Source organism: Mesorhizobium sp. WSM4845 (assembly GCF_055811455.1).
Genome location: NZ_JBVVQA010000043.1, coordinates 1 through 51,200, shown reverse-complemented (window position 1 = coordinate 51,200; position 51,200 = coordinate 1). Strand labels below are relative to the sequence as shown.

General features: G+C 62.6%; 48 protein-coding genes and 1 pseudogene. 18 read left to right on the top strand and 31 right to left on the bottom strand.

From position 1 onward, the window contains the following. Positions 1–336: aminotransferase class I/II-fold pyridoxal phosphate-dependent enzyme (locus AC0L2C_RS31175; RefSeq protein ID WP_473525220.1), on the bottom strand; the 336-nt coding region annotated here is incomplete at its 3' end. A gap of 281 nt (positions 337–617) precedes the next feature. Here AC0L2C_RS31175 and AC0L2C_RS31170 point away from each other — a divergent pair. Then, positions 618–2,690, top strand: a complete 2,073-nt coding sequence (locus AC0L2C_RS31170; RefSeq protein ID WP_023802334.1) for a putative bifunctional diguanylate cyclase/phosphodiesterase — start codon at positions 618–620, stop codon at positions 2,688–2,690. A 114-nt stretch (positions 2,691–2,804) separates the two neighbouring features. Here the strand turns inward: AC0L2C_RS31170 and AC0L2C_RS31165 are convergent, their stop codons facing one another. Further along, positions 2,805–3,230: a MarR family winged helix-turn-helix transcriptional regulator gene (locus tag AC0L2C_RS31165; RefSeq protein WP_027153887.1), complete on the bottom strand. Its 426-nt coding sequence runs from the start codon at positions 3,228–3,230 to the stop codon at positions 2,805–2,807. Between the two features lie 116 nt (positions 3,231–3,346). On the opposite strand from AC0L2C_RS31165, the gene AC0L2C_RS31160 reads away from it, so the two are divergent. Continuing rightward, the gene (locus AC0L2C_RS31160; protein WP_473525219.1) at positions 3,347–3,754 is read left to right on the top strand and encodes a hypothetical protein; all 408 of its coding nucleotides are present in this window, start codon (positions 3,347–3,349) and stop codon (positions 3,752–3,754) included. A gap of 398 nt (positions 3,755–4,152) precedes the next feature. Further along, on the top strand, positions 4,153–4,614 hold the full coding sequence (gene queF / locus AC0L2C_RS31155; RefSeq protein ID WP_023802331.1) for a preQ(1) synthase: 462 nt from the start codon (positions 4,153–4,155) through the stop codon (positions 4,612–4,614). A gap of 91 nt (positions 4,615–4,705) precedes the next feature. Here queF and AC0L2C_RS31150 read toward each other — a convergent pair whose 3' ends face one another. From AC0L2C_RS31150 to AC0L2C_RS31140, 3 genes are all read right to left on the bottom strand, one after another. Next, complete coding sequence (locus AC0L2C_RS31150; protein ID WP_353728363.1) at positions 4,706–5,209, bottom strand: hypothetical protein; 504 nt, start codon at positions 5,207–5,209, stop codon at positions 4,706–4,708. A gap of 4 nt (positions 5,210–5,213) precedes the next feature. Beyond that, the gene (locus tag AC0L2C_RS31145) at positions 5,214–5,693 is read right to left on the bottom strand and encodes a DUF3828 domain-containing protein (RefSeq protein WP_023802330.1); all 480 of its coding nucleotides are present in this window, start codon (positions 5,691–5,693) and stop codon (positions 5,214–5,216) included. A gap of 109 nt (positions 5,694–5,802) precedes the next feature. Further along, complete coding sequence (locus AC0L2C_RS31140) at positions 5,803–6,681, bottom strand: LysR substrate-binding domain-containing protein (RefSeq protein WP_091600607.1); 879 nt, start codon at positions 6,679–6,681, stop codon at positions 5,803–5,805. A 150-nt stretch (positions 6,682–6,831) separates the two neighbouring features. On the opposite strand from AC0L2C_RS31140, the gene AC0L2C_RS31135 reads away from it, so the two are divergent. Continuing rightward, positions 6,832–8,070 carry an aromatic ring-hydroxylating oxygenase subunit alpha gene (locus AC0L2C_RS31135; protein ID WP_473525218.1) on the top strand — a complete coding sequence of 413 codons (1,239 nt, stop codon included), beginning with the start codon at positions 6,832–6,834 and terminating at the stop codon, positions 8,068–8,070. 4 nt (positions 8,071–8,074) lie between these two features. Further along, entirely contained in the window at positions 8,075–9,142 is a 1,068-nt protein-coding gene (locus AC0L2C_RS31130) for an FAD-binding oxidoreductase (RefSeq protein ID WP_287229797.1), read from the top strand. A gap of 163 nt (positions 9,143–9,305) precedes the next feature. Here the strand turns inward: AC0L2C_RS31130 and AC0L2C_RS31125 are convergent, their stop codons facing one another. Both AC0L2C_RS31125 and AC0L2C_RS31120 read right to left on the bottom strand, forming a co-directional pair. Next, entirely contained in the window at positions 9,306–9,908 is a 603-nt protein-coding gene (locus tag AC0L2C_RS31125; protein ID WP_287229799.1) for a dimethylsulfoniopropionate lyase, read from the bottom strand. Between the two features lie 46 nt (positions 9,909–9,954). Continuing rightward, the gene (locus AC0L2C_RS31120; protein ID WP_473525217.1) at positions 9,955–11,991 is read right to left on the bottom strand and encodes an oxidoreductase; all 2,037 of its coding nucleotides are present in this window, start codon (positions 11,989–11,991) and stop codon (positions 9,955–9,957) included. Positions 11,992–12,139: 148 nt separating this feature from the next. On the opposite strand from AC0L2C_RS31120, the gene AC0L2C_RS31115 reads away from it, so the two are divergent. From AC0L2C_RS31115 to AC0L2C_RS31105, 3 genes are read left to right on the top strand one after another with little or no spacing between them, the layout of a single operon-like run. Then, on the top strand, positions 12,140–12,769 hold the full coding sequence (locus AC0L2C_RS31115) for a TetR/AcrR family transcriptional regulator (protein WP_027153879.1): 630 nt from the start codon (positions 12,140–12,142) through the stop codon (positions 12,767–12,769). Positions 12,770–12,784: 15 nt separating this feature from the next. After that, entirely contained in the window at positions 12,785–13,579 is a 795-nt protein-coding gene (locus AC0L2C_RS31110; protein ID WP_473525216.1) for a pyrroline-5-carboxylate reductase family protein, read from the top strand. 40 nt (positions 13,580–13,619) lie between these two features. Further along, entirely contained in the window at positions 13,620–15,605 is a 1,986-nt protein-coding gene (locus AC0L2C_RS31105; protein WP_473525215.1) for an oxidoreductase, read from the top strand. Here the strand turns inward: AC0L2C_RS31105 and AC0L2C_RS31100 are convergent. From AC0L2C_RS31100 to AC0L2C_RS31090, 3 genes are all read right to left on the bottom strand, one after another. Next, complete coding sequence (locus AC0L2C_RS31100; protein ID WP_128170762.1) at positions 15,600–16,295, bottom strand: corrinoid protein; 696 nt, start codon at positions 16,293–16,295, stop codon at positions 15,600–15,602. The two genes, AC0L2C_RS31105 and AC0L2C_RS31100, sit on opposite strands and share 6 nt — an antisense overlap. A 96-nt stretch (positions 16,296–16,391) precedes the next feature. After that, the gene (locus AC0L2C_RS31095) at positions 16,392–18,041 is read right to left on the bottom strand and encodes an ABC transporter substrate-binding protein (protein WP_473525214.1); all 1,650 of its coding nucleotides are present in this window, start codon (positions 18,039–18,041) and stop codon (positions 16,392–16,394) included. A 43-nt stretch (positions 18,042–18,084) separates the two neighbouring features. Continuing rightward, a complete protein-coding gene (locus AC0L2C_RS31090) occupies positions 18,085–19,635 on the bottom strand; it encodes a trimethylamine methyltransferase family protein (RefSeq protein WP_473525213.1) in 1,551 nt (516 codons plus the stop codon). Positions 19,636–19,727: 92 nt separating this feature from the next. Here AC0L2C_RS31090 and AC0L2C_RS31085 point away from each other — a divergent pair, with 92 nt between their 5' ends. After that, the gene (locus AC0L2C_RS31085) at positions 19,728–20,630 is read left to right on the top strand and encodes a LysR substrate-binding domain-containing protein (RefSeq protein WP_473525212.1); all 903 of its coding nucleotides are present in this window, start codon (positions 19,728–19,730) and stop codon (positions 20,628–20,630) included. 15 nt (positions 20,631–20,645) lie between these two features. Here AC0L2C_RS31085 and AC0L2C_RS31080 read toward each other — a convergent pair whose 3' ends face one another. Continuing rightward, complete coding sequence (locus AC0L2C_RS31080) at positions 20,646–21,638, bottom strand: zinc-dependent alcohol dehydrogenase family protein (protein ID WP_473525211.1); 993 nt, start codon at positions 21,636–21,638, stop codon at positions 20,646–20,648. Between the two features lie 104 nt (positions 21,639–21,742). On the opposite strand from AC0L2C_RS31080, the gene AC0L2C_RS31075 reads away from it, so the two are divergent. Together AC0L2C_RS31075 and mutL are read left to right on the top strand one after the other, a co-directional pair. Further along, entirely contained in the window at positions 21,743–22,645 is a 903-nt protein-coding gene (locus tag AC0L2C_RS31075; RefSeq protein WP_473525210.1) for a LysR substrate-binding domain-containing protein, read from the top strand. A 79-nt stretch (positions 22,646–22,724) separates the two neighbouring features. Beyond that, entirely contained in the window at positions 22,725–24,584 is a 1,860-nt protein-coding gene (gene mutL, locus AC0L2C_RS31070) for a DNA mismatch repair endonuclease MutL (RefSeq protein ID WP_473525209.1), read from the top strand. A 239-nt stretch (positions 24,585–24,823) separates the two neighbouring features. Here the strand turns inward: mutL and AC0L2C_RS31065 are convergent, their stop codons facing one another. Then, positions 24,824–25,717, bottom strand: a complete 894-nt coding sequence (locus tag AC0L2C_RS31065) for a DMT family transporter (RefSeq protein ID WP_023802314.1) — start codon at positions 25,715–25,717, stop codon at positions 24,824–24,826. Between the two features lie 89 nt (positions 25,718–25,806). Between AC0L2C_RS31065 and AC0L2C_RS31060 the strand changes: the two genes are divergently transcribed. Then, positions 25,807–26,733: a LysR substrate-binding domain-containing protein gene (locus tag AC0L2C_RS31060; protein WP_473525208.1), complete on the top strand. Its 927-nt coding sequence runs from the start codon at positions 25,807–25,809 to the stop codon at positions 26,731–26,733. A 143-nt stretch (positions 26,734–26,876) separates the two neighbouring features. Then, positions 26,877–27,110 carry a DUF2093 domain-containing protein gene (locus AC0L2C_RS31055; protein WP_027153867.1) on the top strand — a complete coding sequence of 78 codons (234 nt, stop codon included), beginning with the start codon at positions 26,877–26,879 and terminating at the stop codon, positions 27,108–27,110. 92 nt (positions 27,111–27,202) lie between these two features. On the opposite strand, the gene lpxK is transcribed toward AC0L2C_RS31055, so the two are convergent. The 6 genes from lpxK to AC0L2C_RS31025 form a co-directional block, all read right to left on the bottom strand. After that, positions 27,203–28,231 (bottom strand): tetraacyldisaccharide 4'-kinase, encoded by a 1,029-nt coding sequence (gene lpxK / locus AC0L2C_RS31050; RefSeq protein WP_473525207.1) that lies wholly within the window; start codon positions 28,229–28,231, stop codon positions 27,203–27,205. A gap of 1 nt (position 28,232) precedes the next feature. After that, positions 28,233–29,549 carry a lipid IV(A) 3-deoxy-D-manno-octulosonic acid transferase gene (gene waaA / locus AC0L2C_RS31045; RefSeq protein WP_023802309.1) on the bottom strand — a complete coding sequence of 439 codons (1,317 nt, stop codon included), beginning with the start codon at positions 29,547–29,549 and terminating at the stop codon, positions 28,233–28,235. After that, the gene (locus AC0L2C_RS31040; RefSeq protein WP_128170771.1) at positions 29,546–30,334 is read right to left on the bottom strand and encodes a lysophospholipid acyltransferase family protein; all 789 of its coding nucleotides are present in this window, start codon (positions 30,332–30,334) and stop codon (positions 29,546–29,548) included. The genes waaA and AC0L2C_RS31040 overlap by 4 nt, the downstream gene beginning before the upstream one ends. 5 nt (positions 30,335–30,339) lie before the next feature. After that, positions 30,340–30,585 (bottom strand): DUF4170 domain-containing protein, encoded by a 246-nt coding sequence (locus tag AC0L2C_RS31035; RefSeq protein WP_023802307.1) that lies wholly within the window; start codon positions 30,583–30,585, stop codon positions 30,340–30,342. A gap of 76 nt (positions 30,586–30,661) precedes the next feature. Then, on the bottom strand, positions 30,662–31,471 hold the full coding sequence (locus AC0L2C_RS31030) for a 3'(2'),5'-bisphosphate nucleotidase CysQ (protein WP_128176847.1): 810 nt from the start codon (positions 31,469–31,471) through the stop codon (positions 30,662–30,664). After that, the gene (locus tag AC0L2C_RS31025) at positions 31,458–32,801 is read right to left on the bottom strand and encodes a TldD/PmbA family protein (RefSeq protein ID WP_027153862.1); all 1,344 of its coding nucleotides are present in this window, start codon (positions 32,799–32,801) and stop codon (positions 31,458–31,460) included. Before AC0L2C_RS31025 ends, AC0L2C_RS31030 begins: the two co-directional genes overlap by 14 nt. Positions 32,802–33,157: 356 nt before the next feature. Here AC0L2C_RS31025 and AC0L2C_RS31020 point away from each other — a divergent pair, with 356 nt between their 5' ends. Genes AC0L2C_RS31020 through AC0L2C_RS31010 form a run of 3 tightly spaced genes read left to right on the top strand, consistent with a single transcriptional unit; the run spans position 33,158 to position 35,307 of the window. Continuing rightward, positions 33,158–34,213, top strand: a complete 1,056-nt coding sequence (locus AC0L2C_RS31020; protein WP_473525206.1) for a glycosyltransferase family 2 protein — start codon at positions 33,158–33,160, stop codon at positions 34,211–34,213. After that, complete coding sequence (locus AC0L2C_RS31015) at positions 34,188–34,874, top strand: class I SAM-dependent methyltransferase (RefSeq protein WP_473525205.1); 687 nt, start codon at positions 34,188–34,190, stop codon at positions 34,872–34,874. The genes AC0L2C_RS31020 and AC0L2C_RS31015 overlap by 26 nt, the downstream gene beginning before the upstream one ends. Continuing rightward, complete coding sequence (locus AC0L2C_RS31010; RefSeq protein WP_473525204.1) at positions 34,867–35,307, top strand: GtrA family protein; 441 nt, start codon at positions 34,867–34,869, stop codon at positions 35,305–35,307. Before AC0L2C_RS31015 ends, AC0L2C_RS31010 begins: the two co-directional genes overlap by 8 nt. Positions 35,308–35,329: 22 nt before the next feature. On the opposite strand, the gene AC0L2C_RS31005 is transcribed toward AC0L2C_RS31010, so the two are convergent. After that, a complete protein-coding gene (locus tag AC0L2C_RS31005; protein WP_473525203.1) occupies positions 35,330–36,166 on the bottom strand; it encodes a GNAT family N-acetyltransferase in 837 nt (278 codons plus the stop codon). A 175-nt stretch (positions 36,167–36,341) separates the two neighbouring features. Here AC0L2C_RS31005 and AC0L2C_RS31000 point away from each other — a divergent pair, with 175 nt between their 5' ends. Next, positions 36,342–37,667 (top strand): NAD(P)/FAD-dependent oxidoreductase, encoded by a 1,326-nt coding sequence (locus tag AC0L2C_RS31000; RefSeq protein WP_473525202.1) that lies wholly within the window; start codon positions 36,342–36,344, stop codon positions 37,665–37,667. A gap of 460 nt (positions 37,668–38,127) precedes the next feature. Here the strand turns inward: AC0L2C_RS31000 and AC0L2C_RS30995 are convergent. The 3 genes and pseudogenes from AC0L2C_RS30995 to AC0L2C_RS30985 all read right to left on the bottom strand — a co-directional run. Beyond that, positions 38,128–38,495 (bottom strand): annotated as a pseudogene (locus AC0L2C_RS30995) (endonuclease domain-containing protein); the annotation flags it as partial. Positions 38,496–38,562: 67 nt separating this feature from the next. Further along, positions 38,563–38,877 carry a hypothetical protein gene (locus AC0L2C_RS30990; RefSeq protein WP_473525201.1) on the bottom strand — a complete coding sequence of 105 codons (315 nt, stop codon included), beginning with the start codon at positions 38,875–38,877 and terminating at the stop codon, positions 38,563–38,565. Beyond that, on the bottom strand, positions 38,865–39,842 hold the full coding sequence (locus AC0L2C_RS30985) for an ornithine cyclodeaminase family protein (RefSeq protein ID WP_473525200.1): 978 nt from the start codon (positions 39,840–39,842) through the stop codon (positions 38,865–38,867). Before AC0L2C_RS30985 ends, AC0L2C_RS30990 begins: the two co-directional genes overlap by 13 nt. A gap of 227 nt (positions 39,843–40,069) precedes the next feature. Here AC0L2C_RS30985 and AC0L2C_RS30980 point away from each other — a divergent pair, with 227 nt between their 5' ends. Beyond that, a complete protein-coding gene (locus AC0L2C_RS30980) occupies positions 40,070–41,095 on the top strand; it encodes a threo-3-hydroxy-L-aspartate ammonia-lyase (protein ID WP_473525199.1) in 1,026 nt (341 codons plus the stop codon). Positions 41,096–41,244: 149 nt separating this feature from the next. Here AC0L2C_RS30980 and AC0L2C_RS30975 read toward each other — a convergent pair whose 3' ends face one another. From AC0L2C_RS30975 to AC0L2C_RS30935, 9 genes are all read right to left on the bottom strand, one after another. Further along, positions 41,245–41,868: a hypothetical protein gene (locus AC0L2C_RS30975; RefSeq protein WP_473525198.1), complete on the bottom strand. Its 624-nt coding sequence runs from the start codon at positions 41,866–41,868 to the stop codon at positions 41,245–41,247. Next, positions 41,855–43,018 (bottom strand): hypothetical protein, encoded by a 1,164-nt coding sequence (locus AC0L2C_RS30970; RefSeq protein WP_473525197.1) that lies wholly within the window; start codon positions 43,016–43,018, stop codon positions 41,855–41,857. The genes AC0L2C_RS30975 and AC0L2C_RS30970 overlap by 14 nt, the downstream gene beginning before the upstream one ends. A gap of 110 nt (positions 43,019–43,128) precedes the next feature. After that, positions 43,129–45,138 carry a glycoside hydrolase family 127 protein gene (locus tag AC0L2C_RS30965; protein WP_473525196.1) on the bottom strand — a complete coding sequence of 670 codons (2,010 nt, stop codon included), beginning with the start codon at positions 45,136–45,138 and terminating at the stop codon, positions 43,129–43,131. Between the two features lie 27 nt (positions 45,139–45,165). Further along, the gene (locus AC0L2C_RS30960; protein WP_027153854.1) at positions 45,166–46,023 is read right to left on the bottom strand and encodes a carbohydrate ABC transporter permease; all 858 of its coding nucleotides are present in this window, start codon (positions 46,021–46,023) and stop codon (positions 45,166–45,168) included. Continuing rightward, positions 46,023–46,946 (bottom strand): carbohydrate ABC transporter permease, encoded by a 924-nt coding sequence (locus AC0L2C_RS30955; RefSeq protein WP_473525195.1) that lies wholly within the window; start codon positions 46,944–46,946, stop codon positions 46,023–46,025. Before AC0L2C_RS30955 ends, AC0L2C_RS30960 begins: the two co-directional genes overlap by 1 nt. 377 nt (positions 46,947–47,323) lie before the next feature. Beyond that, on the bottom strand, positions 47,324–48,565 hold the full coding sequence (locus AC0L2C_RS30950; protein ID WP_473525194.1) for an ABC transporter substrate-binding protein: 1,242 nt from the start codon (positions 48,563–48,565) through the stop codon (positions 47,324–47,326). A gap of 55 nt (positions 48,566–48,620) precedes the next feature. Further along, positions 48,621–49,676 carry a LacI family DNA-binding transcriptional regulator gene (locus tag AC0L2C_RS30945; RefSeq protein WP_473525193.1) on the bottom strand — a complete coding sequence of 352 codons (1,056 nt, stop codon included), beginning with the start codon at positions 49,674–49,676 and terminating at the stop codon, positions 48,621–48,623. A gap of 351 nt (positions 49,677–50,027) precedes the next feature. Beyond that, positions 50,028–50,498, bottom strand: coding sequence for an SRPBCC family protein (locus AC0L2C_RS30940; RefSeq protein ID WP_473525192.1), 471 nt, complete (start codon positions 50,496–50,498; stop codon positions 50,028–50,030). Then, the gene (locus tag AC0L2C_RS30935) at positions 50,495–50,839 is read right to left on the bottom strand and encodes an ArsR/SmtB family transcription factor (protein ID WP_287222772.1); all 345 of its coding nucleotides are present in this window, start codon (positions 50,837–50,839) and stop codon (positions 50,495–50,497) included. The genes AC0L2C_RS30940 and AC0L2C_RS30935 overlap by 4 nt, the downstream gene beginning before the upstream one ends. Between the last annotated feature and the right edge of the window lie 361 nt (positions 50,840–51,200).

Here is a 51,200-nt window from a genome sequence, read left to right as displayed (position 1 = left end):
GTCGAAGCAGGAGCCGTAGAGGATCGTGTCCTCCATGCCGAGAAAGCCAGAAATCGTCGCCTCGAGCTGCTTGTGCTCTTCCTGCGTGCCGCAGATGAAACGCACCGACGCCATGCCGTAGCCATAGCGGTCGAGTGCCTGCTTGGCCGCATCGCGCAAGTCGGCGCTATCGGCGAGGCCAAGATAATTGTTGGCGCAGAAATTCAGCACCCTCTCGCCGCCCACCTCGATCTTAGCCGATTGCGTCGAGGTGATCACCCGCTCGGATTTGTAGAGGCCGGCCGATTTCAGCCCTTGAAGCTCGCTGTCGATATGGGAGAGGAATGCCGCGCTCATGATTTGGCCCTGTTGAGATTGAATGGACTGTCGCCCCGCGCGGGCGAAAAATCCACCGCAAAAGCGACGGCTTCGGTGACCCGACGGTCAGTGGCCAGAATGCCGCCCCAGAATGCCGCCAAATGGCAGATGTTCAAATGCAGCTGCGGCGCGAAAGAAGGCGATAACCATTTTGCGAGCTTTTCACCGCTGCTGCTGTGTCGGCTTCCGGAGCTGTTAACCTTTCAAGCCAATGGTTCTCATACCCAACAATCTGTCGGCGAGAGGGACCGCCCCAGAAAATGTCGCAGCAACCGATGCAAACCATTTCGGGCAAGCTCATACTGCTGATCAAGGCAGGCTATTGGCTGGCGCTGCTGATCATTGCAGCCATGGTGATGGCCTCCTTCATCCTTCTCCAGCAGATGATGGCTGGCCATCGGCACGACGACACGCTGCTCGATATTGTCGGCATGCAAAAGGTGCTGTCGCAACGCATTGTCTTCCTTGCCAACGCGGCAGGAGCAGCTACGCGCAACCAACAACCGGCTCTGGTCACCGCATTCAAACAGGCCACGGCCGACTTCGAGAGGAACTACGACCTTCTGCTCGAGCGTGTGGTCGCCGACCCGGCGTCACCGGCCAGGCTCGATCCAAAATCAGTCGAGAACGTCCTTTTTGCCAAACCGTTTCATCTCGATTACTTCTCGGTCGGGCTTATCGCCAACGGCGAACGCCTGGTTTCGGCGTTTGAATCGCAACTCGGCATGGCCGACAATGGCGGCTACAAGGGTGGCGGCGAACGCGTCAACCTCGACGCTTCCGTCGCCAATGCGGCCCTGTCGGGCTATGCGGCACTCGGCCAGCGCATCAGCGCCCAAGCCGACGCGCGATCGGAGAGCCTTCTCGATCTCCATCGAACGCTGTTCTACTCCACCCTCGGCGTCATCGTGCTGGTGGCACTTTTCATCTTCAGGCCGATGTCGAACGCCATCCTGCGCAAGACGCGTGAACTGATCGATACCCGCAATTCCATGGCCTTCATCGCCGTGCATGACGGCCTTACAGGCCTGCACAACCGCACCTTCCTGACCGACCATTTCGATACGCTGATCAAGGGCGCGCAGCGCCGGCGAGAGCGGCTTGCGGCGGTCCACCTCGACCTCGACCGGTTCAAGCAGATCAACGACACGCTTGGCCACGCCGCCGGCGACTATGTGCTGGTGGTGACGGCGCAGCGCATGCGTGATTCTTGCCGGGCGTCGGACCTCTGCGTGCGTCTCGGCAGCGACGAGTTCGTGATGATCCTCAACGGTGCCGGCGGCACCGAGGACATCAACACGGTCGCCGGGCGCGTCCTGTCGCAGATCAACGAACCGATCGTCTATCGGGGCGCGACCATCCTTCCGGGCGCCAGCGCCGGCGTCGCCGTCTATCCGGTCGACGCCGACAATGCGCAAGATCTGCTCGTCCATGCCGACCTCGCGCTCCACGCCGCCAAGAAGCAGGGTGGCGGCAGTCTCTCATTCTTCTCCGAGGCGTTGCGGCATGAACTCGACTACCGCAAGCGGCTCGAGCATGACATCAGGATCGCTATCGCGGAGAAGACGTTCCAGGTCTATTTCCAGCCACAGGTTTCGTTGTCGAACGGCACCATCGGCGGGATCGAGGCGCTGGTTCGCTGGAGACATGCCGAGCGCGGCATGATCGCACCGGGCGAGTTCATTCCCATCGCCGAGAAATGCGGACTCATGCCTGCGATCGGCCGCATCGTCATCGCCAAGGCAATCGGCGAGGCGGCGGAGTGGAACCGTGCCGGCATTGCCTTCGGACGGCTCGCCGTCAACGTCTCCGGCTCCGAATTGCGTGAGGCCGATTTCGACGCCTTCCTCTTCGGTGCGCTGGAAAAGGCTGGGCTGCCGCCACAAAAACTGTCGCTCGAGATCGTCGAATCCGTCATTCTCGACGACGAGAAGACCGGCATCGCGGCAAAGCTGCGGCACATCCGCGCCACCGGCGTCCATCTTGAACTCGATGATTTCGGCACCGGCTACGCGTCGCTCAGCCACGTCAACCCGAACGAGATCGACAGGCTGAAGATCGATCGCCGCTTCGTCCAGAACATCAATGAGAACGGCGACAACACCAAGATCGTGCGTGCCATCACCGAACTCGCCCGCGGCCTCGGCATCTCGATCGTCGCCGAGGGCGCCGAAACCGAGGCTGAACTCGATTCGCTGATGGCGATCGGCTGCGACCAGGTGCAGGGCTACTCGATCGCCTTCCCGATGCCGCAGGACCAGGTACGCGAATGGCTGGTCGCGCGGGCGCCGAAGAGAGCCAGGCTGACGGTGCTGCAGGGAAGGCTGGCGTAAGGCGCCAACCTGACACGCCGCTTCGGAAATGGCGGCCTGATGGGGTTACGGCCGGTCTGTAGCTGGCTGCCGCTACATCTTGGGCTCGCTGAACAATGCGTTCGGCAGTTGGGATCAATCGACATTCGCCCGCAGCGTCGCCAAGACTTCCGCGAACTCCGCCAGCCTGTCGTCCGACAACCCGGTCCGCAGCCGCTTGTCGAAGGCAATGGCTGCCGTGCGCAATTTCAGGAACAGGGCCTCTCCCGCTTCGGTCAGTTCGACCTGATGGACGCGGCGGTTTTCCGGATCGCGGCGCCGGGTCAGCAAACCTTGCGTCTCCATCGCGTTCAGATGGTGGGTCAGCGTCGCGCCTTGGATTCCGATCATGCCGGCGAGCTCACGCTGGTTGGCCAGTTCGCGCGACTTGATCGACAACAGCGTGACCCAGACCGGCAGCGTGCCGCCCGCCTCGACCAACGTGGCGTCAAAGGCCTGAGCGACAAGCTTTGCGGTGCGGGCGAGATTCATCCCGACTGGCGGGCGGTCAAAAAGCGTCATGATCCGACACTAGAGTAAGGGAAAGGCCGATGGAACTGGCCCTTTGACTTTACATTGATATCTAATCATTTGATATCTAACTTTATGGTTGGCGGTAGGAAAGGAGGAACGCGGTCATGCAGTATGTCTACATCATCGTCCTCGGCCTTCACGTATTGGCCGGTGTGTTCTGGGCTGGAACGACCATCGCTGTCGCCCGCGATCCGGAGATTCGGATCGAACGGTTTTTCCGGCCGCAAATGAACGCGGCTGGCATGGTTTTCCTGACCGGCGCCCTGCTCTGGTATTTCTTCCACAGCGGCTCAATCGGTTCGATGGAAATGGTTCTGGCCCTGGGTATCGCGACGGCCTTGATTGCCGCCGGCGTCCAGGGCGCGCTCGTCGGCTCTGCCAGCAGGCAGCTTGCCGGCACTGACTCGGCGACGGAAACGCAGTTGCGCGCGAAAATGACAAGGGGCGAACGCATCGCCGGCGGCCTGCTGGTCATCACCGTGCTCTGCATGGCCACCGCCAGAATGTTTTGAGCGGCCAGCCGCTATCGCGGTTTAAGAGATCGTACGGTGTCTGGCTGCAAGCCGGCGGCGTGCGCAGCGCGCAGATCGGACCGACGTGCCTGGTGGCTCTCCGTGCGGAGGTTCGGCTGCGCGCCACCAAATCAAATCCGAAGTGATCTTCAGATCCATACCGTCCTCGGAAATAGGCCGGCTCGTGGCTGGTCGACATGACCCGGTTCTTCAGCGTCAAATGTTTGAGCTGATAGGGCTGGAGAAGCGGATCGCTGGTGGTCCTCGTCTTCCTGTTTCAAATTGTGCTAATGAGCGGCAAATTTTTGTATTTTTGCGCATGTCGTACCCAAGTCCGCGCACCCTCGGGTCGGACCCGTGGGCAGGCTTTTGGGCGACATGCAGTAAGGAACCCGCCGATGACTGATACGAAAAACCTTACCCAGCTCGGCACCAACGTCGAGGCGCCACAGAACCCTGACGCAGCAGTCCTGGAGACCGTGCCGTTTTCGCGCGGCGACGGGCCGCCAGCCATCGTTCGCTTTACCTGCCCGGAATTCACTTCGCTCTGCCCGGTCACCGGCCAGCCGGACTTCGCCCACATCGTCATCGACTATGCACCCGACACGCTACTGGTGGAATCGAAGTCGCTGAAGCTGTTCATGACCTCGTTTCGCAACCATGGCGCCTTCCATGAAGAGTGCACCATCATGATCGGCCGCCGCATCATCGCTGCGACCAAACCACTGTGGTTGCGGATTGGCGGCTATTGGTATCCGCGCGGCGGCATTCCGATCGACGTATTCTGGCAGACCGGCGCGCCGCCGGAAGGCGCATGGCTGCCCGACACCGGTGTTGCGCCGTATCGCGGACGCGGCTGAATTCTGCTGCGAGATGTCCGGCGGGACAGCAGGATCGCCAACTCTGGTTTTCAATCGTCATCAGGCGATCAACTCATCGGTCCGTTCTCACTCACACTGATATTGGCTGAGCGCCCATTCGCCGGTCACCGACAGAAGGTCCGATATCTTCCAGATCGCCGTCGACCTTTTTGAACTTCCATTCCAGCCGGTGCGGATTGCCGGCAACGATAAAGGCGACGACGACCTTGGCCTCATCGCCTTTGACCGCTTCAACAGCCTTCAGGCTGTTGTCGATCTTGGCCCTGTCGTACGCCGCATTGTCGAGCGCCATGTTGGGATCGAGGCATTCGCCCTGCCCCGATTTCCGCAGCGCATCGCTCTTGTCGAGCACCGACCTCGCGGGATCGACGAAATGGCTGCGCTGAGCCGGATCGAGCTCGAGCCCGACATGCTCGTAAAACGGTTTCACCATCGCCGTCGGCGAACCCGGCCGCAGCGGAGCTGCCCGTGCATTTTCTGCTGAGAGCGGCGCGCTGAACAGGCCCTGGCCAGCGGTGCTGCTCAAACCCGCGGCCAGCAGGCACGCAGTCGCCAGGGCCAGGGCGCGGGCCATGGCGTCACTCCGGAGTTTGGCCAGCCAGGCATTCGAGCGCACTCAGCGTCCAGCCGCTGGTCTTCGAGGTGATGTCGGCAACCTTCCACTGGCCGTCGACCTTCTTCAGCGACCAGACCATTTCGCGTTTGGATTCATCGCCTTCCGGGAAAAGGTTGAACGTAACTGTCACGTTGGCGCTGTCGCCATCCACTGCTTCAGACAGCTTCAACGTCTTGGCGACTGTCTTCTCGTCAAAATCCTGCGCGTCGAGACCGGGGGCAAAGTCGATGCAAGGCACCTCGTCCGGCTTGTTCTTCTGCGCCTGGTCGTTGAGGTCGAACAGCTTTGTCACCGGCTCGGTGAAACGGTCGCGGTATTTCGCGTCGGCCTCGAACTTGACCTCGGGCATGTAGAAGAACTTCACCGCATTGGAGGCCGGCCCGGCCAGGGCGGTCGCAGGCGCTGCGATCGAGAGAGCGGCGGCAAGCACAATCAGTCTCATCCGATAATCTCCAGGTTTTCGTGGTGGGAACCCGTTCAATACCACGAATCCATAGCGAGCGCGGTGATGTGAAGCCGCCCGAAAAGTCAGCGAGCAAGAGAGCAGCTGCTCAAGAGCTTTTGGCGAGCCAGCTCGCAAAAAGCCGCGCTTTCGAACCTGCCCTGGGATGGATTTTCAGATAAAATGCCCTAGGTGAGGGAATGTTGTCGGGTACAAGTGTGACCAGCCGGCCCTGTTCCATCAGGCTTTTGACCAATCCATCCCACCCCAAGACCGCCCCGATATCATCCTGAGCGGCCTGGAGGGCAATCATGTAGTTGTTCACAGAAAACCTGCGGCCTTTTGGGATGGTGTGTCCAAGCGCTTGAAACCACTCCGGCCAGTTCGTCCAGTCGGTTTCCTCGTTGTTCATATGAATCAAAGGCGCCTTGAGCAGATCCTCAACTCGGCCAATGCCGTGCTCGGCGGCGAATTTTGGAGTTCCAAGCGCGACAATGCGATCTTGAAAAAGTTTGTGACACTCCTCGGGACTTTCCTGCGCATCTCCGTAATGAATACTTAGATCACAGCGGATCGCTGTTGCGGGCACGTCGCTGACGATCTGCGAGACGGTGATGGTGGGATGGCTCTTCCAGAAGGCTGAAATCTTCGGTGTAAGCCATAGCGAGCTGACGGCAGTCGTTGTCCGGATGGTCACGTCGGCGGTTTCCGGGCGATCGCGCATGTGAGTGACGGCGTCGGAAATCGTCTCAAGCCCGCGCTGCACGGCAACGAACAGGAACGCTCCTTTCTCAGTCAATTCGACGCCGCGGCTCAAGCGCAGGAACAGGTTGCATCCCAAGTCACCCTCAAGCGCCTTGATCTGGTGGCTGATCGCGGCGGGCGTCACATTCAATTCCTGGGCGGCGTTTTTGAAACTCGCATTTCGGGCGGCTGCCTCGAAGCAGATGAGAGCCGTCACCGAGGAGAGATCGTACGGTCTTGGCATCAACGCTTCTTCGGACCCGCTTTTTGGATGGCTCGCTGAGTGCAACAGATTAGCTGAACTAAATCGTTCTGAAAATTAGTGCTATTGCGCAAAAGGCGTTCAGGCAAGAAAATTTCATCTCAAATGTGCACGCCATCTATGGAATTCCGCATGAACGCCCCCTCGCCCTCGATCCAAGAGTTGCTAGCGCGCCGGGTCTCGGGCTATGCCCTTGAGCAGCCCTTTTACACGTCGCCGACGATTTACCAGCTCGATCTCGAGCACATCTTCTACCAGGAATGGCTCTACGCGGCCCCGGCATGCCAGCTTGCGAAAGCTGGTAGCTACGTGACGATGCGCGTGGGCGCCTATGAGGTGGTCATCGTGCGCGCCCGCGATGGTGAAATCCGCGCCTTCCACAATTCCTGCCGCCATCGCGGCTCGATGATTTGCAAGGCGCGCGAAGGCCAAGTGGCCAAACTCGTCTGCCCCTATCACCAGTGGACCTATGAGCTTGACGGCAAGCTCATCTGGGCAAATGACATGGGGCCCGACTTCGACATGTCCAAACACGGGCTGAAGCCGGTCCATCTGCGCAATCTGGCCGGCCTGATCTACGTCTGTCTGTCCGCTACGCCCCCAGACTTCGAACCGTTTGCCGACCTGGCCCTTCCCTACCTAGAGGTCCATGACCTCAACAATGCGAAGGTCGCGCATACGTCGACCATCGTCGAAAAGGCCAACTGGAAGCTTGTGTGGGAAAACAACCGCGAATGCTACCACTGCAGCAGCAACCACCCGTCGCTCTGCCGCTCCTTCTCGCTCGACCCGGACGTGGCCGGTGTCTCTGCTGACGGGTCGGTCTCGGCGACCCTCCAGGCGCATTTTGACCGTTGCGAAGCCTCAGGCGCGCCGGCGCAGTTCCGGCTTGGCGGCAGCGGCCAATTTCGCCTGGCGCGGATGCCGCTGCAGCAAAAGGCGGTGAGCTACACGCTCGACGGCAAGGCTGCCGTTCGCAAGAATCTTGGCCGGGTGGCTCTGCCCGATGCAGGCTCGCTGTTGATGTTCCATTATCCAACGACCTGGAGCCACTTCCTGCCGGATCACTCCTTGACCTTCCGAGTCACGCCAATCAGCGCCACGGAAACCGAGGTCACCACCACCTGGCTGGTGAACAAAGATGCCGTCGAAGGGCTCGACTACGACCTCAAGCGCCTGACCGAGGTCTGGATTTCTACCAATGATGAAGACCGTGAGATCGTCGAAACCAACCAGCAAGGGATCTTCTCTCCTGCCTATGTTCCCGGACCATATTCGCCGGTTCAGGAAAGCGGTGTGACCCAATTCGTCGATTGGTATGCGAACTGGCTTGAGCGCTCTCAGGCCTCGATGCGATTGGCCGCGGAGTGAACCAATGAACGTGGTGGCAAAACCCAGGCTGGTCTTCTGGACCGACGCGGAAGAACTCGAATGTGCCTCCTTTCTTCCGGAGGCGCCGAACGTCCTCACCTTTTGTTTCCGGTCGCCGTCCGGATCGCTGTTCAATTTTGATCCAGGGCAGTTCCTCACTTTGGAACTGCCCACTCCCGGCGGTCCAATCTACCGGGCCTACACGATATCCTCATCTCCGTCGCGGCCGACCTCGCTGACCATTACCGTAAAGGCGCAGGCCGACTCCGTCGGAACGCAGTGGATGTTTGACAGCCTCCGTCCGGGCATGCGCCTGCGGGCAATAGGTCCGGGGGGCACCTTCTCCATGGCGCATCAGCCAGCCGAAAAGTATCTTTTCATCTCAGCCGGCTCGGGCATCACACCGATGATGTCCATGACTACACATCTGTATGATTCCGGAGTTGATCCGGACATCGTCTTTGTCCACTGCGCGCGCCGCCCTTCTGAGATCATCTTCCGTGAACGGCTGGAGCATATGGCGTCGCGCGTAACTGGCATCGACCTGAAATGGGTGGTTGAACAGACCGATCCATACAGGCCGTGGACCGGTTACAGAGGCATGTTCAACCAGTTGATGCTCGGACTGATGGCGCAGGATTATCTTGATCGCGAGGTGTTCTGCTGCGGGCCCGAGCCCTTCATGCAAGCCGTGCGCGAGGCGCTGGCCGGTCTCGGTTTCGACATGGCGCATTACCATCAGGAAAGCTTCCGCGCGCCGCTTCCTGAGGCCGAGAAGGTCCCGGATGACTTCGTTCCCGCCGAGAACAACGAGGCCGAGATCGAATTTGTCCTATCCGGCGTCTCCGCGAAATGCGTCGAGACCGATACGGTCCTGACTGCGGCACGGGCTGCGGGTCTGGTGATCCGATCGGGTTGCAGTATGGGGATATGCGGGACCTGCAAGGTTCGCAAAACCGAAGGCGATGTTCATATGGTCCACAATGGCGGCATCACCGACGAAGAGATTGCCGACGGCTATTTCCTTGCTTGCTGTTCTAATCCGGTTGGCCGTGTGAAAGTCGAGATATAGCAACCATTCGCGATCTTTGATCAAGGCGCTTCTTCGAAATCGGCAGCGCCTTGACGGTCCGCGGCCAACCGACGTCGATGATGAAGCTATTGATGAGTAACGCGCTTCACCCGCAAGGCGGTCTTGGCTCTTCCCTCGACCGGTAGCCGGGTTTCGGGCAAGTTCAGTGATGCGTCTGATCCACCAACAGCGCCCAGAAAGCGAACAGCGGCCGATCCAGCGATCTCATTGCGTGTTTGATGCCTGGCGGATTGTAGAATGATCCACCGATGCCGGGCGAAAACCAATCCTTGTCACCATGCTTGAATTCGCCATGCGAAAGCACGAGGTAGGTTTCTTCCGGCGGATGATCGTGGTCGGGATACCGGACGTGAGGAGCCATCAAGGTGACGCCGAGCCACAGATCGTTTCTGTCCTCGAGGCCGCCCGGGCCAAGGATCATCGCGTTGGCGTGACCGTCGCGGAAATTGCTGCTGGCAGGCGGGGCGGGATTTGATTTCAGCCGCCATTCGAGCAGCGGCTCGATCGCCTTGAAGCGCTCAATCAAGTCGCGGAGCGTAGGCGGGATCGCCTCTTCCGCCAACGCCGGGCCGAGATAGGAACAGACCGGCAAACGGCTCCCGGCCCTGGTCTTTTCAGGCCCGGGAACCTCCGATTGGGCGAAGAGCTGGATGATCGATCTGCGCGATCGCAGGTCGTGTGAGAACTGGTCAAAGGCCACGAACGCTGTGTCTACAAAATATTGCAGGGCCTCACTTCTGTTCATCTTTCAGCCCTTGTTGTGAGCGGACGCTATGGTCCGTTGCCGGATGTTAGATATCTTTCGCCAGTCGCAGTGCATCGTAGATCGCGGCGTGGGTGTTGCGAGCTGAAACGGCGTCGCCGATACGAAAGAGTTGGAATTGGCCCTGCGCATTCCGCACCACCGACTGCGGCTGCCCGGCGATGAGCTCATCTTGCGAAATCTCTCCGTGATTGGTCGATTTCGGTTTCAGTTCGAAATAGATGTCGTCCAGCGGAATGGTGCCGTGATTGACGACAACCTGATCCACGACGCGCTGTTTGGATATGCCGCCGTAGTCACTGCCGACATTTGCAATGAGCTGATTGCCATTCTTTTCAACTGACTCGAGCCGATAGGTAACGGTGAAGGTCACATCGAGTTTTTGAAGAGACCTCATGTAGGGCACGAGGTTCATAGCCATGACCTCGGGTGAGAATGACCGGTCCGGTGTCATGATTTCAACCTTCGCTCCGGCGCCGGCGAGGAATTCCGCGGCCTGGAGTGCCGCGTGGTCACCCGCGTCGTCGAAGATGAGGACATTGGTTCCCGGCTTTGCGTCTCCGGAGATGATGTCCCAAGACGTCACCACGAACTCGTTGCCCTTGGAAAGGACGTCGGTGTGCGGCACCCCGCCCGTTGCGACGATGACAACGTCCGGATTTTCCGCCTCGATGGTTTCGGCTTCCGCCCAGGCATTGAACCTGATGGTCACTCCATGTTTTTCGCACTGGGCCATGCGCCAATCGATGATGCTCATCATCTCCTTGCGGCGCGGGCTCAGCGCTGTCAGCCGGATCTGCCCGCCAGGGTCGCTGGCCGCCTCGAAGACCACGACCTCGTGTCCCCGCTCACCCGCCACGCGGGCGGCCTCGAGGCCAGCCGGACCTGCACCGACGATAACAACTTTCTTGCGGCTGTCGGCCTTGGCGACAATGTGCGGCATGGTCAGTTCGCGGCCGGTCGCGGCGTTATGAATGCAGTATGCCGCCCCGCCCTGATAGATACGGTCAAGGCAATAGTTCGCGCCCACGCACGGCCTGATTTCGTCTTCGCGCTTTTCTATGATCTTGCGCACGATGTGAGGGTCGGTCATGTGCGCGCGCGTCATGCCGATCATATCCACCTTACCCGACGCAATCGCGTGGCGGGCAGTCGCCACATCCGGTATTTTCGCTGCGTGGAAAGTTGGGAAGTTGGTTGCCGCACGAATCTCGCCGGCAAAATCAAGATGCGGCGCATTCGCCATTCCCTGAATTGGAATGACGTCCGTCAGGCCCGCATCGGTATCGATGTGCCCGCGGATCACGTTGAGGTAGTCGATGAGTCCGCTTTGCTTGAGGCGTTTGGAGATCTCAATGCCCTCCGACATGCCAGTGCCACCGGGGAGACGCTCATCCGCAGTATATCGTACGCCCAGGATAAAGTCGTCGCCCACCCGTGACCGGATCGCCTTGAAGACGTCCATGCAAAAGCGCATGCGATTATCGAGCGAACCACCATACGGACCGTCAAGTTCGTTCGTGAGAGGAGACACGAACTGGTCGATCAAGTGGCCATAGGCCTCGAGTTCGACGCCATCCATCCCGCCTGCCTTCATCCGCTCCGCGGCGTCCGCAAAATCCTTGATGATGCGCTCGATATCCCAGTCTTCAATTTTCTTGGGAAATGCACGGTGTGAGGCTTCACGATGATGGGACGGAGCCACAACGGGAAGCCAATCGCCTTTGTCCCAGCGTGTACGCCGTCCAAGATGGGTCAGCTGGATCATGATCGCGGCGCCCTCTTCGTGCACCGCATCGGTCATTTGCCTGATCCATGGCACGATCTCGTCCTTGTAGGCGAGCAGGTTGTTGAAAACCGGGGGGCTGTCCTTCGAGACCGCCGCGGACCCGGCTGTCATCGTCATCGCCACACCGCCCTTCGCCCTTTCAACCGTATAGGCGAGATAGCGCTCCTTCGGCATCCCGTCCTCCGGATAAGCCGGCTCGTGGGAGGTCACGATGATGCGATTGCGCAGGGTCAAATGCTTGAGTTTGTACGGCTGCAGGAGGGGATCGGTCGACATCTGACGGACTCCGGGCTGAGATGGCAAGTGCGAACGCTATCCGAAAATGTACATGCCTGTCAAGTTTCACTTCTGATCAGTCGATAGAGTCGACATAGGTGTACATTTTGCTGGTTTTCACTTTGATATTTTGTTAGGCTGATCACTCATGGAGCAAATTTCGAACGATAGCGGATGGCGCGGATCGCCGGAGGGGTGGCTTGAAGCCGCCTACGACCTGCTTCTTGAATCGGGCGTCGACACGGTGAGAATATCGCCACTGGCCAAGAAATTGGGCCTGTCGCGCACCAGCTTCTATTGGTTCTTCAAGGATAGAGAAGAACTGTTGGCTGCCCTCGTGACCCGTTGGCGGGACAAGAACACCGGCAACCTCGTCAAGCAGGCTGAGGCATATGCCGAGACGGTCGCCGAAGCGATGCTGAACGTTTTCGACTGCTGGCTCGACAAATCCTTGTTCGATTCCCAGTTCGAGTTCGCAGTCAGAAGCTGGGCGCTTCAATCCCCTGACATTCTGGCGGAGGTGCAGAAAGCCGACCAGACGCGTCTCGATGCGTTGAGCCAGATGTTTGTCCGCTTTGGTTACGACGAAGGCTCAGCCGATGTTCGAGCGCGCACCATCTACCTCGTGCAGATCGGCTACATCTCAATGCAGACCAGCGAAGATCTCGCGGACCGCATGAAGCGCATTCCCGGGTACGTGGAGATTTTTACAGGTAAGGCCCCGCGGAAGCGCGAACTCGACCGGTTCTTCGCCAGACACGGCCATTCGGCGGGCTGAGGAAGCGTTTCGACAATGGGTGAACCCCTGAGCATCGGAATAATCGGCGGAGGTGGCTGGCTTGGACGCGCTATCGCCGAGGCCATTATTGATGCGCAAATAGTCGCCGCAGAGCACCTCACGCTCTCTCATAGAACTGGGCAACCCGACTTTCTGCCAAACGCTACATGGACCAGGGACAACCAGGAACTGGTGGATCGATCTGATGTCATCATCGTCTCGGTCCGGCCCCAGGATTGGCCTGCCATCGACATTACTGCGTCCGGCAAGCTCGCCATGTCGGTTATGGCCGGGATCACTCTCGACCAACTGGCGGGACGTCTTAAAACCGACCGCGTCGTCCGCACGCTTCCGAATGCAGCGGCAGAGGTGCGGAATTCCTATACTCCCTGGATAAGCTCTCAGAGCGTCACTGCGGATGACCGCAATGTCGTTCGCCGGATTCTGGAGGCCTGTGGCGCGGCCGATGAAGTCAAAAGCGAAGCAGATATCGATTATCTGACGGGCCTGACTGGATCCGGCCCGGCGTTTCCGGCGCTCTTGGCGGCAGCGATGATGGATGATGCCGTCAGCCGAGGAATGGATCCAGATATTGCCCGGCGGAGCGTCAGCGCGGTGCTTGTTGGAACCGGAAAACTCCTCGAGGCTCGTCCAGACAATCCCCAAGGTATCGTCCAGACCTTCCTCGACTACCGCGGGACCACCGCGGCAGCGATCGAGGCCATGCGCGCAGCCGGGTTTGAATCTGCCGTGGCAGCCGGCCTTGCCGCGGCGCTCCAGAAATCCGTGACTATGGGACAAGCCACCTGACTGCCGCCCGAGGCCTTCCTCCGACCGCTGGTGTGATATTATGTCAAAACTCTTTCCGCATCTGTTTTCACCTGCAAAGCTAGGCAGTCGCACGCTCCGAAACCGGATCGTGTTCGGGGCTCATACCGCCAACATGGCCGAAAATGGCGTGCCGACCGAACGACACGTTGCCTACTATGCCGAGCGAGCGCTCGGTGGGGCCGGCATGATTGTTGTCGAACCCATGCCCGTCCATCAGGCCGCCGTCCTGACACGCGGCAATTTTCGACCTGACGACGATAGCGTCATTCCTCATTTCCAGCAGGTCACGCGCGCGATCAAGGACCACGGGGCGATCGCCATCCAGCAGCTCTATCACGTCGGAGCGCACGGGGATTCGGACAACTCATTTCACGCGCATTGGTCGCCCTCGGGCCTGCCGAGCTATCATGACAGCGACGGTTCCCACGCCATGTCCGAGGGTGAGATTTGGGAAACCATCGACAGCTTCGTTCAGGCGGCGCGCCGCTGCCAGGAAGCCGGTTTCGACGGCGTCGAAGTCTGGGCTGCCTATCTCGGACTGGTCGATCAGTTCTGGACGCCCTGGACAAACCGACGCGAGGACCAATGGGGAGGGTCGCTCGACAACCGCACGCGGATCTCGCGCGAAATCCTAACCCGCATCCGCGAAACATGCGGCCTCGACTTCATCATTGGACTCTCGGTCAGCGACGAACCTGATTACACAGTCGCGCTCAGTCGCCAGGAACTGGCGGAGATCATTCGGCTGCACGATGAGCAGGGGCTGATCGATTACGTGACCTGCGGCACCGGTAGCTACCTCGACTTCTACAAGATAATGCCGACGTTTCTCTATCCGGAGAAGCTTGGCGCCGATCTTGCGACGACCCTCAAGGCCGTGGTCAAGACGGCCCTCGTGGTCGCCGAAAGCCATATCAGGACGCCTGAAAACGCCGAAACCGTGCTCGGCGAGAAAGCTGCAGACCTGGTCTCGATCGTCCGCGGCCAGATCGCCGACCCGCATCTGGCACGCAAAGCCGCGGCGGACCGGCCCGAGGATGTGCGCGGATGCATATCCTGCAACCAGATGTGCTGGGGCCGTCGTTCGCGCGACTACTGGATCAGCTGCCTTATCAATCCCTCTGCAGGGCGCGAGTTTGAATGGGGTGGTGACCGGTTCACGTCCGCTGTCATCAAGAAACGGGTGCTTGTCGTCGGCGGCGGTCCCGCCGGGCTCGAGACGGCTCGGGTTGCCGCCGAGCGAGGGCACGACGTGGTGCTGGCCGAAGCCTCCAGTAGGCTGGGCGGGAACTTTCTGCTCGCAGGACTGCAGCCGCGCCGCGGGCAAATCCTCGACCTTCTCGGGTGGTATGAACGCCAGCTCAGCAAACTGAATGTCGACGTACGACTGAACACCTACGTCGAGGCCTCGGAAATCGCCTCTTTCCAAGCTGACACCGTTATCCTGGCCACGGGGTCGGTGTCTCCCGAAACCGGCTTTCAGAAGGGTTTGCCGGCAGTGCCGAGCCTGCCCGGCATCGAAAGGGGCAATGTCTTCTCGATCGAATCCGTCATGGCCCGCGTTGTGCGGCCGGGTAAGCACGTGCTTTTGCTCGACGAGGGCGGAGGCTGGCGCGGTTGTGGCACGGCCTGGAAACTTGCCGAGGATGGCCATCAAGTGACCATTCTCACGCCCGATCCGTTGGTCGGCAAGGAGCTGCAGCGGACAGCTGCCGATTTCCCGCTTCGACGGACATTGCGCCAGCTTGGCGTCACATGGGTGTTGGATGTCAACGTGCTGGAATGGCACGGGGACGGCGTGACCATCGTTGACCACAACACCCGTGAAGAGAGCTTTGTGCCGGGCGATTGCCTTGTTCTCGCAACCACCAATGTAGCAGCGAATTGGCTGGCGAAAGAGTTGGAAAGCACGTCCCAGCCTTTCATGGAGGTCGGCGACGCCGTCGCTCCGCGCCAGGCGCCCTACGCCTTCCACGAAGGACGGAAACTTGCCTTGGGGCTATGATACGCGGACGTTGTGCTTGCGCTTCATAAAATCCTTGGCGGTCTCGACTGCCACGGCTGCGTCGCGGCAATAGGCGTCGGCGCCGACGGCCTTGCCGAATTCCTCGTTGAGCGGGGCACCGCCGACCAGCACGACGTAGTCGTCGCGGATGCCCTTTTCCTTCATCGTGTCGATGACGACCTTCATGTAGGGCATGGTCGTCGTCAGCAGCGCCGACATGCCGATGATGTCAGGCTGGTGCTGTTCGATGGCGTCGAGGTATTTTTCCACCGCATTGTTGATGCCGAGATCGATGACGTCGAAGCCGGCGCCTTCCATCATCATGCCGACAAGGTTCTTGCCGATGTCGTGGATGTCGCCCTTGACGGTGCCGATCACCATCTTGCCCTGCTTCGGCGCGCCGGTGGCGACAAGCAGCGGACGCAGGATGAACATGCCCGCCTTCATCGCGTTGGCGGACAACAGCACTTCCGGCACGAACAGAATGCCGTCGCGAAAATCCTCGCCGACGATGCGCATGCCTTCGACCAGCGCCTCGGTCAGCACCTTGTAAGGCGCCCAGCCGCGCTCGAGAAGGATGTTGGTCCCTTCCTCGATCTCTTCCTTCAGCCCGTCATAAAGGTCGTCGTGCATCTGCTGCACGAGTTCGTCGTCGGAAAGCTCGGAAAGGACGATCTCGTCGTCGGACATGTTTGACGCACTCACTGATTTCAATGGTTTGCGGTCCGCCGGCACCTGTTTTCTGCAACGGGTGCCGGCGGGTCATTGCCAGCCTTGGGAGCTAACTCAGGCGTCCAGCCAGACGTTCTGAAGATCCATCTCGAAAGTCTGGTGGACCGCGTAGTTCTTCACCTTCTTGTTCATGTGGCTGTACAGCTTCTGCCAGAACGGCTGAATGATGACGCCCGAATCCTGCAGGATCTGCTCGACGTCCTTCATGACCTCGCGGCGCTTCTCCACGTCGATGAGTGAGAGGGCCTGCTTGAGCTTGGCGTCGAAATCAGGATTCGAATACGCCGTTTCATTCCAGGCCTCGCCGGTGCGATAGCCGAGCGCCAACACCTGAACGCCGAGTGGGCGCATATACCAGATGGTCATGGAATAGGGGTATTTCGTCCAGTCGTTCCAGAAGGTCGAACCCGGCAGCACCGTGCGCTTCACCTTGATCCCGGCATCGCGCAGCTGGCCGGCAATCGCGTCGCCGGTGTTCTTTTGCCAATCGTCCTCGACGGTGATCAGTTCATGCTCGAAATCGGCCTGTCCGGCCTCGGCCATCAGCTTCTTGGCGCCGGCCGCATCGCGTGTCTTCTTGGGCAGCGGAAAATATTCCAGATGGATCGGGCTGACATGGTGGTTTTCACCTGGGGTGCCGCGCCCGGCGTAGCCAAGTTCGAGCACCGCATTGTTGTCGACGGCCATCTGCAGGGCGTTGCGTACCCGCTGGTCATCATAAGGCTTGTGCGTGATGTTGGTGCGGGCAACGAGCGTCGTCGCCGTCGCGACCTCCGATTTCACCAGATCCATCTGGTCGAGGATGTCGATGAAGTCGGCGGGCGTCTCGAAATTGACGTCGATTTCCTCGGATTCGAATGCATTCACCGAGGCGTTGAAGTCGGTGCCGTAGTCGATGAATTCGACGCTGTCGAGCGGCGCTTCACCGCCCCACCATTTGCCATTCTCGCGACGCTTGACGACCGCGTTCTGGCCGACCGAATAAGACACAAGCTCGAAAGGCCCGGTGCCGATCGGCTTGGCGAGCGGATCGGCGCCATCGGTATCGAATTTGCGGTGGACGACGAGCGCTGGATAGTCGGTGAAGTTCGGGATCAGCGAGATATCAGGTTCGTTCAGCGTCAGCTTGACCGTGTTGTCGTCGACCTTGGTGATCGCCCCGTCCCTGGCCTTGCCGGTTTTGACGTCGATCAGCGCACCGACGCGGGCGGCCATCGAATTGCCGGCGGCATCCTTCTCGCACCAGCGCGTCAGATTGTAGACCACGTCGTCGGCGTTGAAGGCGTCGCCATTGTTCCAGGTGATGCCCTTGCGCAGATGCAGCACGTATTCGGTGGCGTCGTCGTCGACGTCCCAGCTCTCGAGCAGGACCGGCTCGAAAGTAAATTCGCGGGTGTAGCGGACAAGCGGCTCGAGCCAGCAGCGCGAAATGTTGGCAAGTTCCACCCAGTCGTAAGTACGCGGATCCTTCTGCGCCTTCACCGACATCGATACGCGCAGCGTTCCGCCTTTCTTGGGCTCTTCGGCCAAAGCCCGTCCCGGCACCGCAAGACCGATCATAGCGTAGGCAAGGGCAGTCGATGCCCCGAACGCGCTTGCCAGCGCCAGAAACTCGCGCCGGTCCATCCGGCCTGAGCGGGCTTCTTCAGCCATCGCTTCGATAACGCTGGGGACACGATCACCGTTGTTTCTGAAGATTGCCATTGTTTCGTCCCTTATGGTTGCCTTTGGGTCTTCGCCCGTTGGATTAACTAACGCTGTCCGGCAGCTTCTCCTCGCGCAGCGCGATCAAATCTTTGAGACCATCGGCGATGCCCTCATCGAGCTTCGGCTCCTCATAATCGGCGAGCATGTTGCGCGCTTTCTCGCGGCCGCGCGTGTCGTGGTCCTTTGCCCCTTCAGCCTTCCACTGTTCGTAGGAATTGAAGTCCATGATGCTGGGCATGAAGAAGGCGGACTGGAAATGCTCGAGCGTGTGCTGGGTGCCGAGGAAATGGCCCTGCGGCCCGACCTCGCGGATCGCCGCCATCGCTTCCTTGAAATCGTCGAACGGCAGGCCGCCGGCATATTTGTACCAGCCGACAAGCTGTTCGCAGTCCGTCGCGAATTTTGAATAGCCGCAGGTCAGGCCGGCCTCGAGCCATCCGGCGGAGTGCCAGATGTAGTTGGCGCCGGCAAGGATGGCGGCATGCATCAGCATGTTCGCCTCGTAGCCCGCCTGGGCGTCATTCAGTTTCGACCCGACATGGAAGCCCGACGTGCGCCATGGCAGCCGGTATTTTCGCGCCAGTGCTCCCATCAGATACATCATCTGGGCGGCCTCGGGCGTGCCACCCATCGGCGCGCCGGTCTTCATGTCGACCGTGACCATGAACTGCCCGTAGATCTGCGGCGAGCCCGGACGCAGCAGCTGCGTGAAGGCGACGCCCGCCAGCGCTTCGGCATTGACCTGCGCCACCGCTCCCACCGCCGAGGCCGAAGTCGAGGCGCCGCACAGCGCGAACGGCGCCAGGATCAACGGCTGGTTGTGACGCGCATAGACCTTCATCGCGTCCAGCATGGTGGCGTCCCATACCAGTGGCGAGTTGCAATTGGTGATCGCGACCAACACAGGGTTGTCGCGAACAAAATCCTCGCCGAACACGATGCCCGCCATCGCCATCGTGTCTTCGGCGCGATCCTTTGATGTCACGATGCCCATGAACGGCTTGTCGGAATGCTTCAGCGCCGAATGGATGATGTGGAGGTGACGCTTCGGCACCGCAATTTCCATCGGCTCGCAGATGATCGAGCTCGACGAATGCAGCGCTGGCGCCATATAGGCGAGCTTGTGGAAATTGTTGAGGTCGGCGAGTGTGCCATAGCGCCTGACATTGTCGAGGTCGCGCACGTAAGGCGCGCCGTACATCGGCACGAAGATGGAATTCTTGCCGCCGACGCGGACCGAGCGCTCAGGGTTGCGCGCATTGAGCGTGAACTCCGGCGGGACTTTCGAGACCAGCTCCATCAAGAGCGCGCGGTCAATGCGGACGCGCGTCTCAGAGACATCGGCTCCGGCGGCCTGCCACAGGGCTATGGCCTCGTCGTCGCGGAACTCGCAACCAACCTCTTCGAGGATCGACAGCGACTCCTGGTGGATCAGTTCGACAGCCTCGTCCGGGACCATTTGGTATGTGGGTATGTTGCGAACCAGCGTCGGAAACGACGCCATCGGAGTTCCCCGCAGCGCCTTGCGGCCCAGGCGGCCGCCACCTCGGCGGCCGGCGTGTTCGGTGACTTCGGCGGCCGGTGCATTCATGGCAACTCTATCCTCCCAATGACGACCAGCCTAGCGAGAGGAAATATGGCTGTGACGCTGGAAAATCCTGATCACTTGTATAAGCTCAGCTTATGCGAAGCTTGCGCCATCTGCTGCCCTCGGCCGGCAGCCTGATCGTTTTCGAGGCCGCCGGCCGGCTGTCGAGCTTTACCGCCGCCGGGCGGGAGCTCGGCATGACGCAGGCTGCCGTGTCGTATGCGATCCGCGGGCTTGAAGAGCAGCTCGGCGCGAAACTCTTCCAGCGCCGCCATCGTCAGGTCAGCCTTACCGAAGCCGGCGAGCGTTTCCACGCCGACGTCTCGCTCGGCCTGTCGCACATCCGCAAGTCGGCGGAGGATCTGCGCCTACAGGCGACCGGCGGCCATGTGACGCTCGCTGCCTCGACCGCCTTCGCCTCGTTCTGGATGATGCCGCGCCTGCAGCAGTTTCGCGACGAACTGCCGGGCATCGACCTGCGCATCCAGACCGCCGACCGCGATCTCGACATCATCGCCGAAGACATCCCGCTCGGCGTTCGTGGCGGCGAACCCCAGGGATGGCCGGACTATCATTCGCTGCCGCTCGCCGATGAGGAAATATTCCCGGTTGCCGGCGCGAGCTATGTGGCGCGGTTCGGACTGCCGGAAACCGTCGAGGATCTTCCATCGCACCGGCTCATCCATCTTGAAGAGCCGTTTCGCGAAGCCGCGAGTTGGGACGAGTGGTTCGCCTCGGCCGGGGTCAAAATCACCGATGCCGGGCGCGGCTTGCGCATCAACGATTATGCGCTGGTGATCCAGGCGGTCATGGAAGGGCAAGGCATTGCACTCGGCTGGGGCCACCTCGCCGAGCGCCTGCTGGCGTCGGGACTGCTGGTGCGTGCGACCGGCCACACGATGACGACCGGCAAGGGCTTTCATGTCATCTGGTCGAGAACCCGCGACCTCAGCGACAATGCTCGCAAGGTGCGGGACTGGCTGGCCGCGCAGGCCTGAGGCTCCCATGAATGCTCAATCAACCGTCACGACGATCTTGCCGAATTGCTCGTTCGACTCGAGAAAGCGATGCGCTTCGACGATCTGCTCGAACGAAAAGGTTTTGGCGATTACCGGCTTTAGCGAACCCGACATCAATCCGTCGAGGATGAACGCCTTGGCAGCTTCCAACTTCACCGGATCGCCAGTGATCTCGTGGACGAGATAGCCGCGCAGCGTCAGCGTCTTGGCCAGCACATCGAACAGCGGGAACGGCGTTGGCTCGGGGCTCAAGCCGCCATATTCGATGAGAATGCCACCCCGTGCCATCGCCGCCGTCAGAGGTTCGAAAATCGGGCCGCCGACTGCGTCGAAAACCACTCGGATGTTGTCCGGACTGGCGATTTCCTTCAGCCGGGCTTCCAGATCTTCGTCCGCTGAAGCGACGACATGGGCCGCCCCGAACTTGAGCAGGGCCTCTCTCTTGACAGATGTCCGCGTCACCGCGATCGCGGTCGCACCAACGATGTTGGCAATCTGGATCGCGGCAAGTCCGACACTGCTCGATGCCGCGGTAATGACGACGAAGTCGTCTCTGCTGAGCTTGGCAATGTCGATCAGTGCGCCATAGGCGGTGAGATATTGCATCCAGACGGCTGCCGCCTCTTCCCAGGTAAGCGATGGCGGGTGCTTGACCACGAGATGGGCGGGATATGTGGCGATCTCACCATAGGCGGGCCAGCGGGCCATCGATAATGGCGGCACGACGCTGACGGCGTCACCTGGCGCAAAACCGTGCACGGCTTCGCCGACCGCTTCGACGACACCCGCTGCCTCAAGGCCAAGACCGGAAGGCAACCGCGGCGTCTGGATATAAGTGCCCGAACGCAGCAGCGCCTCGGCCCGGTTGAGACCCAATGCCTTGACCCGGATATGAATCTCGCCGCGACCGAGCGCGGGAATATCGAGATTCTCGATGCGCAGAACCTCGGGACCACCATGCTCATGAAAGCGAACAACACGTGCCATGCGGCCATAACTCCAAAATATTTGAACCGAATACGCTATGCCATCGGCCTTCCGGCAGATAAATGCTTGCTTTGGCAAGACAGTAGAAACTGGGAGTTTTGAATATGGATCGCCTTACGAGCATGGCCGTGTTCGTCAAAACCGTCGATCTTGGCTCGTTGGCGGCGACTGCTGCCGCACTCGATCTGTCCGGACCGATGGTCGGCAAGCATGTCCGGTTTCTCGAGGAGCGTCTGGGTGTGCGCCTCATCAACCGGACCACACGCCGCCAGAGCCTGACCGACTTCGGGCGCGCTTACTATGAGCGCTGCCGGATGGTACTCGCTGAAGCCGAAGCTGCGGATGCACTGGCGGCCGATCAACTTTCCGAACCACGCGGAAAGCTGCGCGTCATCATGCCCGTGCACTTCGGCCGGCGCTGCGTTGCCCCGATCCTGCTGGAACTCGCGCAGCGATATCCCGCTCTGGAACTCGACCTGACTTTCAGCGATCCCATCGCCGATCTTGCAGAGGATGGCTGCGATCTTGCCATCCGGACCGGCAATCTGGAGGATCAGGCCGGCGTGATGGCGCGTCGCGTCGCGCGCCAGCGCATGGTCGTCTGCGCGTCGCCATCCTATCTCGAGATGCACGGGCAGCCACGGCGGGTAGAGGATCTCGGCAGCCACCAGACCATCATCTACCGCCGTTCGGGCCGTGTCGTTCAACCGTGGCTGTTTCCGCGTGATGGCCAGCGTGCGCTGGAGGTCATGCCGGTCAGCCGGCTGCGGCTCGACGACCTCGCTGCGATCGCCGATGCTGCGGCAGCCGGCATGGGGCTCGCCTGGCTGCCACACTGGCTGGTCCGTGAGCGCATTCAGGCCGGCGCACTTGTCGTGCTGTTGCCGGAACAGCCGGGATTTCTTTACGACGCCTATGCGCTCTGGCTGCAGACGCCTCACTTGCCGCTGAAGGTCCGCCTTGCCGTCGACGCGCTGGCAGCGGCACTGCCCAGGCTGATGACGTGAAATGCAGGAGCACGGTGAGCGGCGCGGATTCCTGAATTCGCCCCTCCCGCTTGGGCGACGAATCCGCGTATAATACCCCATGCCCATTCGCCAGCTATCCGAAACGATGATCAACCAGATCGCCGCCGGCGAAGTCATCGAGCGTCCGGCAAGCGTGGTCAAGGAACTGGTCGAGAACGCACTCGATGCCGGCGCTGCGAGAATAGAGATCGTCACCGCCGGCGGTGGGCTGAACCTGATCCGCGTCACCGACGATGGCTCAGGCATCCCGGAAAAGGAACTGCCGCTGGCGATCGCACGCCATTGCACCTCGAAGCTCGCCGATGACATTCACGACATCCACTCGCTCGGCTTTCGCGGCGAAGCGCTGCCGTCGATCGGCTCGGTGGCGCGGCTGTCGATCCGCTCGCGCACCGCCAACGGCGACAGCGCCGCCGAGATCGGCATCGAAGGCGGCCGCGTATCTGCCGTCAAGCCGGCGGCCGCCAATCGCGGCACCACGGTCGAGGTGCGCGACCTGTTTTTCGCCACGCCGGCGCGGCTCAAATTCATGAAGGGCGAGCGCGCCGAAAGCTCGGCGACCAGCGACGTGATCAAGCGTATCGCGATCGCTTTCCCGGCCGTGCGCTTCACGCTGGCCGGCTCCGACCGCTCGACGCTGGAACTGCCGGCGACCGACGACAGCCCGGAAGGCCGGCTGCGCCGCGTCGCGCAGGTGATGGGCGCCGACTTTCCGCCCAACGCGATCGCTATCGACGCCATGCGCGACGGTGTGCATCTTGCCGGCCACGTTTCGATCCCGTCGTTCAGCCGCGCCAACGCGCTGCAGCAATACGCCTATGTCAACGGCCGGCCGGTGCGCGACAAGCTGATTGCCGGCGCTATCCGTGGCGCCTTCGCCGACGTGCTGCCGCGCGACCGCCATGCGGTGACGGTGCTGTTCCTGACGCTCGATCCGGCCATCGTCGACGTCAATGTCCACCCGGCCAAGGCCGACGTCCGCTTTCGCGATCCGGGGCTGGTGCGCGGGCTGATCGTCGGCGCCATTCGCGAGGCGCTGGCCAATGCCGGCATCCGTGCCGCCACATCAGGGGCGGCCGGCATGATGGCGGCATTCCGGCCAGGCGCAGCATCCTATGCGCATCCAGGACCGGCCAACGGCCATCGCAGCTACGAAGCGGCCTACCGGGCCTCCGGCTTCGCCGGTTTCGATCCTTCCCGCTCGTCGCAACGGCCGCTGGATGCAGGATTTGCAAATGGCGGCTTCAGCGAAAACGATCAGGCGGCGTTCGCTGCCGGTTCGCTTCACAGCGCCGACGCGCGCGCCGGACAAGACGAAGCGGCGGAGACGCTGCTCGGCATGGCGCTGGGTGCCGCACGGGCGCAGGTGCACGAGAACTACATCGTCGCGCAGACCAGGGATTCGCTCGTTATCGTCGACCAGCATGCGGCGCATGAGCGGCTGGTATACGAGGCACTGAAGAACGCATTGCATTCGCGCGCCGTGCCGTCGCAGATGCTGCTTTTGCCCGAGATCGTCGATCTGCCGGAAGAGGATGCAGAACGGCTCGCGTTGCATTCCGAAACACTGGCCCGCTTCGGCCTCGCCGTCGAGCGCTTCGGCCCGGGTGCGGTCGCGGTGCGCGAGACGCCGTCGATGCTCGGCGAAACCAATGTCCAGCAGCTGGTGCGCGACCTTGCCGACGAGATCGCCGACAACGACACCGTCGACACGCTGAAAGAGCGGCTGGACAGGATAGCCGCGACCATGGCCTGCCACGGCTCGGTGCGTTCCGGCCGCCTGCTCAAGCCGGAAGAGATGAACGCACTGCTGCGCCAGATGGAGGCGACGCCCGGGTCCGGCACCTGCAACCACGGCCGCCCGACCTATATCGAGCTCAGGCTCGCCGACATTGAGCGACTGTTCGGGCGGCGGTGAAGGGACTGAGCTTTTCAGTTGTAACGGCGTAGCCCCCTCTCCGGCCGCTTCGCGGCCACCTCCCCATTAAAATGGGGGCGAGGAAACACCAATCGCCAAGGCCGCGACCCCAGAAAACTTGGGTTCCTCGCCCCACGAAGTGGGGAGAGGTGGTTTGCGAAGCAAACCGGAGAGGGGAAATCATAAAGAGCCGTTCGAAACAGCTGTCTATGATTCAAGCAAACCTCCAACCCTCTGATTCACCGCTTCAAATTCACCACGACCACGCCGCCGAGCGCCAGCGCGCCACCGAGAATGCCGAGCAGCGTCGGCACCTCGCCCAGCCAGAAGAAGCCGATCAGCGTCGCCACCGGCGAAACCAGATAAAGGAAGTTCGAGGCGCGCGCCGCCGGCAGCCGGGAAAGTGCTGTCGCCCAGGCGGCATAGGCGATGAGGCTTGGCACGATGCCGAGAAAGACGACGGCGCCGAGACCGGCGGTATCGGCAACTGCCGCCTGCGCCAGGCCGTTCGGCAGGAAGGGCAGCAGACAGAGCGCGCCGAGCAGCATGTTCGAGGCCGAAATGGTCAGTGGATGATGGCGGGCAAACAGCGGCTTTTGCACGATGGTGTTGACCGCCGAGCACAGCGCCGAGCCGAGGACCAGCAGCGCGCCATTGTTGAAATGCAACCCTTGCCCCTCGCCCATGGCGATGATGCCGATGCCGGCGAAGGACAGGAATGTGCCGGCCCAGGCCAGGCCCGAGAAGCGTTCGCCAAGCAGCGCCATCGCCATGATCGCGGTGAAGATCGGGCTGACATTAATGATGAAGCCGGCGGCACCCGCCGAGACGGTCAGCTCGCCGAAATTGAGCATTACCGTGTACAGCGCAACGAAGACGGCGCCGCCGAAGGCAAAGCGCCATAATTCATCGAGCCGGGGCAGCGCCGGCCGCTTGACGGCGAGGAAGATCGCCGCCGGCACCGCCGCGATGGCGAAGCGCAGCGCGCCAAGCTCCAGCGGCCCGAAAGCGACGAGGCCGGCACGGATCGCCGGAAAGGCGGAGGCCCAGCCGACCACTGTCAACGCCACCGCAATGGCCGCCGTGGTGTCGATCCGCTGTGTCGTATTCAACGTGCCGGTACAAGCGTTCATTTCATTATTCCCGCGTTTCATGCTCTCAACATACAAAGCGCCTTTCCCGATCGGTTGACAAACGACCAAATCGAGGGTCAGCTGTGACTATGGATCACAGCTCAGACGCGATGCTGCCGCTCGAAACCCTGCGCGCCTTCGACGCCGCGGCACGGACGGGTAGCTTTTCGGCCGCTGCCGAAAAACTCAACCTCACCCATGGCGCCGTCAGCCGGCAGATCGCCAAGCTGGAGGACTGGCTCGGGCTGAAAGTGTTCGATCGCGGCGCGCGAGGTGTCTCGCTGACGATCGAAGGCAACCGCCTGCATCTGCGCACCACTGAGGCCTTCGCGCTGATATCGAGCAATTCGGACCGCTGGATCGAGCCGCGCGGCACCGCCGTGGTGCGGCTGACCTCGATTCCCTCGGTCAGCGGGCTGTGGCTGATGCCGCGCATGGCGGCGCTGGAAAACAATCCGTCCAGGCTGCGCATCGTGCTCGACGTCGATATCCGCCAGGCGGACCTTGCCGACGAGGGCATCGATCTGTCGATCCGCTGCGGACGCGGCCGCATCCCCGGCCGCGTCTCGCTGCAGCTGTTCGAGGAACATGTGTTTCCGGTCGCCTCGCCGGACCTCGCCCGCGAGATCGGCCGAGGCGACCCTGCCCGGCTGCTCAAATTCCCGCTGATCAACGATTCCGACGCCTCGGCCTGGCGTGCCTGGTTTGCCGCACAGGACATCGATTACCGCCCGCGTCCGCAGGATCGCCGTTTCGAGGACTACAATCTGGTGCTCGGCGCCGCCGCCCATGGTCTCGGCATCGCGCTGGCGCGGCCGCCGATGACCGAGGATCAACTGAAGTCTGGCCGTATCATCGCGGCCGACGAGCGCGTCGTCCTCAGCCCGATATCCTACTGGCTCGACCGGCCTATCGGGCGCCCGCGCGCCGCCGCAGCCGAGCTTGCCCGGCGCATCGCGGCCCAAGCCGGGCTGGCGGCGGAAAAGATCGAGGATTTCATCGCAGCCGAGCAGTAGGATGCGGGGCATCCACTTTGCCGGCCTGCTCGGCTGGTTGCCGTTCGAAACGAAGCCGACTGAAGCCAATCTTGCCTCGTTCGGAGCTTGACCTTGCCGGCATTTTGTGGCGATGACATCGTCATGAACCTTGGCTCCATGTCATGATGAATCGCTTTGAAGGCCCCGGCGGCAAGGAAGCCCGTATCCGCTACCTGGACGGCGACTTCCAGGTGACCAGCCCCGGCGCCTTCGTGCGCTGTGCGGTCACCGGCGAAAGCATCCCGCTCGATGAGCTCAAATACTGGAGCGTCGCCAGGCAGGAGCCCTATGTGAGTGCCGCGGCCTCGCTGCGCCGCGAGATCGAGGCACATCCCGAACTGCGCAGCCGACGTTAGTCCGACGCAGATGAAAGCCGTTCTGTAGCGATCCTGTCCCGCCGGCGTCTCCGCAAATGTTCGACGGCCGCGGCGCTCGAAGGTTCCCTGGATCAGCCCTGCAGCTTGCGCTGCCGCCAGGCATCCAGCGTCTCGACGATGATGCGTTCGGGCACGTGGTCGGGATCGAACACGGTGTCGATCTCCAGCACATCGAGCTGTCCGAGAAAATCGGCCGACACGGCATCGTGGCGTAGCCGGGCGGCGTCCTTGGCGGTGGTGATGAGGCCAAGTCCGGCACCTCGCGCTGTCGTTGCCAGTTCGGCCAGTTCGTCCTTGCCATAGAAATGATGGTCAGGAAACGACCGGGCCAGCGCAACCTCGCCGCCGGCCTGACGGACCGTGTCGAAGAATTTGTCGGGATGGCCGATGCCGGCAAACGCCAGATATCGCTTGCCGGCCAGCCCCGCCTTGCTGGTTGGCCGCGTATGCGCCTCGAAGATCGGCCGGCCGGCGCGCGCCGCCTGGCGAACGACGGCATCGGCAGCAAGGCCCTCGCCCATTTTCAACAGCGCGCTGGTGAAAACCAGTTGGTCGACGATACCAGCCCTGAGCGGACCGCCGGGAATGACGCGGCCGTTGCCGACGCCGTAGCGTGCGTCGACGACGACCAGCGCATAGTCGATGTGGATGCGCGCGCTCTGGAAACCGTCATCCATGATCAGGAAATCACAGCCATGCTTTTCCAGCAGGAGGCGTGCGCCGGCGGCACGGTTCGGCGTCACTGCGACCGGCGCATGCGCAGCCAAAAGCAGCGGCTCATCGCCGACATGCTTGGCGGCGTCATGATGCGGATCGACGACATGCGGCCGCGCGAAGGAGCCGCCATGGCCGCGCGACAGGAAACCTGGATTGAGCTGCATGCGCCTGGCTTGCCGGGCCAGCGCGATCGCCACCGGCGTCTTGCCGGTGCCGCCGACGGTGAAGTTGCCGACGCAAAGCACCGGCGCCTCGATCTTCTCGCGGGCCGCTGAGCGCATGCGGCGACCGGCAACCAGCGCATAGACCGCCGACAGCGGCGCCAGCGCCAGCGCCCGCCAGTCCGGTTCTTCCCACCAAAAGGGGGGCGCTTCGCTGGCCATCTTAACGGCCGTTGGCGCCCTTGAGGCGCGATTTGACGACCAAAGGCTGAATGTAGGGTTCGAGCGACTTCAAGGTGAGCGCCAGCGCGCCGCGCATCTCTTCGACAGTCGCCGCACCGGCGGCCATCATCTCGTGGCGAGCCACCTCGTTGGTCAAAAGGAAATTGACGGCGCCGGCCAGCATGTCGCGGTCGCGCACCAGCTTGGCGCCGCCGCTGTCGAGCAGGCGCTGATAGGTCTCGCGAAAATTCTGGACGTTGCGGCCGGCCAGCACCGCCGTGTCGAGCATGGCCGGCTCCAGCGGGTTCTGGCCGCCCTCCGAGGTGAGCGACCGGCCAACGAAGGCGATCTCTGTCAGCCGGAGATAAAGCCCCATCTCGCCCATCGTGTCGCCGAGCAGAATGTCCGTATCGGCGATGATCCGGTCGCCCTTGCTACGCCGAGCGAGTTTCAGGCCCATGCCGGAAATCTGCGCGGCAAGCGCTTCGGCGCGATCGGGATGGCGCGGCACGACGATGGTCAAAAGACCGTGGTGCCGCTTGTGCAGCATCGCGTGAACCTCGGCGGCGACCGCCTCCTCGCCGTCATGGGTCGAGATCGCCGCCCAGGTCGGGCGGGCGCCGATCTGGCGCTTCAGCGTGTACAGCGCTCTTTCATCGGCCGGCGGCGGCGTGGTGTCGACCTTGAGATTGCCGGATACGGTGACCGGCCGGGCGCCGAGCGAGAGGAAGCGCTCGCCGTCGACATCCGACTGGGCGACAACATGGGCGAGATTCTCGAACAGCGCCTCGGCGATGTTGGCGCGCTTCTTCCAGGATTTGTACGAACGGTCCGACAGCCTGCCATTGACCAGCACCTGCGGCACACGGCGTGCGCCGAGCTCGAGGATGGTCATCGGCCAGATCTCCGATTCGGCGATGATCGCCAGATCCGGCCGCCAATGGTCGAGGAAGCGGCTGACCGCCGGCTTGAGGTCGAGCGGCACGTATTGGTGGATGATGCGGTCGCCGAGCCGTTCCTCGGCAACCTGAGCGGAGGTGACGGTCCCCGTCGTCAGCACGATGTTGACGCCGTAGTCGAGGATGCTCTCGACCAGCGGCACGACGGCGATCGTCTCGCCGACGCTCGCCGCGTGGATCCAGATCAGCGGCCCTTCGGGGCGCTCGCGCCCGGCGATGCCATAGCGCTCGCGCCGGCGAATTCGGTCCTCCTTGCCTCTGGAGGTGCGCCAGGCGACATAGGGCCCGACCAGGGGATAGGCGGCTGCGCCTGCGAAACGATACGCCGTCAGGAAAGTGCGCGCCCAGCGCTCGCTCATTTTGGGCCATCCACGAGGCGGTAGGCCTCGGCGGTCGCGGCGTTGAGCGCGGCCGTGACCTCCTGGCGCTTGCGTTCCATTTCAGCCTCGTCGGCATTGGCCGGAACGAACACCGGCGCTCCAAGCACGATCGAGGAGCGGCCGAACGGCAGATTGATCGTGGTCTTGTCCCAGCTGCGCTCCAGCACCTTGCGGCGGCTGGTGGCGATGGCGGCGGGCAGGATCGGCCGGCCCGAAAGCCGCGCCAGGAGAACGATGCCAAGCCCGGCGTCGCGCGGCGTGCCATGCGGAATGTCAGCGATCATGGCGACGTTCTTGCCGGTGGCGAGTGACTTTTTCAGGGCGATCAGCGCTTTGGCGCCGCCCTTGTCGCGACGCTTCGAGCCTTCGCGTCCACCCGAGCCGCGCACCGCCTCGATCCCGAATTTCTCGATCATCAGTGCGTTGAGCTCGGCATCGGCACTACGCGACACCATGGCGACTACTGGCCGTCCCCCGGGATAGTAGGCCGGAGTCAGAAGATGCTGGCCGTGCCACAGCGCGATGATGGCGGGTTCGAACTGCGAGTAGGCGCCGCCCGACATCTGCGCCGATCCGTCGACAGCACGATTGGTCAGGCGGACGAGGCGAACGAACTGCGCAAACAGGCTGGCGATGGCGTTCTTGACGAATCGCGATTGCGCCAGCGGTTCGCGTATCTTGCGCCAGAATGTCTTCGGGGTGCCACCGCGGCGCCGCCTTGCCGCGGACCTCGTGGCCGGCCCTTTCACGCCTTCATGATCCATCCATGTCAACCGGCAGGCTTGTTTTCGGGGTCGAGCAACCGGTGCAGGTGAACGACGAAATAACGCATGTGGGCATTGTCCACGCTGGCTTGGGCCTTGGCTTTCCACGCCGTTTGCGCGGATTGATAATCCGGATAGATGCCGACTATATCGAGCGTCTCGAGATCACGGAATTCTGTTCCGCCCAGCGTCTTCAGTTCGCCGCCGAACACCAGGTGCAAAAGCTGCTTCTTTCCGTCTTCCGCGGTCATGTCGGTCCTTCACATATCGTGAGTTTGTGACAGGTCTAGACCAAAGCCGCCGACTTTGGAACCATTGATGACATGTTCAATCGTCCAGCCCTGCGACGACGGCGGAGAGGACGGCGAGCAGTTCGCCGCTGCCGGCGACCAGCGCGCCGTGCTGGATCACTTCGCCGGCATAGCGCGGTGCGCGGCCCTTCTGGTCGAGCAACGCGCCGCCGGCCTCGCGCAGGATGAGATCCGCCGCGGCGATGTCCCAGTCATGTGCGCTGGGTTTGACGAAGGTCGCGTCGAGCCGGCCATTGGCGACCATCGCCAGCCGGTAGGCGAGCGAGGGAATATAGGGCACGCGGCTCAGCCGGCCCTGCCATTCCGCCGGCATCAGGGCGATCAATGGCTTCGGCCCGCCAATTTCGACCATCGCTGCCGGGCGGCGCACGGCAATGCGACGGCCATTCAGGAACGCCCCCTCACCTGGCAGCGCCCAATAGGTCTCCTCCGTGGCAGGACATTCGAGCACGCCGGCAAGCGTGCGGCCGTCCTCGACCACCGCGACGCTGACGCACCAGGAGCGCAGGCCTTCGAGGAAGCCGCGCGTGCCGTCGATCGGATCGACGACGAAGGTGCGGCGGGCGGCAAGCCTTGCCGGATCGTCGGCCGTCTCCTCCGACAGCCAGCCATAGTCCGGCCGCGCCGCAAGCAAGGTTTGGCGCAGATAGGCGTCGGCGGCGTGATCGGCCTCGCTCACCGGTGAGGTGCCGCCCTTCATCCACACTTGCGGATTGTTGCCGAAATAGCGCATGGCGATGGCGCCCGCCTCGCGGGCAGCGTCGCGCAGCAGCGGCAGATCCTCACGAGCCCCGGCGGCGGAGGCGACCTGGTCAAGCTCCGGCAAGGGTCATGCCTTCGATCAGCAGCGTTGGTGCGGCGGTGCCGAAATTGCGATCGAGATCGCTCGCCGGAACCATGTTGAGGAACATCGTCTTCAGGTTCGAGGCGATGGTCACTTCCGCAACCGGATAGGCGAGCTCGCCATTCTCGATCCAGAAGCCGGAAGCGCCGCGACTGTACTCGCCAGTCACCATGTCGACGCCCTGGCCGAACACCTCGGTGACGTAAAAACCTGATTTGAGCGACTTGATGAGGTCCTCGGGCGTCCGCTCGCCCGGCTCGATGGCAAGATTGGTCGATGACGGCGAGACCGAGGAGCCGTTGCGCGAGCCGCGCCCGTTGGTGGTCAGCCCCAATTCCCGCGCGACTGAGGTCGACAGGAACCAGTGGTTCAAAACGCCCTTCTCAACCATAAGCAGCTTTTCACCCTCGATGCCTTCGCCGTCGAACGGACGCGACGCCTGGCCACGGAGCCGGAGCGGCTCGTCGGTGACGGTGATCGCGGCCGCCGCCACCTGCTTGCCCATCATGTCGCGCAGAAAGCTGGTCTTGCGCGCGACGGAGGCGCCATTGATGGCGCCGGCGAGATGCCCGGCGATGCCGCGGGCGACGCGCGGGTCGAACACCACATCGACCGGCCCGGTCGCCGCCTTGCGCGCGCCGATGCGCCGCGCCGCGCGTTCACCTGCCTTGCGGCCGATGTCTTCGGGCGCGTCGAGATCGGAGAAATGCTGGCGCGAGGAGTATTCATAGTCGCGCTCCATGCCGGTGCCCTCGCCGGCGATGACGCTGGTCGAGCGCGAAAAGCGCGAGGCGACATAGTGGCCGACAAAGCCGTGCGAGGTGGCGAGCACCAGCCCGCCAAGCCCGGCGCTGGCGCCGCTGCCGGCCGAATTGGTAACGCCCTTGACGGCAAGGGCCGCTGCTTCCGCGGCCAGCGCCGCTTCCTTCAACTGGTCGGCCGAGACTTCCGTCGGATCGAACAGATCGAGGTCGCGCGGCTTCTTGACCAGCAAGGCCGGATCGGCGAGGCCCTGATAGGGATCTTCCGGCGAGACTTTCGCCATCGCCACGGCGCGCTCGGCTAGCGCTTTCGGGTCGGAGGCAGCGGTTGCCGAGACGCTCGCCACCCGCTTGCCGACGAAGACGCGCAGCGAGACATCCTCGCTCTCGGACGCCTCGGTGCCCTCGACCTTGCCAAGCCGCACCGACACGCCGGTCGAACGGCCGCGCACCGCAACCGCGTCGGCGGCGTCGGCGCCGGCCCGTTTGGCAGCCTCGACCAGGGCCGCGACCCGGTCGGTCAATTTCGCTGAGTCCAGCGTATCGGTCATGCGCATAGTCCTGTTTTTCCGCCTGACATAAGGGGCGGCCGCTCCGCACCATCTATTGTTCTGATGTGGCTTGTGCAATGGCAGAAGTGGCAAGCGGGGCAGATCGGCCAGCAGACACCCGGTTTTGGGCGGCATGATCGAAGCGGGTCCTCAAAGGTTGCTTCGCGGCGGTTTGGGAGGGGCGATAGCCCATTGACGCCGTGCTCCGACCACAAGTGGACGTTCGATTGCGGTAACGCCTATGTTCCTTTCCACGCATGATCGGCAGCTGGCCGAAACCGCTAAATTTAGCGATTTCTTGTATGTCCTTGGAACTTTGTAGCTTGCGTTCCATTTTCAACGGCATGCGAGACCCTGTGATCCAAAGCATCAGGACTGCGGTGAACGTGTCGCCGCCGCGGTACTCGCTGGTCCTTCCCATATACAATGAAGAACAGGTGCTGCCGCGACTGATCGAGCGGATCAGTTCGCTGATCGGCCGGCTGGACGGCGAGACTGAGGCGATCTTCGTCGATGACGGAAGCCTCGATGGGAGCGTCGAATACCTTCGCAACGTCGTCGCCGTCGAGCCGCGCTTCCGGCTGATCGAGCTTTCCCGCAATTTCGGCCATCAGGTCGCGATCACCGCCGGCATGGATGCGGCTGCGGGTGATGCCGTCATCGTCATGGATGCCGACCTGCAAGACCCGCCCGAGGTGGTCCTCGATCTGGTGGCAAAGTGGAAGGACGGCTTCGAGATCGTCTATGCCCGCCGTGTCAAGCGTGAGGGCGAATCCTGGTTCAAGCGCCTGACGGCGAGTCTCTTCTACCGCCTGCTGGAGAAGATGACGTCGGTCGACATCCCCCGCGACGTCGGCGATTTTCGCCTGGTCGGGCGCAAGGCTCTGGAAACCTTCAAGCAAATGCCCGAACACGACCGTTTCGTCAGGGGCATGTTCGCCTGGATGGGGTTCAAGCAGACAGCGGTGCCTTTCGAACGCCCGGCGCGGACCCTTGGCCAAACCAAATACCCATTCTGGAAGATGATGCACCTTGCCGTTCACGGCATCGTAAGCTTCTCCGAGAAGCCGCTGCGCATGGCGCTGTGGGGCGGATTGGCGATCTCCGCGCTTGCGGTGTTGTTCGGCATTTACGCCATCTTCGCCTGGATTTTTGAAACCGGCATCATTGCCGGCTGGACATCCACGGTGGTGATCGTGTCGCTGCTTTGCGGCATCAATCTTTTCATGACCGGCGTGGTCGGGCTCTATGTCGGCGGCATCCACGCCGAGGTGAAACGCCGTCCGCTTTACGTGATCGATCGGGTCGCCGGCTTCGACAAGGCGATGCGTGCCGCCAGTGAGAGCCGTCGACCGTTTCGAAAACCCAGGAACGGAGCCTCGGCTGATGGCCGAACTCTTCGACAGCTATAAATCGAATTATGGCGAGGCGGTCGCAGGATCCATCCGGTTTTCCGGACTCGGGCACGACTTCTTTCTGATCGCCAAGGCCGACCTGCTGCGGCGTCTCGCCGTCGAGCGTGGGCTTCGACAGGGCGGGGTGCGGGCACTGGATATCGGCTGCGGCGTCGGGTCGCTCCACCCTTATCTCGAAGGCGCGTTCGAGAGCCTGGATGGCTGCGACGTTTCGGAACAATCGATCCTGCGCGCCGGCCAGGACAATCCGTGTGTGAGCTACCGGGCCTGCACGACGCCGCGCCTGCCTTATGGCGACGGCGCGTTCGATCTGGCTTTCGCCAGTTGCGTCGTCCATCACGTTCCGCCCGCCTCCTGGCTCGATTTCTTCCGGGAAATGCGGCGCGTCGTGCGGCCGGGCGGCGTCGCCTGCATCATCGAGCACAACCCTTATAATCCGCTGACGCGTCTCGCGGTGTTGCGGTGTCCGTTCGACCAGGACGCGGTCCTGCTCAACGCCGCCAAAGCAAGATCGCTTTTTCAGGAGACGGGTTTTCAGGATATCCGATCCGAGCACTTCCTGCTGCTGCCGTCGGCCAGGTCCTTCGCCAGACGACTCGAGCGCCTGCTCGCGCCTCTGCCGCTCGGGGCTCAGTATGCGTGCAGCGCGCATGTCTGAGGACCGTTCGACTGCCGGTGCCGGGCTGAAGCTGCTGGCGCGCTTCGGGTTGGTCGGCATCGTCGCGACAATCCTGTATGCTGCCCTGGCTATCGGTTTGGTCGAATCGAAATGGATCGGCCTTTCGCCGGTCCAGGCGTCGCTCGCGGCTTATGCGGCGGCTGCCGTGTTTTCATATTTCGCCCATAAATCGGTAACCTTCATGTCGAATGGATCGCATCGATCGGAAGCTGGGCGTTTTCTCCTGCTGACGGCGACAGGCTTTGCCGTGGCTTACGCGGCGCCGGCGCTCTTGACGGCGAAACTCGGCCTGCCGCCGATCATTGCCATTCTGGTTACATGCCTGCTTGTTCCGGCGGTCAATCTTCTCATGCTCGACCGATGGGTTTTTGCGCAGCGAAGACCCGGCGAGCACAACGACCGCTCCACCTGATCCATGGTCTTCTGAGTTGGCCTCAGCCGAGGGCCTGGCTGGCCAGGGCAAAGATGCGTGCGTTCGTGGAACCCGGGATATTGCTTGCGCCCCGAAGCATGGCAACCGGCCCGCCCACATGGGCGAGCCCCAGTCCTTCGAGCCAGGGTGAAAGGCCGGCGTCTTCAGGAATGTCGATGCGCACGAAGCGGCCCTGCATTCCGCAGAGAATGAAGGCGATCAGGGCTCTCGCCTGATCGCGATCCTCCGCCACGACCGGTCCGACGACCTCGCCCCTGCCAAATGCCCTCACGGCCGCGAAGGCCGCGATGCCGTCCTCGTTGGTGATGGCCGCAAACCGTCCCTCGCCCGCCAAGGCGTTCATGAGCGCGGCACGATCCGCACCGAAGGCGGCGCGATCGAGCACGGTGAGTGTCGGAAGGTGCTCGGACCCGATCCATTCCACGGCCGGAGGCGCACTGACCTGCCCGACGGTGCCCTGGTGCTGCCGAACATCGTGCGTCGCGACAAAACCCAGCTTTTCATAGAGAGGCAGTCCGTCGGCCGTGGCGGTAAGGCGGCACTCGCGGTCGCCGGCCTGCTCGAGCGCGGTGGTGGTCAGCCGCCGTCCCAGCCCGCGACCACGCATTGCCTCATCGACGATGATGGTGTTGAGCGCTGCGCAGGTTCTTCCGAAAGGGGTCATGAAGGCGGTTCCCACCACCCTGCCGCCATCCAACGCGACCTGACCTTCGCTCAGGGACCAGATCATGGCCCAGTCTTCCTTCCGGTGCGGCCAGCCGGCCGCTCGCGACAGCGCCGTCGCTTCCTCAAGATGGCGCGCTTCAAAAGGTGCGAATGTGACGGACTGGGTGTTCATGAGCACCAGGACTGTTGGAGTGGGAAGGCTGACAGGACGATAAAACCGCCTCTTCCGCGCCACTCGCCGAATGCCGGCGATATTCGGTGCAAAATACCAAAATGCCGCTGCGGTCAGTGCATTCTGCGGCACCGGTCGCCGATACTGCGAGCTATCATTGATTGCCGAGGCCGCCATGTCCCCTTTAATCCACCACATCAGCAGCGATGAAACGCTGCCCAGGTCAGCGGACGTCGTGGTGATCGGCGGCGGGATTGTCGGCGCCAGCGCGGCCTATTCCCTGGCGCGGCGCGGCCTGTCGGTGGCGCTGATCGAAAAGGGCTATGTCGGCTGCGAACAGTCGAGCCGGAACTGGGGCTGGTGCCGCCGGCAGAACCGCGATGCACGTGAATTGCCGCTTGCCAATCTGGCGCTGCGGCTGTGGCAAGAGCTGACCGAAGAGATCGGGCACGACCTTGGCTTCCGCCGTTGCGGGCTCATCTATGCGACGGACGATCCAAAGCAGCTCGCCGAATGGGACAAGTGGCGCGCGGTTGCACGGCGGTTCGACGTCAAGACGCGGATGCTTACGGCCGAGGAGGCAACTGCCGCCGTTCCCGCGGCTGGCGGCCGCAAATGGCTGGGCGGCGTCCACGCGGCAGACGATGGCAAGGCCGAGCCCTGGCTGGCCGCCCCGCGGATCGCCGAGGGCGCCCGCAAGCGTGGCGCGACCATTCATCAGAACTGCGCGGCACGCGGCCTGGATATCACCAATGGGCAAGTGAGCGGCGTCGTCACCGAGAAAGGCCTGATCCGCACCAGCGCGGTGCTGTGCGCCGCCGGCGCCTGGGCTTCTGCTTTCCTGCGCATGCATGCGGTTTCGCTGCCGCAGGCCAGCGTCCGTCAGACCACCTTGCGGACCGGTCCGGCACCGGATCTTGGCGGGGCAATCTTTACCTCTGACGGTGCCCTGACGCGCCGGATCGATGGCAGCTACACGATAGCCGCCAGCGGCAGGGCGACGCTCGAGATCACGCCGCAGGGGATCCGCTATGCCCGACCGTTTCTGCCGATGTTCATCAAACGGCTGAAGACCGTCGAGATCGGCATCGGCCGCTCGTTCTTCGCAGGCCCGGAAACACTCGGTCGCTGGCGTCTCGACAGGCCGACCCCGTTTGAGCGCATCCGCGTCCTCGATCCCGCTCCGGACAAGCGGATGGCGGCAAGCATCATGACGCAGATCAAGGCCCTGTTCCCCGCCATTGCCGATGCCGGCATCGTGTCTTCCTGGGGCGGGTATATCGACTTCACACCGGACGCAGTGCCGGTGATTTCGGCGGTGGACAGCATCGGCGGAGCGTTCGTCGCCGCAGGCTGTTCCGGACACGGCTTCGGCGCCGGCCCCGGCATTGGCCGTCTGGCGGCGGATCTGGTCGCCGGTGACGCGGCAAGCGTCGATCCGACGCCATTCCGCCTGTCACGCTTCGCGGACAGATCCAAAATTGAAGTCGGCGCCTTCTGATGCAATTGACCGCAATGGCAACAGCAAAGGGCGCTGAGCGATCGTTACCTACGGGCTCAGGCGCGATCTGGACCGTTTGACGACCGCTCTCGCCGATGCGGTCGCCGCCGCCGCACCCTCTTCCGGCATCCAATACATACAGGCGCGCTTCAGGCACACAGCTTCACCGCGTCCACGACCGCCAGTTCGCGGCAAACGCCTTCAATCCGGGCCTCGGGCGTCGCAGCCGCTTCGCCCCGCTCGAGCTCGGAAAGATACCGACCCAGTATGCGGCTTGGCCAAGGCGCGGAATGCCGCGCTTTCCCTTCTCCCCTTGTGGGAGAAGGTGGCCGCGAAGCGGCCGGATGAGGGGTGCTCCATCTTGGCACGGACGGCGCTCCGTCCAACACCCCTCTTCCGTCTTGGCGCTGCGCGCCAATCCACCTTCTCCCACAGGGGGAGAAGGCAAGACCGCGCCATACCGCCACGGCTGCAAACTCTCATCGCGGACATAAGCGATGATGGTGTCGCAGACGGCGTTCAAATCCCGCAGCACGTCGTCGTTCCAGAAGCGCAGCACACGAAAGCCCCTCGCCTTCAATTCGGCGTCTCGCTCCCGATCGTGGTTCGAATCGGCATGCTGGCTGCCGTCGATCTCAACGATCAGCCTGGCCTCGACGCAAACGAAATCGGCGATGAATTGCCGATGGGAGCCTGACGCCGGAATTTGATGCGATCGAGCCTGCGTCCGCGCAGTTCGTGCCACAGGCGGTCCTCCGCCTCTGTTGGCTCGCGCCGCATCGAGCGGGCGAAACGACGTTTGGTCGGAGCGACAGGCTGATGCGGCATCGGGCGAGATTATCCGGCCTTGGCGCTACGTCCAACATACCATCGTCATGCAAATCGCTGACTCCCATCACTGGTCAATGGGCGCTGGCCATCCACCAGAGTCGCCCTGATGCCGACGGGCTGGTCTGGACATCCAAACGGTGCGACCCCGACCATCGTTCCTGGTTTCGGCGACCGCGTCGCCGATGGCGATATCCAGGGGATCGAGAGCAGGAGCATTTGGTCCGATGCGAACGAGATGGCCGATCTTCGGGGTTTCGCCGAAAGGCGCCACATCGACCTCATCCTGTAGCAAAATGGCGGCGAATATGGCGCTCCGCGCATTGAACAATTGGATGGTCCTGGTCGTCATTGCCTGTTTCTCCTGCGTTACCAGCGCCATGGCACGCGCGTTCCCGTGCCCCGGCTCCTGGCCTGTCGCCAGAGCATTTCCGCGACCGTCAGATCCTGCAGTGCGAGCCCGGTCATATCGAAGACCGTGATGTCGGCGGCATCGCGCCTGAACGGCATTTTTCCGGTCAGAAGATCGCCGATTTCGGTCGCCCGGCAGCCGGTGTCCCACTGGCCTTCGCCGACAGCGGCCGATTGCTCGCAGTCGTCGGCAAAGAGCCGTACCCGGCGAAGCAGGCCGTCGGGTAGTTCCCGCTTGCCTTGCGTATCGGCACCCACGGCGTTGATGTGCGTGCCGGGCCGCACTGCTTCTGGCGGAAACAGCGGCCCGCTGCCAGGGGTCGCGGTGATAATGATATCGCTCGAGCCGACAGCTTTGGCGGCTTGGTTCGAATGGGCCGGCGCGAAATCCTCGAATGCCGCCTCGAACGCCGCGTCGGGCCGGCCGTCCGCCGTCAGGTAATGGATGGTGTCCAGGCCGGGCATCTCACGCAATGCCAGGCGCAGCTGGATCCGGCCCTGGGTGCCGGTGCCGAAAATGCAGATCGACCGGCTTTCGGGGCGGGCCAGCAGGGTCAGGCCAATGGCGCCAGCCGCGCCTGTGCGCAAGGTGGTGATGGCGTTCCCGTCGATTATGCACAAGGGACGCCCGGTATGCGGGTCGAAAAGCACGATGGTCGCCTGATGCGGCTCCTTGCCGAGTTCGCGGTTGGCCGGCCAGAAGCCTGCTGCCTTGAAGCCCAGAAGATCGGCTTTCGGCACGTCGCCCGACTTGATGCCGAAAATGCCGCCGGTGTGCAGCTTCTCGCGCACAAGCGGAAAGACCCGGCCTTCGCGCGCACTGTGAAGCTCGAAGGAGCGCCGCACGGCATCGAGGACGGCATCCGGCTCCAACAGCGGTGCGACCTGATCGCCCGCAAGCAGCACCAACTGCGACTCGTCTGCGGTGACGGACATGACATCTCCCCGGCTTTCCCTCATTCTAGCCAGCGGTTCTCGGGGGAAGACAGCGGTGTTGGCTAACGAGCGGCATTTCCTACGGTTTGTCGCCCGCCATTCGGGCGAATGCTGCGCCGACCTTCCCATCGAATGCGATCGCCGGTTCGCGCAAACACGTATCCTCGCAGACAAGCAAGCCCACCATCGGCCAGCCCACCACCGGCAAGCGTAGAAGGCGACCCGCAATGCCCCTCAATATCCCGACATTCGACGATGTTCTGACCGCCGCGGCGCGCCTCGCCGGATTGGCCCACCGGACGCCGGTGCTGACCTCGCGCACCTTCAACGAGCTGACAGGCGCCGAGGTGTTCTTCAAGTGCGAGAACTTCCAGCGTGGCGGCGCGTTCAAGTTCCGCGGCGCCATGAACGCGCTTCTGGCCTTGGATATTTCGGTGCGGGCGCGCGGGGTGGTGGCCTATTCTTCGGGCAATCATGCGCAGGCGCTGGCCTATGCGGCCGCGATCAAGGGCGTGAAGGCAGCGATCATCATGCCCAGGGATGCGCCCGAGCTGAAGGTGCGTGCCACCCGCGGCTATGGCGCCGAAGTGATATTCTACGACCGCTACAGCGAGAACCGCGAAGAGATTGGCGGCAGGATCGCCGCCGAGCGGGGAGCCGCTCTCATTCCACCCTACGACCACCCCGATGTGATTGCCGGGCAAGGCACGGCGACACTTGAACTTATCCAGGAGGCCGGCTCGCTCGATGCCCTTTATGTCTGCCTTGGCGGTGGCGGCCTGCTCGCCGGCGCCGCACTGGCGGCGGCGGAATGCGCGCCCGCCTGCCGGGTCGTCGGGGTTGAACCGGAGGCCGGCAATGATGGTCAGCAATCGCTCGCGCGGGGTGAGGTCGTCACCATCGAAGTGCCGAAATCCATCGCCGATGGCGCGGTCGTCACCCATCTGGGCGCGCATAATTTTCCTGTCATCCGCGACAAGGTTGCCGCTATCACCACGGTCAGCGACGACGCGCTCATCGAAATGATGCATTTTTTCGCCGAGCGCATGAAAATCGTGGTCGAACCCACCGGTTGCCTTGCAGCGGCGGCGGTTCGCAGTGAATCGCAAAGCCTGCGCGGCCAGCGCATCGGTGTCATCGTCAGTGGCGGCAATGTGGATCTCACGCGCTTCGCCAGCTTGATCATGGCGGCCGCAGACAAAGCACCTCGAGAGCAGGCCATGGCGCGCCCCGGGCCGGAGACCTTTCGCTAAGACACGCTCGGCACTGCTGGTACGCTGCGACCCCGTGCTGGTCGCCAGCGCACGGCAATGCTCTTCATTGGCTGTAATGCAGCGTTCTGTGAACACGCCTATTGCGCGCGTTCATGATACGCATGGACTGCAGGATTTTGAGCGTGATCTCAAATCGCATCCAGCCGCAACGACACCAGCTTGATGGAGCGCTTGTAGATGTTGCTGGCGGCCGGAGTCGGCGGAATGCCGTCGAGATAGTCGAAGGCGATTTCGAGTGTATCGGCCTTGCCGAGAGCCGCCGGTGGAACGACGAACGAGACCGTTCGTGGTTCTTTGGCAGACAGCGTCTCCGCATGCACCCGAACACCGTTCACCGAGATCACCACCCTTTGCGTGATCTGCGGTGGACGAATGACGGCGGCCATTTGCAGGGTGGCCATCAGGCTGTCGCGGAGCGGCGGTATCTTCACGCGAAGCCGCGAGGTCTCGCCTAGCGAATGGGTGCCGTCGCCTGCCGACCCCGACCAGCCGCAGACCTTTATGCTGGCTGCCCGTTTGGCGCCGTCGCTCCGGAACGACACCGTCTGGCCAAGTGTGTAGCTGCCGGTCGCATCGCGGTTGAGGCAGGTCGTCGTCCGATCGATGTAGTAGGCGCGATAGTCGGCGTTGACGTCCGGATTGAGAGCAAGCGCAAGGATGACGATCTCGGCCCCGGCCAGAACCGCCGCGAGCGCATAGCCGCCGAGCCAGGCGGCGCGCCGATACCGGGCCGGATCGTCAGACCAGGGCAAGGTAGCCTCCGATCCACGCCACAGTCGTGAAATAACAGGCGCCAAGGAAGAGAACCAAAGCCGCCAACCACATCAGCTTCGGCGCCGACAACAGGATGGCGAGCAGAATTGTCAGGGGCGCAAGCCCAATCACATATCTGACCATCGAGGCCAGGTTGGTTATCAGCGGCAGGACGATGCAGAGCGCGCAGAACAGTGCCGCGCCATATTGCCTGCGTACCGCCAGGACGGCCGACAGCGCCAGTCCGGTGATCGCGGAGAGCGCGCTCCATTGCGGCGCCGTGGGCAGCCATCCGGTGGTCGGAACAGCTGAGAGCCCGTCCCACAGGAAGACCAGCGGATTGCCCGCCACCCGTCCGAACGCGCGCTGGATGTGCAAGAATGCAAAGCCGTCTCCGACGGTGAGGTACAGGAACAGGATGTAAGCGAACAAACCGGCAGGCGAGATGAGGACAGCGACCAGCAGATCCGGTCGGCCAAGTACCCAGCGCGGGAAAGACGGCGCCGATCCGCCCTGCTCGCGGTGCTCCCTGAACATCTGAATGACGGTCGCAAATACGACGAAGACCCCGACCAGCCTGGTCGCCGACAGCAGCGCGGATGAAACGCCCGCGGCGAGATAGCTGGAGCGCTTGAGCGCCAGAAAAACGCAGGAGGTCAGCAGCACGAAAAGCGGTTCGCTGAGGAAGGTCGTGAAGTGGAAGGAGAACGGGCCGCTGAGCAGAAACGCGCAATACAGCACATAGGCGCGCATGTTGTTCTCGAGCAGCGGCCACGCCACCAGACAGGCGGCGTAGCTGCACGCAATCGAGGTGACCGTCGCGATCAGTATCGTAGGGTATGGGAAAACAAACCGGATCGCCGCCACCAGCATCGGATAGAGCGGGAAGAAGCTCCAGCGACCGACATTGCTGTGGTTTGGAATGGGAAAACGCTCATAGCCCTGTTCGCTGATGCCAATGTACCAGGCGCAATCCCACCGGCACAGCGCACGGGCATAAGCCGCGAAACCTGTTTCCTCCGACACCGAAGCAAAAGCCGCATAGCGGATGGCCAGTCCACCGATCACGAACAGCAACGGCACCGCCGCGACGGTCATGACCATGGCGCGAGCACCAGCGCTCGGACGCGCGACATCTTCGAGCGCCAACTCTGCCTCCACCCATTCGAGTGGCTAGCGCCACTCTCCCCTCTAAATTAGCGCCGCCGGGGCAAATTCAAGACATCCCTGTCGTCGGCGGCATCATCTTCGTCCACGGATCACGAGTCTCTCAGCCAGACCAGCATCTCGCCGGGATCGCGGTTGTCCCAGGCAAAATACGGCACGGCGGTGATTTTTGCTTCTTCAACCGCCGGCGGTTCGGTGCGATAGAGGCCGTTGTCCCAGTCTTCAAACGCCTCTTTCTTGGCAACAGCCGAAAGCGTCACGACGCCGCCCAAAAGGTTCGGCTGCTGATGCGCCTCGATCTCGTCTGTCGGCGGCAAGGCGATGCGGTGCAGCTGGCCGGCATTGTCGGTCTCCTCGACGCAATAGATCAGCGGGCCGCGGGCAAGCGCGACGCGGCCGATATCCTGCCGCACCTGCGGGTTGGCATAGAGCCGGTCGATGGCCATTTCGAGGTCGAGCTCGACCTGGTCGCCCTTGCGCCATTCGCGCCGGATCGCGGCATAGCCGTCGCTGGTGACCGCCTGCAGATCGACCGCCTCCCCGTTCACCTTGAGCGCCGCCTTGCGGCACCAGGCCGGCAGGCGCAGGTGCAAGGTAAATGTCATCGGCGCCTCGGGCTCGATCGTGATCGAGACCGCGCCGTCCCATGGATAGTTGCTGGTCTGGCGCAGCTCCATTTGCGTTCCTGCAATATCGAAACGAGCCGTGCTGTTTCCATAGAGATGGACGGCAAGGGCATCGCCGGACAGGCCGTAGAAATAACTGCCGATCGAGGCGACCATGCGGCCGATATTGGGTGGGCAGCACGGGCAGCGATGCCATTTCCAGCGGTTGTGCTTGCCCCGGCTTTCCAGCGGATTTTCATAGAAGAACAGCGAGCCGTCGAGCGACAGGCCCGAAATCGAGCCGTTGTAGAGCGCCCGCTCCATCATGTCGGCGTAACGCGCATTGGGGCCCATGCCGAGCATGCGGCTCGCCCAGAACACCAATCCGACCGAAGCGCAGGTCTCGGCATAAGCGGTTTCGTTGGGCAGGTCGTAGTCTGATGTAAAGCCCTCATTGTGCGACGACGGTCCAAGGCCGCCGGTGATGTAGAGGTTCTTGGTGGTGAGGTCGTCCCACAGCCGGTCGAGCGCCGCGCGCAGCGTGTCGTCGCCATATTCGGTCGCGATATCGGCCATCCCGGAATAGAGATACATCGCCCTCACCGCATGGCCGACGACCTTGTCCTGCTCGCGCACCGGCTTGTGCGACTGGCTGTATTCGTAGGTCTTGAAATGATAGGCTTTTGGGTCGGCGCCGCGGGCACGCGCCTCCTCGTCGAAATAATGCGGCTCAAGGCCGCGCTGGTCGATGAAGTATTTTGCCAGGTCCATGTACTTCTGCTCGCCGGTAACCCGCGCGAGCTTGACCAGCGCCAGTTCGATCTCCTCATGGCCGCAATAGCCTTTCCTCTTGCCGGGCTCGGAGCCGAAGGTCTCGGCGATATGGTCGGCATAGCGGCACATGATGTCGAGCAGCTTGCGTTTTCCCGTCGCCTGGAAGTAGGCGACCGCGCCCTCGATCAGATGGCCGGCGCAATAGAGCTCGTGGCAATCGCGCAGATTGGTCCAGCGCAGGCCGGGCTGGATGCGCTGGTACCAGCTCGACAGATAACCGTCGGGCTGCTGCAGCTTGGCGTACATGTCGATGACGGCGTCGATCTTTTTCTCCAGCGCGTCGTTGCGGCGGCGATACAGCGAGTAGGCGGCGGTCTCGATGGTCTTGCCCCAGTCGGAGTCCCAGAACATCTGGGTGGTGACGGTCGAGCCGGTGAATTCGTTGCCGGCGGTGGCGGCCTCGTCCGGCGAAGGTGAGTGGAACGGAATGACGACGCCGGGCGATGGCCGGTCCGGATCGATCTGCTCGAGCATGCGCGCCTCGACGCAGCGATCATAGAGGATGCCGGCGGTCGTGGTGGCGACGGCATCGGCACGGTCGCCCCAGAAGCCGCGCACATCGACCTGCGGCACCGGCAGCGGGCGGAAGGCGCGTTTTGGCTTGTCCGACTTGCCGGTTTGGTCCAGCTCGGCAGCCGGCTTGGCGGATTGCGATGCGGTCATCAATTTACTCCGGTTCGGTTCGAATGGTCACTTCACGGCCCCTGCCATGAGGCCGCGGATGTAGAAGCGCTGCAGCAGCAGGAACAGCACCAGGCATGGCACCATCATCACGGTGACCCCGGCCTGCACCGCGCCCCAGTCGATGGCGCCGAAGCGGCCCGACTGCAGCGCCGTCATCATGATCGGCAGCGTGAATTTGGACTGGTCGGTCATCAGCACCAGCGCCGCCAGAAACTCGTTCCAGGCGCCGAGGAACGCGAACAGCGCGATGGTGACGATGCCCGGCCAGACCAGCGGCAGCATCACCCGCAGCAGCATGGTGACATTGTTGGCGCCGTCCATGCGGGCCGCCTCCTCGATCTCGCGCGGCACCGCGTCGAAAGCGTTGCGCATCATGAAGATCGAGAACGGCAGCTGCAGCGTGACATAGACGCAAACCAGCCCGGTCAGCGTGTTGTGCAGGCCGATCTTGGTCAGCACCAGGAAGATCGGCGTCAGGATCGACTGGAACGGGATCATGATCGTCGACAGGATGAGGACGAAGAGCAGGTTCTTCAGCGGAAAGCGGAAGCGCGAGAAACCGTAGCCGGCCAGCACGCTGACGATCACCGACAGCACCACCGTCATGACCGAGACATAGATGCTGTTTTGCGCCGGCAGCCAGAGGCCATCGCCAAAGGTGTTGAGCGTCGCATAATTCTCGACCGAAAAACCCGTCGTCGGCCAGGGCGGCAGCGGCGGCTGGCGCGATTCCTGTGCCGGCTTGAAGGCCGAAAGCACGGTCCAGACGATCGGCGCCAGGAACAGCAGCGAGGCGACGATGCCCGTCGCGTGCTCGGCGATCTGCATGCCGATGCGGCGTTTGCGGCTCCTTGCCTGCGCCATCAGTCAACGCCCTCCGGTTGGCGCAGCAGCCGCAGCTGGATCAGGCTGAGCGCGACCAGTATGACCAGCAGGACCATCGACAGGGCGGCGCCGTAGCCGAGCTTGAACGACACGAACGACTGGTTGAAAATCCAGTAGACGGCGGTCAGCGTCTGGTTGCGCGGTCCGCCGCGCAGGATGATGTAGAACTGGTCGAAGGCGAGCACCGAGCCGGCAACCGACAGGATCAGCGCCAGCGCCAGCGTGCGGCGCATCAGCGGCAGGGTGATGGCGCGAAACCGCGCCAGCGGCCCTGCCCCGTCGATCATCGCCGCCTCCTGCAGATCCGGCGGGATCGATTGCAGGCCGGTCAACAGGATGATCATGGTAAAACCCGCCACCTTCCAGACGACCATGGCGATGATCGACCAGAACGCCGGCTGGAACGTCGCCAGCAGGTTGACCTTCCTTTCGGTCAGGCCGAGCTCGAAGGCGGCCGGGCTGAACAGGCCGGAATCGACATTGAGCAGCCACGACCACAGCAGGCTGGCCGAGGCGAAACCGATGACCGCCGGCATGAAGAACGACGTCCGATAGAAGCCGGTCAGCGGCCGCGGCCTTTCGATGAACAGTGCCAGCGGAAAGGCGACGACGAAGATCGCGATGGTGACGATCACCGTGTAGTAGCCGGTGAATTTGAGCGCGTTCCAGAACCTGGTATCGCGCAGGATCGCCCAGTAATTGTCGAGGCCAATGAACGAGTGCGCGCCCATCAGCGGCCAGTTGTGCAGCGACATCCACGCCGTCATGCCAAGCGGAATGATGAAGAAGACGACGACCAGCGCGACGGCCGGCGCGACATAGAGCAGGCCGACCCACTGCCGGCGGCCGGCGCCGACCAGTTTGCGGCGGGTGGGTGCGGAGGTTGCTGCGATGGAGGTCATGGCTCGCCGCTCACTGGGTTCAGGGCAACGGCAAAAAACCCCCTCACCCGGATTGCCAACCGAATTGCAAAGGGCAATTCGGGGCAATCCGACCTCTCCCCGAGTGGAGAGGAGGTCGCCAGCGTTGACGCCAGCCTCTTCTCCCCAGCGGGGAGAAGGTGGCCGCGAAGCGGCCGGATGAGGGGGTCTTGTCTCAATGCGATAGCCTTGCTGTTAGCGCTGCGTCCCCCTCCCCCTCGAGGGGAGGGTCCGGCCGAAGGCCGGGGGTGGGGTCGCCTGTGCAGCGCGCCGACGCAAAGAGAACGTCGAGCACTGCCGCGACGACCCCACCCGGACCTGTGGTCCGACCTCCCCTCAAGGGGGAGGTAAGCCGGCGCTTACTGCTGCGGTGCCGAATCGATGATCGACTGCATGGTTTCCTGCGCATTGGCGATGGCGCCATTGACGTCTTCGCCGAAGAAGACCTCGTTGACCATCTGGTTCCACGGACCGTTGGCGGAGTTGATCAGGTCGTTGAACACCACCGAATAGGGCGTGCGGCCCTTGGCCATGGCCTCGGCGGCGATCTTGTAGCGCGGGTCAAGGTCTTTCAGCGCCTCGTTGGCGATGTCGCCGCGCACCGGCAGGCTGCCGTATTTCGCCAGGATGGTCTGGCCCTCGAGCGAATAGGCGAAGTCGAGGAACTCCTTCACGACAGCGATTTTCGTGGTGCCCTTGGTGACGACGAAATTGTCGCCGCCGGCAAAGGACGACCAGCCGCCATCCTTGCCCGGCAGGAAGGTGACGCCGTAGTCGATGTCTGGGTATTGCGTGTTCAGCGCGCCGATGGCGAAGGCGCCGGACGGCGAGATGCCGATATTGCCGGCGGCAAACGCCGCAAAGAAGTTGGAGCCGGTATCGGTCTGCGCGCCTGCCGGCACCAGGTCCTTCTTGACCATCGACCGATAAAGATCGATGGCGCCGCGCAGCTGCGGGCTGTCGAGCGTCGCCTTCGAGCCGTCCTCGGTGAGGATGTCGCCGCCCGAGGCCCAGATCAGCGGCGTGAAGGTGAAGATGTTGCAGCCGCCGCAATTGCCGGAGAAATAGAAGCCTTTGATATCGCCGCCGAGCGCGTTGACCTTTTCGGCATAGGCCTCGATCTCGGCCCAGTTGGTCGGCCCCTTTTCAGGGTCGAGGCCGGCCTGCTTGAACAGTTTCTTGTTCCAGATCAGCACCGAGCTATCGGCGGAGAAAGGCAGCCCGTAGATGCGGTCCCTGTAGGTGCCGGTCTTGACGTGCGCCGGCGACAGGCTGTTGAAATAAGGCAGCGATTTCGCCCAGTCGGTGATGTCTTCGAGCTGGCCGGCGGCGGCGAAGGACGGCGTGTAGATCAGGTCGAGCGACAGCGCATCGGGCGCTGTGCCGCCGGCGGCGGCAGCGCCGTATTTCGGGATGATCTCGGCATTGGGGATGATGTCCAGCTTGATCTGGTTTTCATGTCCCTTGTTGAAGGCATCGACGATGCGCGGCATGAAGTTTGAGCCGTCGGCGCGAACCCAGATGTTCGCGGTCTCGGCGGCGGCGGCCGGAAAGCTCAGGATGCTCGCGGCAATAGCGAGCCCGGCAATCATAGTTCTCATGGTTCTCCTCCTGATGGTTCTGCTTAGGCCGTGCTCCCCGCACGGCGTCTTAATCTCAGCCGTCCGGTGGACGGCCGCATGACTGACGCACCACCAGCCGGCACGGCAGTTTTCGGATGCCCGGCTCGGCGGGTTCGCCGCCGACGAGCGAAAGCAAGGTGAGGCCGGCCTCGCGCCCGAGTGCCGCCAGGTTCATGTCGACGGAGGTCAGCGGCGGGCGGGTTGCCTCGGCGACGATCTGCCAGTTGTCGAAACCGATGACGCCGACATCGCCCGGCACGCCAAGCCCGCGCTCGCGCAGCGCGTCGATGACGCCGCGCGCGATCTGGTCGTTGCCGCAAAACACGGCATCGGGCTTTTCGGTCCCGCGCTTTGACAGCCTGCCGCCGAAAAGCGTCTTCACCGCCTCGTGACCCCACGCTTCCGACCACGATCCGAGCAATGGTTCCATGACCGGCAAGCCCTTCTCGGTCAGCACGTCACGATAGGCCTGTGCCCGCGCGTGCACCACCGCAAAACTCTCCGGCCCGCTGACATGGGCGATGCGGCGCCGGCCAAGCCGCCAAAAATGCTCGACCGCCAAGCGCGCGCCGCCGGCATCATCAGAGACAAAGGCGATGGCACCGGGATCGGGCTGGGTGAAGGCGTAAATCACGGGAACGCCGAGATTGGACAGATCGACCGGCAGGTGGCGATCGATGCGCTTGCCAGTTGCGATGATGCCGTCGACGCGCTTGTCGAGCATGGCATCGACATGCAACTGGCCGAGGCGCTGGTCGTCCTCGACATTGCACAAAAACACCGAGACGCCCTTGTCGACCAGCGCATCCGAAATGCCCGTCATGACCGGCAGCGAAAAGCGGCCATAGGTATCGTTGGTCAACAGCCCGACGGTAAACGAACGCCGGCGCAACAGGCTCTGCGCCAGGCTGTTCGGGCGAAAGCCGAGCCGCTGCGCCGTCTCGCGAATGCGCTCGCGGGTCTCGGCCGTCATCCGCCCCTGCCCGTTCAGCGCTTTTGAGGCCGTCGCAACGCTGACGCCGGCAAGGGAAGCCACCTCACGCAGGGTGACGGGGGTTTTAGTGGAGACTGGCGAGGCGTCGGAAACCATGGTACGCGGCTAATTCCTTAGTTGGGAAAAGGTTTTCTCTTGTTGGCCTGCGAGGCGCTGATTGGTGAGGTCAGCGGATTCGAGGCAACTTGGGAAAAGGTTTTCTCAGAGGGAGATTAGGGGAAGGATTCGGGGATGGCAAGGGGGGATGACAAGCAGGCGACGCGGTTGTTCGTAAATGACTGCCTTGCGCCATAACCTGTCATTCGCGGCGCTTCTCCAAACCTGCCCTTCGCGCAATGGCTCGAGCCGACCCCTTGCCGTCATTCGCGACAGTGCAATGAATGACTTGATTGAGCCCCGTCTCGGTCTTTCCGGGATGGGTCGCACTTTGCGGTCTTCAGGACAGATTTATTCCAGATGCTCCACGAAGGCCGCCAACTGGTCGATCGTTGTGCCCCAACCCTCCTGAAAGCCCATTTCTTCGTGCTTGCGGCTGTCGGCGGCGTTCTTGTGCATCACGCGGGCTGAATAGTGGGTGCCGTTACCTTCGGCTGCAAATGTGATGATCGCTGTCAGTGCCAGCCAGGGTTCTGTCGGCCGCCAGCCCTCGCCGAGAGTCGTCGTCCACACCAGACGCTGCTCAGGAACAATGTCGAGGAAACAGGCTTCGACATGGGGCTTGAAGTCTCCGTTGCCCTCGCGCATCCGCGTCTCGAAGCCACCTCCAGGGCGCAGATCCAACTTGACGACCTTGCACTCGATTGGATGGGGTATCCACCACCTCGCCAGATGTTCGGGCTTGCTCCACGCCTTCCAGACCTTGCTCGGCGCGGCATTGATGAGGCGCGAGATGGATAGCTCATTGTTAACGGCAGTCATTCGTCATCGTCCTCTGTCATTTGGTTTTCCACATAGGTGACAAGCCGATCGGCGCCTGCCTGCCAGAGTGCACGTTGCTCAGAAAGCCATGTCTCTGCTTCCGACAAGTGCTTGGGCCGTATCCGGCAAGTTCGAACACGGCCGCTCTTTTCGGTCGCTATCAACCCGCTTTCCTCAAGCACGCGTAGATGCTTCAGGAATGCAGGGAGACCCATGTCGAAGGGTTCAGCGAGTTCCTTGACCGGGGCCGGCCCCTTCATCAAACGACTGATCACCGCCCTTCTGGTCGAGTCCGCGAGCGCGTGAAATGCAGTGTCCAAAGAGAAGCTACAGTTTTCCATGTGGTGAACTATAGCATTCAGTTCACCACTTGGCAAACAATAAGGCTGTCGGTGACAACGGGCCCGGGGCGCGCTCCGACTCGCTCTGACGTTTCATCGTCAATATCCATTCTGTACGCATCCCGGCCATTCCGTGAGTTCGCGCGGAGCGTCGACTCACCACCCAGGCCGGCCCTTGCCGAGCCTCATCAGGCAATCTGAAGTCGGAACGCACCAACCGCCCACGTGCGCCATAACCTGTCATTCGCGGCGCTTCTCCAAACCTGCCCTTCGCGCAATGGCTCGAACCGACCCGTTGACGACCTTGGGCGTTGCAGACTTGAACCTCCAAATCGAGGTCGGGAACCTGACCTTCAGCGCA

Bases quoted from the DNA above. Each gene is read 5' to 3' on its own strand.
- AC0L2C_RS31105 (WP_473525215.1), top strand. From the start codon at position 13,620: ATGTCAAAACTCTTTCCGCATCTGTTTTCACCTGCAAAGCTAGGCAGT.
- AC0L2C_RS30945 (WP_473525193.1), bottom strand. From the start codon at position 49,676: ATGGTTTCCGACGCCTCGCCAGTCTCCACTAAAACCCCCGTCACCCTG.
- AC0L2C_RS31110 (WP_473525216.1), top strand. From the start codon at position 12,785: ATGGGTGAACCCCTGAGCATCGGAATAATCGGCGGAGGTGGCTGGCTT.
- AC0L2C_RS31125 (WP_287229799.1), bottom strand. From the start codon at position 9,908: ATGAACAGAAGTGAGGCCCTGCAATATTTTGTAGACACAGCGTTCGTG.
- AC0L2C_RS31065 (WP_023802314.1), bottom strand. From the start codon at position 25,717: ATGAACGCTTGTACCGGCACGTTGAATACGACACAGCGGATCGACACC.
- AC0L2C_RS31120 (WP_473525217.1), bottom strand. From the start codon at position 11,991: ATGTCGACCGATCCCCTCCTGCAGCCGTACAAACTCAAGCATTTGACC.
- AC0L2C_RS30980 (WP_473525199.1), top strand. From the start codon at position 40,070: ATGCCCCTCAATATCCCGACATTCGACGATGTTCTGACCGCCGCGGCG.
- AC0L2C_RS31145 (WP_023802330.1), bottom strand. From the start codon at position 5,693: ATGAGACTGATTGTGCTTGCCGCCGCTCTCTCGATCGCAGCGCCTGCG.
- AC0L2C_RS31080 (WP_473525211.1), bottom strand. From the start codon at position 21,638: ATGGCACGTGTTGTTCGCTTTCATGAGCATGGTGGTCCCGAGGTTCTG.
- AC0L2C_RS31135 (WP_473525218.1), top strand. From the start codon at position 6,832: ATGAACGCCCCCTCGCCCTCGATCCAAGAGTTGCTAGCGCGCCGGGTC.
- AC0L2C_RS31025 (WP_027153862.1), bottom strand. From the start codon at position 32,801: ATGACCGATACGCTGGACTCAGCGAAATTGACCGACCGGGTCGCGGCC.
- AC0L2C_RS30965 (WP_473525196.1), bottom strand. From the start codon at position 45,138: ATGACCGCATCGCAATCCGCCAAGCCGGCTGCCGAGCTGGACCAAACC.
- AC0L2C_RS30950 (WP_473525194.1), bottom strand. From the start codon at position 48,565: ATGAGAACTATGATTGCCGGGCTCGCTATTGCCGCGAGCATCCTGAGC.
- AC0L2C_RS31010 (WP_473525204.1), top strand. From the start codon at position 34,867: ATGTCTGAGGACCGTTCGACTGCCGGTGCCGGGCTGAAGCTGCTGGCG.
- AC0L2C_RS31150 (WP_353728363.1), bottom strand. From the start codon at position 5,209: ATGGCCCGCGCCCTGGCCCTGGCGACTGCGTGCCTGCTGGCCGCGGGT.
- AC0L2C_RS31090 (WP_473525213.1), bottom strand. From the start codon at position 19,635: ATGAATGCACCGGCCGCCGAAGTCACCGAACACGCCGGCCGCCGAGGT.
- AC0L2C_RS31140 (WP_091600607.1), bottom strand. From the start codon at position 6,681: ATGCCAAGACCGTACGATCTCTCCTCGGTGACGGCTCTCATCTGCTTC.
- mutL (WP_473525209.1), top strand. From the start codon at position 22,725: ATGCCCATTCGCCAGCTATCCGAAACGATGATCAACCAGATCGCCGCC.
- AC0L2C_RS31100 (WP_128170762.1), bottom strand. From the start codon at position 16,295: ATGTCCGACGACGAGATCGTCCTTTCCGAGCTTTCCGACGACGAACTC.
- AC0L2C_RS31095 (WP_473525214.1), bottom strand. From the start codon at position 18,041: ATGGCAATCTTCAGAAACAACGGTGATCGTGTCCCCAGCGTTATCGAA.
- AC0L2C_RS31075 (WP_473525210.1), top strand. From the start codon at position 21,743: ATGGATCGCCTTACGAGCATGGCCGTGTTCGTCAAAACCGTCGATCTT.
- AC0L2C_RS31170 (WP_023802334.1), top strand. From the start codon at position 618: ATGTCGCAGCAACCGATGCAAACCATTTCGGGCAAGCTCATACTGCTG.
- AC0L2C_RS31160 (WP_473525219.1), top strand. From the start codon at position 3,347: ATGCAGTATGTCTACATCATCGTCCTCGGCCTTCACGTATTGGCCGGT.
- AC0L2C_RS31085 (WP_473525212.1), top strand. From the start codon at position 19,728: ATGCGAAGCTTGCGCCATCTGCTGCCCTCGGCCGGCAGCCTGATCGTT.
- waaA (WP_023802309.1), bottom strand. From the start codon at position 29,549: ATGAGCGAGCGCTGGGCGCGCACTTTCCTGACGGCGTATCGTTTCGCA.
- AC0L2C_RS31130 (WP_287229797.1), top strand. From the start codon at position 8,075: ATGAACGTGGTGGCAAAACCCAGGCTGGTCTTCTGGACCGACGCGGAA.
- AC0L2C_RS31115 (WP_027153879.1), top strand. From the start codon at position 12,140: ATGGAGCAAATTTCGAACGATAGCGGATGGCGCGGATCGCCGGAGGGG.
- AC0L2C_RS30955 (WP_473525195.1), bottom strand. From the start codon at position 46,946: ATGACCTCCATCGCAGCAACCTCCGCACCCACCCGCCGCAAACTGGTC.
- AC0L2C_RS31040 (WP_128170771.1), bottom strand. From the start codon at position 30,334: ATGGATCATGAAGGCGTGAAAGGGCCGGCCACGAGGTCCGCGGCAAGG.
- AC0L2C_RS31005 (WP_473525203.1), bottom strand. From the start codon at position 36,166: ATGAACACCCAGTCCGTCACATTCGCACCTTTTGAAGCGCGCCATCTT.
- queF (WP_023802331.1), top strand. From the start codon at position 4,153: ATGACTGATACGAAAAACCTTACCCAGCTCGGCACCAACGTCGAGGCG.
- AC0L2C_RS31035 (WP_023802307.1), bottom strand. From the start codon at position 30,585: ATGACCGCGGAAGACGGAAAGAAGCAGCTTTTGCACCTGGTGTTCGGC.
- AC0L2C_RS30960 (WP_027153854.1), bottom strand. From the start codon at position 46,023: ATGGCGCAGGCAAGGAGCCGCAAACGCCGCATCGGCATGCAGATCGCC.
- AC0L2C_RS31165 (WP_027153887.1), bottom strand. From the start codon at position 3,230: ATGACGCTTTTTGACCGCCCGCCAGTCGGGATGAATCTCGCCCGCACC.
- AC0L2C_RS30985 (WP_473525200.1), bottom strand. From the start codon at position 39,842: ATGTCCGTCACCGCAGACGAGTCGCAGTTGGTGCTGCTTGCGGGCGAT.
- lpxK (WP_473525207.1), bottom strand. From the start codon at position 28,231: ATGGCCAGCGAAGCGCCCCCCTTTTGGTGGGAAGAACCGGACTGGCGG.
- AC0L2C_RS30940 (WP_473525192.1), bottom strand. From the start codon at position 50,498: ATGACTGCCGTTAACAATGAGCTATCCATCTCGCGCCTCATCAATGCC.
- AC0L2C_RS31000 (WP_473525202.1), top strand. From the start codon at position 36,342: ATGTCCCCTTTAATCCACCACATCAGCAGCGATGAAACGCTGCCCAGG.
- AC0L2C_RS30990 (WP_473525201.1), bottom strand. From the start codon at position 38,877: ATGGCGCTGGTAACGCAGGAGAAACAGGCAATGACGACCAGGACCATC.
- AC0L2C_RS31060 (WP_473525208.1), top strand. From the start codon at position 25,807: ATGGATCACAGCTCAGACGCGATGCTGCCGCTCGAAACCCTGCGCGCC.
- AC0L2C_RS30935 (WP_287222772.1), bottom strand. From the start codon at position 50,839: ATGGAAAACTGTAGCTTCTCTTTGGACACTGCATTTCACGCGCTCGCG.
- AC0L2C_RS31055 (WP_027153867.1), top strand. From the start codon at position 26,877: ATGATGAATCGCTTTGAAGGCCCCGGCGGCAAGGAAGCCCGTATCCGC.
- AC0L2C_RS31015 (WP_473525205.1), top strand. From the start codon at position 34,188: ATGGCCGAACTCTTCGACAGCTATAAATCGAATTATGGCGAGGCGGTC.